Source organism: Catellatospora aurea, assembly GCF_042663325.1.
Taxonomy (GTDB): Bacteria; Actinomycetota; Actinomycetes; order Mycobacteriales; family Micromonosporaceae; genus Catellatospora; species Catellatospora aurea.
In genome coordinates, this window is sequence record NZ_JBHTAC010000025.1 from 1 (window position 1) to 55,796 (window position 55,796).

Below are 55,796 nucleotides of genomic sequence, written 5' to 3' on the forward strand. Positions count from 1 at the left end.
CTCTTAAAGACTTGCGGCCTCAGACGGGTTCGGAGGCCGCAAGCCTTTAGGAGTTGCTGCGGGCGGTGGGCCGCGGGCGGGGCGGTGGGTGGTGGGTGGTGGGTGGGGTGGGTCAGACGTCGCGGCGGCGGATGGTGAGGAGGGCGGGCAGGAGCAGGAACAGCGGCCAGGCGGCGAGGACCAGCCAGGATTCGGTGACGCCGGCGGGGTAGTAGCCGGGGTGCGGGGGCGGCATCCAGTCGGTGGTGAGGCGGTTCCAGGCGATGCCGGGCATCAGGTGGCCGAGCTCGGCCGACCAGCGTTTGTCCGAGGAGAACATCGTCGGGAGCATCAGCAGCAGGAACGCGCCGGTGACCATGGTGGTGGCGGCGTGCCGGATCAGCACGCCCAGGCAGAGCCCGATGAGCGCGCACACGGGGGCGAGCAGGGCGGAGGCGGCCAGGGCGCGCAGCGAGACGGGGTCCGAGATGGACACCGCGGCGTCGCGCCCGGCGAGGATCGCCTGCGACACCGCGAACGAGCCGACGGCCACGACGACGCCCGTCACTGCCCACACAGCGGCCGTGACCGCTGCCTTTGCCAGCACCACCGCGCCGCGGGCGGGCACCGCCGCCGTCGTGGTCCGGATCAGGCCGGTGCCGTACTCCGACACCATGGTCAGCGCGCCGAGGCTCGCCGCGACCAGCATCAGGGTCAGGTAACCCTCCTGCGGGAACGCGTCGCCGAGGGAGAACATGTGCTCGCGCTGCGCCTCGGGGTCGTAGAACGGGAAGTAATCGTAGTCGGCCTTGGCGGCCAGCGCGGCCGCGCCGATGACGAACAGCGTGGCCAGGCCGAGCGTCCACGGGGTGGACCGCAGTGACCACAGCTTGATCCACTCGGCGGCGACCAGGTCGGTGAAGCGGGCCCGCGGTGTCGCGGTGCGGACGGCGGTCGGGGCCGGGTGCGGGGACGTGGTCATCGGGACCCGGCCAGGTGGTCGGCGTGACCGGCGGTGATCTTCATGAAGGCTTCCTCCAGGCTGGTGGTGCGGGTGGTCAGCTCGTGCAGCTCGACGGCGTTGGCGAAGGCGAGCGCGCCGATGCGGTCGGCGGACAGCCCGCGTACGGCGAGGTGGTCGGGCGCGGCCTCGACGGTCGCGCCCGCGGCGGTCAGCACCGCCGCGAGCACGGCGGGCTGCGGGGTGCGTACGGTGACCCGCCGGCGCGTGCCACGGTCGGCGAACGCGCGCAGCGGCTCGGCGGCGATGAGCCGCCCCTGGCCGATGACCACGAGGTGGTCGGCGGTGTGCTCCATCTCGGTCATCAGGTGGCTGGACAGGAACACGGTGCGGCCCTGCGCGGCCAGCCGCCGGAACAGGTGGCGCACCCAGCGCACGCCCTCCGGGTCCATGCCGTTGATCGGCTCGTCGAACATCAGCACCGGCGGGTCGCCCAGCAGCGCCGCCGCGATGCCCAGCCGCTGCTTCATGCCCAGCGAGAAGCCGCCTACCCGGCGGTGGGCCGCGTCGGTCAGGCCGACCTCGGCCAGCACCTCGGCAACCCGCCGCCGCCCGATGCCGTTGCTGCGGGCCAGGGCGGTCAGGTGGGCTGTGGCGCTGCGCCCGCCGTGCACCTGCTGCGCGTCGAGCAGCGCGCCGACGTGGTGCAGGCCGCGCCGGTGCGAGCCGAACCGGACTCCGCCGACCGCCGCCGCGCCGGACGTGGGCGCGTCCAGGCCCAGGATGACCCGCAGCGTGGTGGTCTTGCCGGCGCCGTTCGGTCCGAGAAAGCCGGTCACGTGCCCGGGACGAACGGTGAAGGACAGGTCGTCGACGGCGGTCTTGCCGCCGTAGCGCTTGGTCAGGCCGATGACTTCGATCATGGGATCGATCCTGTCCGGCCAGGCGGCGGTCGGCATCGGGCCGCGGACGGCAACGGCGGCACCGGCGGCATCCTGCGGGCGTACGCCCACGGGCGGATGCCGCACCCCGCTGAGCTGGCTACCCTCACCGAGTGGACCTCATCACCCCTGGCCCGAAGGCCCGCCGCACAGCCGCCGGGTGGTCGCGTGCCGTGCTCGCGTGGACCGGTGCCCTGGCGTCGCCGGTCCTGCTGTACGTCGTGGTCGCCGACGGCGCCGGCGGCGGGAGCATCGACCTGGTGCCGTGGCTGTCGATGCGGCACCTGCTGCCCGCGCTGGCGCTGGCGCTGCCGTTCGCGCTGCTGCGCCGCCGCCCGCTGGCCGCGCTGGGCCTGCTGCTGGTCGGCTCGGCCCTGACCACAATCGTGATCCACACCGAGCAGGTCGCGTACCTCACCGACATGCGCTACCTGGAGCTCATCGCCGTCGACCTCGCGGTGGCCGTGGTCGCCGCGAACCGCTCGCGGCGGGTGTCGGCCACCGTGGCGTTCGTCGCGCTGCTGGTCCAGGTCCTCATCGGGTACGCCAACGGGCTGAACACGCCCGTCTTCGAGTTCGAGATCCCCACCCTGGCCATGGCCTTCACCTGGACCGTCGGCAACTCGGTGCGCACCCGCCGCGAGCACGCCGAGGCGATCCGGGCGCGGGCCGCCGGTCAGGCCGTCGCCGAGGAGCGGCTGCGCATCGCCCGGGAGCTGCACGACATGGTCGCGCACAGCGTCGGCGTCATCGCCATCCAGGCGGGCATGGGCCGCCGCGTCATCGACTCGCAGCCGGGCGAGGCCCGCGACGCCCTGCGGGCCATCGAGGACACCAGCCGGGAGACCCTCGCGGGGCTGCGGCGCATGCTGGTCGGGCTGCGCAGGGACGGCGACGTCGCGCCGCCCGCGCCCACGCTGGCCGACCTGGAGCGGCTGGTCGCCACCACCGCCGGTGCGGGGGTGCGGGTCGACCTGGACTGGCGCGGCGACCGGCGGCCGCTGCCCGGCGACCTGGAGCTGTCGGCCTACCGGGTGGTGCAGGAAGCCGTCACCAACGTGGTACGCCACGCGGCGACGCCCCGGTGCACGGTCACCGTCGACTACCGCGACACCGAGCTGCGCCTGACGATCGCCGACGAGGGTCGCGGCTGCCCGCAGCCCGGATCCGGCTACGGCATCACCGGCATGCGGGAACGGGTCGCACTGCTCAGCGGCGAGTTCGCCGCTGGGCCTCGGGAAGGCGGCGGATTCCTGGTCACCGCATGGATTCCGCTGCCCGAACGGGTGCCCGCCGCCGCGCCGCCGCAGCCGGATCCCCGCGTCGGGCAGCAGGCGGCACCGGGGCACGGCGTGCCCCGATCCCGGTCAGCCGCACAGGCGCAGGCATGACGGCGGTCCGGGTGCTGCTCGCCGACGACCAGCCGCTGGTCCGGTCCGGGCTGCGGGTGCTGATCAACGAGACGCCTGACCTGACCGTCGTCGCGGAGGCTGGTACGGGCGCGGACGCGGTCCGGTTGACCGCCCAGGAGCGCCCCGACGTGGTCGTGATGGACATCCGCATGCCGGGCATGGACGGCATCGAGGCCACCCGGCAGATCACCACCATGTCGGGCCCCGCCCGGGTGCTCATGCTCACCACCTTCGACGAGGACGAGCACGTCTACGGCGCGCTGCGCGCCGGGGCCAGCGGGTTCCTGGTCAAGGACATGGCACTCGACGACATCCTGGCCGCGATCCGGGTCGTCGCGGCCGGGGACGCCCTGATCGCGCCGAGCGTGACCCGCCGCCTCATCGCGGACTTCGCCGCCGGACCGGCCGCGCCCCGGGCGGCCCGCCCCGATTCCGGCATCACCGACCGGGAGCGCGAGGTGCTCACCCTGATCGGGCGCGGGCTGTCCAACGGCGAGATCGCCCAGGAGCTGTTCATCTCCCCGGCCACCGCCAAGTCGCACGTCGCCCGGCTGCTCACCAAGCTGGCCGCCCGCGACCGCGTCCAGCTCGTCATCACCGCGTACGAACTGGGCCTGGTCACTCCGCCGAACTGACCACCCGCGACGTCACCGCGTGCCGGCGGCCGCATCGATCCGGTGGCCTGGCTTCATCCGCCGCAGCCAGCGCCGCAGCAGGGTGGGGCGGGCGGCGTCGACCGGCGACGCGGCGCGCGAGGCGGCGTCGGCGGCCGCGCCGAAGAAGTCGCCGCCCTTGCGCCGCACGTCGTCGGTGCCCCACTCCCGCTTGCTCGGCGCCTTGGTCATCCGCGGGATGTGCTTGGCGCAGTGGATGTACGCCTCCTGCACGTCGACCACCACCCAGCGCTCGGGCCGCCGGCCCGGGACCGTGTCGACCGGCAGGTCCGGGAACGCGGCCCGGGCCGGCCCGTCCTCCAGGACCGTCGCGCGGCCGTTGACGTGCAGGCCGATGACGTCGGTGACGAAGTCGACGAACAGCAGCCCCACGTGGCCGTTCTCGGTGATGTTGCCCAGGCTCGCCATGACCCCGTTGCCGCGGTATTCCGGCCAGGTCAGGTGGGTGGCGTCGAGCACGTGCACGAAGCCCGCGGGCCCGGCCCGGAACGTGTTGTCGCACTCGCCGGCGGCGTCGGACGTGGCGACGAACATCATCTCCTGGCGGCTCACGAACGCGGCCATCCGCTCGTTGAGGTGGTCCAGCATCTGCTGGTCGTAGAAGCGCTGCGCCCGCTCGGTGGTCCCGTGGGCCTGCTGGAGGCGGCGCTCCGCAGCCGAACCCTGCACCTTCTCGACGATCCGGGTCATCTCGTCCCCCTCGGCCGCGCGCCCCTGCGGGCGCGCCTGCGAACGAGATTCACGGACGTCTGTCCTCCCGCGTCGCACAGCGGGTGCGACGCGGGAGGTCGGCCGAGGTCAGCGCGTAGTGCGTCGCCGGTGAACCAGCACGCCGCCGACGACCAGCGCCGCCACGAGCCCGGCCAGCACCCAGTAGGGCCACGTCGTCGAGGCCGGATCGGGGGCCGGGGCGGCCTCGACGCCGGACGTCGCGTTGCCCGATCCGGCGGGCTGCTGCGGCGGTGCGGTCTGGCCGAGCAGCTGCGGGTCGGGCTGGTTGGTCGGCGGCGTCCAGCCGGCCGGGGCCGCGGTCAGCCTGCCCTGGTAGTCGAAGCGGATCTCACCGCTGACCTTGTCGCCGTCGGAGGCCACCGACAGGTAGGTGATGGTGTAGACGCCGGTCTGCGGCCAGTGCGACACGGGGATCACCGTCGGGAACCCGATCTTGTAGAGCTGGGGTTCCCAGTTGCCGTCGCGCAGCGTCAGCTCCTGCACCGGGGTGGGCAGGGGCTTGGGCTCGCCGCCCGACCAGCCGTGGTCGACCCGGGTGCCGTCGGGCGCCTTCACCGTGAAGTACGCGGCCTGGGTCGGCTTCTCGGTGAACACCAGCCGCACGCTCTCACGGGGCTCGGTCACGGTGCTGCGGTCGGCGGGGTCGGAGAAGGCCAGCTGGCCGTGTGCCTGCGCGGGGGAGGGCAGCAGCACGGCCACGGCCACCGCGGCGAGGACGGCGGCGATCTTTCGAGACATGCGCATGAAGCTAAGCCATCGCCGTCGCCCGCACCATCCCCGCCGTCACCACCAGTCCAGTCGGCCCTTCCAACCCTGCAAAGCCGCCTGCGGGTCGGCCTGCAGCACCCGGTCCAGCGCGCTGGCGTACACGTCGCGGAAGTCGGTCGTGAACTTCAGGTCGCCGTCGTCGAGGTCGGTGAGGCTGGGCTGCTCGCCGTACAGGCCGCCGGGGATCGACTCGCCGAGCACGAACAGATTGGACGCCGTGCCGTGGTCGGTGCCGTCGGAGGCGTTGGCCCGCACCCGCCGCCCGAACTCGGAGTAGACCAGCACCACCACGTCCTTGCCCGCCGGATGCGCCGTGATCCGCTTGTAGAACGCGGTCAGACCCTTGTCCAGGTAGGACAGCAGCGTCTCCTGCAGGTCGCGCTCGTCGGCGTGGGTGTCGAAGCCGCCGAGCGACACCGAGAACATCCGGGTCGACACCCCGGCCTCGATGCACTGCGCGACCAGGTCGAGTTGCGCCTGCAGCCCGGCCAGGCCGCCGGTGCCGGTCGCCGGGACCTTCTCGTCGTCGCCGTTGTCGTCGCCGTCGGCGTCCTTGACCTGCTGGGCCATCTCCCGCACCCGGGCCAGGTCGCCGAAGCACGCCGCGGCCCGCGCCTGCAGCGGCGGCTCCCCGGCCGACGGCGCGGCGAACCCGGCGAGCGCGTCGGCGGTGACGGCCTTGGGCAGCTTCACGTCGGCCGCGCCGATCACCGCGCCCGCGCTGCGCTCCCCGGCCAGCAGCGGCGGCAGCACCTTCTCGAACGACACGGCCAGCCGCGGGTCGCCGCCCGCGCCGTCGAGCCACCGGCCGATCCAGCCGGTGTTGCCGGGCCGCTCGGGGTTCGCGGTCTGCCAGATGTCCATCGAGCGGAAGTGGCTGCGGTCGGGCTTGGGGTAGCCGACACCGCGGACGATCGCCAGCTTCTTGCCGCCGAACAGCTCGTGCAGGCCCTTCAGGGCCGGGTTCAGGCCGGTGGTGTCGTCGAGCTTGAGCACCTCGCCGCCGTCGTAGGCCAGCTCGGGGCGGGCGTCCTGGTAGGCGCGGTCGGCGTACGGGATGACGGTGTTGAGGCCGTCGTTGCCGCCGTACAGCGTGATGACGACCAGCGTCTTCGCGCCGTCCGGGCGGTCGCCGGCGGTGTCGAGGAGGTCGGACAGGGCCAGCGTCGTCGCGCCCGCGGCCAGCGCCGCGCCGCCGACGACGCCGCTGGCGATCAGGAACTTCCGCCGGGTCGTGGTGTCCATCGGTCGTCTCCTCGAACTCTCAGTGCACCGCGTACTCGGGGCTGATCAGCCCCAGCACGGTCAGCTTCTTGGCGTCCTTGGCGGCTTCGGCCAGCACCTTGCGGGTGCGGTCGGTCCAGGCGTCCACGACCAGCAGCCGGGCCAGCGCCTCCGGCCGGCCGGCGACCGGTGCCGCCGACAGCCGCTCCAGGAACGCGGGGCTCGCCGCGGCGGTCAGGGCCTGCGCCAGCTGCACCCGGGTCTGCGTGGCGAACGTGTTGAGCCAGGCCGTGCCCGACGGCCAGCCGCCGACGCTCGGCGGCTTGAACGGCACCTGGTCGAGCCGGTTGAGACCCTGGTAGAGCTGCTTGCGCTGCTTGTCGGCCGCCGCGGCGACGCCGAGCTGGCGCACCGCGCCGACCAGCCACTCCACCGGCTGCTTGACCAGCTGCCCGCCGGTCGTCGCGAACTGCTCGTCCAGCAGCAGCGCCCGGACCAGCGCGGTGACGTCGTGCCCGGCGAACGCGGCCGACAGCCGATCGCGTACGCCGTCGGGCATGGGCTCGCCGGAGGCGAACCGGAACCACAGCCGCGCGGGCAGGAACGTCTTCGCGGCGGGCTGCTCCAGGATGACCCCGGCGAGCGCGTCGGCGTCCAGCGCGCCGGTGCGCCCGAGCACCGTCTTCTTGCCGGGGTCGTGGCGGGCCTGCTGGAAGGTGGCCGTGCCGTCCACCCGGTCCACGGTCCAGCCGGTCAGCGCGCGGGCCGCGCCCTTGACGTCGGCTTCGGTGTACGCGCCGATGCCGAGCGTGAACAGCTCCATCAGCTCGCGGGCCAGGTTCTCGTTGGGGGCCTTGCGGGTGTTGCGCTGCCCGTCCAGCCAGTGGATCAGCGCGCCGTCGCGCAGCATCGCCCGTACGAGGACCCCGAAGTCGCCCCGGCCGTCGCGCCGGAAGGTCTCCTGCTGGGCCAGCATCAGCCCGGCCGACTTGACCTTCTGCACGCTGGTGGCCCAGTGCCCGTGCCAGAAGAAGACCAGCTTCTCGGTGAACTGGTGATCAGCGGCGACCATCCGGTCCACCCACCACTGGGTGAGCTGCTGCACCTGCTCCTTGCGGGCCTGCTGGGCGCGCTGGCGCTGCTCGCGGCTCGGCTTCTTGGGCAGGTCCGTGTAGGGGTCGGCGCCGAGCTTCGGGGCGGGCGTGCGCCCCGCGCCCCGGTCCGCGCCGTCCGGTGCGAGCAACTGTTCGACGGTCGCCTGGTATCCGGCCCGCTCGGCCCGGTCCACCTCGTCGGCGGTGGGCCCGAACGTTGCCCTCCGCAGCAGGTGCGCGACCTTCTCCCGTTCCGCCATGCGCCGATCCTAGGCAGGCGAAGATCCGAACCGCTCGCGCTGCGTGTACGGGGAACGTAAAGCCACGAACAGTGACGGACCGGCCACGCAGGCCGTCGGGCCGGTCAGGGGGCCGACTTGCGGCTGATGCGGTAGTGCAGGACCAGGAACGGCAGGCCGAACACCCGGAACGCGTGCTCTGCCCGCAACTGTCCACCCTGTACGTAGACGTCGAGGTCCTCGGCGAAGCCGTGCACCGCCATGGCGGTCAGCCTTCCGTCTGCCGGGTCGACGAAGGTCAGGTAGTGGCCGGGCTGGTCCAGCCTGCTGCGGCTGGTCAGCACGAGACCGCCGCCCGGCCGGGTCCGGGGTTCCAGGGTGGCGGTGAAGCTCGCCTGCGGCAGCGGGAAACCCACGCTGACATAGCCGCGCCCGTCGTGCCGGTAGGTGGTGTACACGCCGACGTAGATGGGTTCGTCGGTGTCGGCGTACGAACGGATCCAGCCGCGCACCGTGATCTCACCGCCGACGCTGACCGTGTCGATCCGGCTGCGCACCCCGCGCTGGGTCTCGCGCTGGTTCATCGGCACGTCGGCCTGCCCCAGCGGCCGGGCCAGCAGGTGCCGGTAGAGCAGGTAGCCGGGCCGGACCCAGGCCCGCCAGCGCGGCTCGATGTCGAGGGTGAACCTGGTCGTGTGCTCGTAGAACTCGCGCACCAGCGGATCCGCGCCGGAGGGGTCGAAACCCGGCCCGGCAAGCTCGTCCAGCGAGGCGACGATGCCGATGTCGGCGTGGTCGGGCCGGTGCTCGCCGCCGAGGCGCTCGGCCAGGTCGGCGACGTAGCCGGTGCCGACGTAGCGGGTGCGGGCGGCCAGCGGCACCACGAACGGCAGCCGGGCCGCATCGACCCGCTCGGCCAGCAGGCTCACCTGCGGATCGCGGAACAGCAGCGCGGACAGGACCCGGAACGCGGTGACAGTCACGGCCGCGACGATCGCGCCGGGCACGCCCGCCATCGCCCAGCCGAGGGCCGCGCCGACCAGCGGACCGAGCACGACCTTGTGCGGGCGTACGCCCAGCAGCCCCGCGACGCCGCCGGTGACGATGCCGATCAGCAGCGAGTTCCCGCCCAGCGCGGCGAATGCCCAGCCACACGGTGCGGCCAGGGCGGCGCTCATCACGATGCGCGACCACAGCGCCGGGATCTCACCCGGCCGCTGCCGGGCCCGCGCCAGCACGTCGACCAGCCCGAGCAGCACCGCGCCCGCCAGCGCGCTGGCCGCCATCGCCGCCACGCCCCCGGAAGCGGCCACCGACAGGCCGGCAACGGCCCCGATCAGACCGGCGAGGATGGCCGAGCCACGGCGTTCAGGGAGTGCGGCCGCATCGTTCATCAGATTCCTTCCGTGGATAATCCGGCCTTCAGGCCGGAGAGGAAATGGGATTCCTGCGCAGCAGGACAGGCACAGCCGATCCGCCGCCGAGGCGGACCGGCATCCACCCGAACGCCAGTGCGAAAACCGCCGACCGTCCTGTTAGGATTCTGGTCGTGTCCAGGGCGGTGAAGCGCGCGTTCAAGTACCGCTTCTACCCGACCGACGTGCAGGCAGCGCAGCTGTCGCGGACGTTCGGATGTGTCCGGCTGGTCTACAACATGGCCCTGCAAGCCCGTACCGAAGCCTGGACCCGGCGGCAGGAGCGGATCGACTACAACGCCACCTCCGCAATGCTCACCGGTTGGAAGAAGACCGCCGAGCTCGCGTTCTTGAACGAGGTGTCGTGCGTGCCGTTGCAGCAGGCGCTGCGGCACCTGCAGGCCGCGTACACCAACTTCTGGGCCAGGCGCGCCAAGCACCCGATGTTCAAGTCCAAGAGACGTTCGCGCCGTGCGGCGGAGTACACGGCCAGCGCGTTCCGGTGGCGTGACGGCACGCTGACCCTGGCCAAGATGACCGAACCGCTTTCCATCGTGTGGTCGCGGCCGCTTCCCGACGGGGTGTCGCCGTCGACGGTGACCGTGTCGCAGGATGCGGCCGGGCGCTGGTTCGTGTCCCTGCTCTGTGACGACGTCATCACCCAGACCCCGGCCACGGGCATGGTCGGGATCGACGCCGGGCTCGACAGCCTGCTCACCCTGTCCACCGGCGAGAAGATCACCAACCCGAGGCATGAACGCGCCGACCGGCAGCGGCTGGCACGCGCCCAACGCGACCTGGCCCGCAAGCAGAAGGGCTCGGCCAACCGGGCCAAAGCCCGGCTGAAGGTTGCCCGTATCCAAGGCCGCATCGCCGACCGTAGGCGCGATCATCTGCATAAGTTGACGACTCGGCTCGTTCGTGAAACCCAAGCGATCGTGATCGAGGACCTGGCCGTGGCGAACATGGTCAAGAACCATCGGCTGGCCCGCGCGATCAGTGACGCGGCATGGCGGCAGTTTCGCACCATGCTGGAGTACAAGGCCGCCTGGTACGGCCGGGACCTGATCGTCGTGGACCGCTGGTTCCCCTCGACCCGGCTGTGCTCGGCCTGCGGCGCACTCGCTGAACGGATGCCGCTGGGCGTGCGGGAGTGGACGTGCCCGTGCGGGGCCGTCCACGACCGTGATGTCAATGCGGCACGCAACATCCTGGCCGCCGGACTGGCGGTGACAGCCTGCGGAGACGATGTAAGACCTCAACGAGGAACCTCTCGAACGGGGCAGTCGTCGGCGAAACAGGAAGACCCGAGGGCGACCAAGGGAATCCCCGTCCTTTAGGGCGGGGAGGATGTCAACCCGGCAGGTTAGCGCGCCCCGCGCCGCCCTCGCTCGCCGCCTTTCCCCGGCCGCCGTCGATGATCGCCCAACTTGCCAGGCACCTGGTCGTGAGCGCGTCCATGATTCGCACACCTGCCGGGCAACTCGAACGATCAAGGCGGCTTCGGCGGCGCGTGGGTGTGCGGCGGCGGCCACCGGGAGGTCCGGTGGCCGCCAGATGTGGTGCGGAACGCATTTGCTCTGCACCCAAAGCCTTGCTCTGCACCCACCGGCGCAACAGCGGTCCGGGTTCAGGCGCCTTCGCGGTTGAAGCGGCGCTTGGCCCAGATGTAGCAGAACACCGTGATGGCCAGGCTCCAGGCCAGCGCCAGCCAGCCGCTGTCGCCGATGCCTGTGCCCAGCAGCAGGCCGCGCAGGGTCTCCATGACCGGCGTGAACGGCTGGTACTCGGCGGCCCAGCTCACGCCGCTGGGCATGGAGTCGGTGGGCACGAAGCCGCTGCCCAGGAACGGCAGCAGGATCAGCGGCATGGGCAGGTTGCTGGCCGACTCGACGGTGCGCGCGGTCAGCCCGCAGGCCACGCCGAACCAGGTCACCGCGAACGAGACCAGGGTCAGTAGCCCGGCCGCGGCCAGCCACTCGACCGGGGTCGCGTTCGGGCGGAAGCCGACGAGCACGGCGACGCCGACGACGACGGCCAGGGCGACGACGAGCTGCACCAGGTTGCCCAGCACGTGCCCGGTGAGCACGGCGGGCCGGAAGATGGCCATGGTGCGGAATCGGGCGATGATGCCCTCGGTCATGTCCTGCGCCACGCCGATCGCGGTGAGCTGCGGCGCACTGGCGATGGCGAGCAGCAGGATGCCGGGGGTGACGTAGTTGGCGTACGCGGCCCGGCCGCCGCCCGCGGCGATGCCGTCGCCGAGCGTTTCGCCGAAGACGTACACGAACAGCAGCAGCATGATGACCGGGATGGCGATCAGGAAGCCGATCAGCGGGTAGCGGCGGGCGCGCAGCAGGTAGCGCCGCAGCATGGTGGACGAGTCGCGCAGGGCGTACGCGGTGGTGCTCATCGGTTGTCCGCTCCTTGGAGGGTGGCGGCCTCGGGCCGGCCGGTCAGGGTGAGGAAGACGTCGTCGAGGTCGGGGGTGTGCACGGTCAGCTCGGCGATCTCGACCGACGCGCCGTCGAGCCGTTCCAGCACCTCGCGCAGCGAGCGGACGCCGCCGTCGCTGGGGACCTGGAGCGTGAGCGCGTCGTCGTCGCGGGTCGACGTGCCGAACAGGCGCGCGGCGGCCGCCAACTCGGCGAGCCCGGCGAAGCGCAGCCGGAGGTGGCCGCCGGGGATGAGCCGCTTGAGCTCGGCCGGGGTGCCCTCGGCGATGATGCGGCCGTGGTCGAGCAGGGCGACCCGGTCGGCGAGCTGGTCGGCCTCCTCCAGGTACTGCGTGGTGAGGAAGATGGTGACGCCGTCGGCGACCAGGGCGCGGATGCTGTCCCACATGGTCCGGCGGCTGCGCGGGTCCAGGCCGGTGGTCGGCTCGTCGAGGAACACCACCCGCGGGTTGCCGACCAGGGTCATGGCCAGGTCGAGCCGCCGCTTCATGCCGCCCGAGTAGGTGGTGGCCGGCTTGCCGGCCGCCTCGGTCAGGTCGAAGCGCTCCAGCAGGTCGGCGACGCGGCGGCGGCCCTCGCGGCGGTCGAGGTGGTTCAGGTCGGCCATCAGGGCCAGGTTCTCGGCGCCGGTGAGGAAGGTGTCCAATGCGGAGAACTGGCCGGTGAGGCCGATCGCGGCGCGCACGTCGTCGGGGTGGGTGGCCGGGTCGTGGCCCGCCACCCGGATCCGGCCGGCGTCGGGGCGCAGCAGGGTGGACAGGATGTTGACCATCGTGGTCTTGCCGGCGCCGTTGGGCCCGAGCAGGGAGAACACGGTGCCGGCGGGGACCTGCAGGTCGATGCCGTCCAGAACGGTCTTGTCGCCGTACGCCTTGCGCAGGCCGGCGACCTCGATGGCGTTCGCGGGGGTGGGCATGGGGGAGTGTCCTCTCAGGAGCGGTGGATGGTGATGTCGCCCCAGTGGGTCCGGGCGCGCACCTCGACGCGCTCGTCGGACTCCTCCGGGCCGGGCACGTTGTCGAGGGTGTTGCGCACCGAGCGGCTCGACCTCAGGTCCAGCCAGGCCGCGGTGCCTTCGGGGATGCCGACGTCGATGCGCCCGGCCGAGGTCTCCAGCACGTGCGTGCCGCGCACGGCCGCGCCGACGCGGATGTCGCCGAACGCGGTCTTGGCGGTGAGCCCGCCCTCGGCCCGGTCGACGATGACGTCGCCGTTGGCGGTCTTGGCGGTCAGCTCGGCGGCGGCCCGGCCGACGGTGATGGGGCCGTCGGCGCCGTTGATGCGGCCGGTGCCGGCGATCGTGCCGACCTCGCAGCCGCCGGTCGAGCTCTTGATGACCGCGTTGCCCGCGACGACGCCGACGCGGGTGCGGCCGGCGCCGGTGGCCAGGTCGGCGTCCCCGGACACCAGGTCGGCGCTGATCTCGCCCGCGCCGGTGCTGGCGCGCAGGTTGCCGGTCTGCTGGAAGTACAGCCGGCCGTAGCCGGAGCTGTAGCGGCAGTCGCCCAGCGGGCCGTCGACGTGCAGGTCGCCGAGGCCCGAGTCGCCGTCGAGGCTCGACCCGGCGGGCAGGTGGATGTCGACGTCGAGGGACCCGGTGCGGCCGATCAGCGTGCCGAGGTGCTTGGGCGTCTTGATGAGCAGGCGGCCGTCGGCGTACTCCACGCGGGTCTGCTCGGCCAGCTTGATCGACTTGCTGCCGTTGTCGGCGGGACGCACCTCGACCACGGTGTCGGTGCGCTCGGTCGCGACGATGCGCACGTCGGCGGCGATGACGCTGACGGACACGGTGATCGGATCGGGTGTGGCGAAAGTGGGCATGGTGATCCCCTCAACTCGGTCTGTTCGGTGAATCCGCTGGTGGGCGGCGTGTTCGGGGGTCGTGACGCGGGTCAGCGCGCCCAGCCGGTGTAGCGCTGGCCGAGGTCCGTGCCGCTGGGGCGGGCGGCGGGGCGCGGCGCGGCGGCGGAGTCGAGCGCGGCAGCGGCGGCCCGGACCAGCCAGGAGTTGGCCGACAGCCGCTCGCGGGCGGCGGCCTCGTCGATGCGCGCCTTCAGCTCGTCGGGCAGGCGCAGGTTGATGCGCGAGGTCGCGCCCTTCTCCCCGGCGGTCTCGTCCCAGGCGGGGGCGGCTGCCGCGGCGGGGGCGACCGGGTGCTCCTCGGGCGGGCTCTGCCGGGTGTTCACCACGAAGACCGGGTTGAGCCCGCGCAGGCGCACCTCGACCGAGCCGGGAGCGAGGTCGCGGGTGATCTCGTCGGCGGCGGCCGAGATCGCCTCCAGCAGCGTGAGCCGGATCGCCGACTCCAGCGGCACGGCCAGGCGCTCGGCGAGGGCGCGGGCCTCCGCGCCGCCGGTCTCGGCGGCGACTGCCAGCTCCGCCCGGAGCTTCTCCACGTAGGGCGTCAGTTCCATGGCACCACTATGGCACCACAGTGGTGCCATACGCAAGCCGATCTGGCTCAGCTGTGGTGCCATCCTGTCCGGCAGGCCCCGATCCGACACAAACGTGAACGGTCGGTGGACTGGTGGCGGGGCGGGGTGACGGCGAACATAGGGACGCCGGTACCGTCTGCGGATGCGCAGGCGGGTACGCCGAACGCACCGCTACCCCCCGGCGGCGCGGCCACCGCCGACCGACGCGATCGTGATCTTGTGGAGGAAGACGTATGTCTCAGGACGAGGACGTGCTCGCACTACGCGACGACCTGGCGGCACGGCCCGACTTCGAGGTCAAGCTGCGCGGCTACGACCAGCGGCAGGTCGAGCAGTACATCGCGCGCATCAACGCCGAGGTGTCGTCGCTGTCGGCCGAGCGTGAGCGGGCGCTCGGGCAGGTCCGCGACCTGACCGAGCGGCTGAAGCGCCAGCACACCGACCTGTCCGAGCTGGCCGAGCTGCGCCAGCGCCCGCCGCAGGTCGAGCGGGCCTCGTTCCGCCACCTGGGCCCGATGGTGGACCAGATCCTGGAGCTGGCCGAGAAGCAGGCCGAGGCGATCACCACCACCACGGCTCAGCAGATGGCGCACCACAAGGACGAGGCGGAGAAGATCCTCGCCGACGCCCGGGAGCACGCCGACCGGCTGCGCGCCGAGAGCGAGGGCGCCCTGGAGCGCGCCGAGCAGGAGCTCAAGCGGGTGCACGACCAGAACGCCCAGCAGGCCGAGCACGCCCGCGCCGAGGCCGACGCCCTGGTCGAGGCCGCCCGGGTGCGGGTGCAGCAGGAGGTCGAGGCCGCCCGCGCGCAGACCCAGCAGGAGGTCTCGCAGTGGAAGGCCAACGTCGAGCGCGAACTCACCGAACTGCGCGCGGCCGCCGAGCGTGAGCTGGCCGGCCAGCGCACCGCGGTGAACCAGAAGAACGCCGCGCTGCACGCCGAGGCCCAGCAGCACGCCGCCGACCTGCGCCGCCGCGCCGACGACCAGAACGCCGCGCACCAGCAGCAGCTCACCGTCGTGCAGCAGGAGATCCGGGCCCGCCGCCAGGCGCTGGCCCAGCTGCAGGCCGAGCTGGACATCGCCCAGCAGCGCCTGGTGCAGTCGCGCCAGGACGGCGCCACCGCCGAGCGTGACGTGGCCCAGCTGCAGCAGCGCCTCAGCGAGACCACCCAGGAGCTCAACCACGAGCTGCACCGGCTGGAGGAGGCCCGGCGTGCGGCCGAGTCCGCCGAGCGCCACGCCGTGGCGGTGCGGGCCCGGGTGCAGCGCGAGGCGGAGCGGGTGGCCAACCTGGCCGCCGCCGCCGTCATGGCCGCCGCCGTCGGCGGGGTCGAGACCGGCGAGTACCCGCGCGTGCAGATGCGCCCGAACCCCCGCCACTCGGCGGCCGAGCCCGACGAGGTCGAGGTGCAGGCGGAGGACGTCGAGCCGGTGCTGGAGCTGGAGGGGCCGCCGCAGGGCGAGGAGCCCGTGGCCGAGGAGCAGGCCGAGCAGCGCCACCACGAGGGCGACCCCGAGCTGGCCGAGTACGCCAACGGCCGCCGCGACGCCGAGCTCGCCGTTCCGGCGCAGCGCCAGCCGGAGCGCGTCGGCGCGGACGTCGAGTAGTCACGTACCAGCAGCACGGGCCCGCTCGCGTCAGGCGAGCGGGCCCGTGTCGTCGGTGCACTGTCTCAATTGGTGGGAATTAATAGTAAGGCTTATTGACTGTTAATTATCGACCGGCGACGATCCCAGGAGAACGGCTCCCCCGTGTCCTGAGATCGGAGCTCCCATGAACAGACTGCGAACGGCGGCGGCGGCCCTGGCCACCGCGCTGGTCACCACCTTCGCGGTGGCGGCGCTGTCCGCCCCCGCCTCCGCCGCGGAAGTGCTCGTCAACGGCGGCTTCGAGACCGGCGCGCTGTCGCCGTGGAGCTGCACCGGCAACCTGGGCAGCGTCGTGTCCACCCCGGTGCGCACCGGCACGAAGGCGCTGCAGGGCGCGGCCAGCGCCTCCGACAACGCCAAGTGCACCCAGACCGTCTCCGTCGTCTCCGGCACCCAGTACACGCTGTCGGCCTGGGTCCGAGGCAGCTACGTCTACCTCGGCGTCAACGGCGGCGCGTCCACCTGGACCCCGAACGCGACGAACTGGACCCAGCTCACGCTCACCTTCACCGCCGCGAGCAGCTCGATCCAGGTCTACCTGCACGGCTGGTACGGCACCGGCACCTACTTCGCCGACGACGTGTCCCTGCAGGGCCAGGGCGGCACCAACCCGGTGCCCGGCACGCCCGGCACCCCGACCGCCGGCTCGATCACCAACACGTCGGTCGCGCTGAACTGGGGCGCCTCGTCCGGCACGGTCACCGGCTACCGGGTGTACGAGGGCAGCACCGTCGTCGCCAACCCCACCGGCGCGTCCGCCACGATCAGCGGGCTGGGCGCGTGCACCACGCACACCTACTCGGTCGCGGCGTACAACAGCGCCGGCGAGTCCCCGCGTTCGGGCAACGTCACCGTCACCACCACCGGCTGCGGCACCGGCGTGCCCGGCACCCCCGGCAACGTCACCGTCGGCGGCGCGACCAACACCTCGCTGAACGTCTCGTGGAGCGCCTCGTCCGGCACCGTCACCGGCTACCGGGTTTACGAGGGCAGCACCGTGCGCGCCACCGTCACCGGCACCTCCGCCACCATCACCGGCCTGGCCACCTGCTCCAGCCACACCTACACCGTGCGCGCCTACAACGCCACCGGCGAGTCCCCCGCCTCGGCGGCCGCGTCCGGCACCACCACCGGCTGCACCACCGGCACCCTGCCCAAGCACCTGCTCACCGGGTACTGGCAGAACTTCGTCAACGGGGCCACCCCGCTGCGGCTGTCGTCGGTGCCGACCACGTACGACATCGTGGCCGTCGCGTTCGCCGACGCCGTGTCCGGCACCCCCGGCGCGGTGACCTTCAACGTCGACTCCGGGCTGTCCTCGGCGCTCGGCGGTTACACCAACGCCCAGTTCCGCACCGACGTCGCCACGCTCAAGGCCCGCAACCAGAAGGTCATCCTTTCCGTCGGCGGCGAGCTGGGCTCGGTCTCGGTGAACAGCTCGGCGGCGGCGACCAACTTCGCCAACAGCCTCTACACCCTGATCACCGACTTCGGCTTCAACGGCGTCGACATCGACCTGGAGAACGGGCTCAACGCGACGTACATGGAGCAGGCGCTGCGCAACCTGCGTTCCCGCGTCGGGTCAGGACTGATCATCACGATGGCCCCGCAGACCATCGACATGCAGTCGACGGGGGCGGGCTACTTCTCGCTCGCGCTCAACATCCGCGACATCCTGACGATCGTGCACACCCAGTTCTACAACTCGGGCAGCATGCTCGGCTGCGACCAGCAGTTCGCGTACTCGCAGGCCACGATCAACTTCCTCACGGCGCTGGCCTGCATCCAGCTCCAGTCGGCGCTGCGGCCCGACCAGATCGCGCTCGGCCTGCCCGCCACCACCCAGGCCGCGGGCGGCGGCTACGTCAACCCGACCGTGGTCAACAACGCGCTGAACTGCCTGGCCGCCGGCACCAACTGCGGCAGCTTCGTGCCCCCGGCGCGCTGGCCCACGATCCGCGGCGCGATGACCTGGTCCATCAACTGGGACGCGGCCAACGGCTACAACTTCGCCAACACCGTCCACAACCACCTGGTGTCGATGCCGTAATCCCGTACCGCAGACGGTCCGGCGCCAGGACTCCCCGGCGCCGGACCGCCGAATACCGGTTGGCGCGTCCTGAATCCCGAGCTAACCTCATCCGCATGGCACTGATGTTCCTGTGATTCTCGCGGCCGCGGCCCCTACGACGTCGAGCTCCGCTCCGTCCGGCCGTGTACGCGCGCAGGAGACGGCCCGTCACCCCGGCAATCCTTGCCCGGCCTGAAGCCACACCTGCGCGCGGTCCGCCCATCGCCCCGCCGATCGGCCATGCCGAGAATCGCAGGACAACCATGCGCACCGCGCCATCACCCGCAGACACCCAGCTGACCCTCACCGACGTCACCCACCGCTACGGCGACCGCGTCGTGCTCGACCGGATCGACCTCACCATCCGCCCCGGCGAACGGGTCGGCGTCATCGGCGACAACGGCTCCGGCAAGTCGACCCTGCTCCGCCTCGTCGCGGGCCGCCTGCGACCGGGCAACGGCACCGTCACGGTCGCCAGCCCCGGCGGGGTCGGCTACCTCCCGCAGACCCTCGACCTGCCCGGCCACGCCACCGTGCAGGATGCCGTCGACCTCGCCCTGAGCGAGCTGCGGCACATCGAGGCAAGGCTGCGCGCCGCCGAACGCGACCTCGACGGCGACGACGGCACCCGCCTGGCCGCGTACGCCGACCTGCTCGACCTGTTCGAGTCCCGCGGCGGCTACGAAGCCGACAGCCGCGTCGAGATCGCTCTGCACGCGCTCGGCCGGCCGGGGCTGGACCGCGGCCGCCGCCTGGACACGCTGTCCGGCGGCGACCGGGCCCGGCTCGCGATCGCCGCGACCCTGGCCGCACGGCCCCGGCTGCTGCTGCTCGACGAACCCACCAACGACCTCGACGACACCGCTCTCGACTGGCTGGAGCAGCACCTGCTGGCCCACCGGGGCACCGTCGTCGCGGTCACCCACGACCGGGAGTTCCTGGCCCGGGTCACCACGACGGTGCTGGAGGTCGACGCCGGCGCGGTCCGCCGCCACGGCGACGGCTACGACGGCTACCTCGCCGCCAGGGCCGCCGACCGGGCCCGGCAGCGGCAACGGCACGAGCAGTGGCAGGCCGACGTCGCCCGCCACGGCGAGCTGCTGGCAGCCAACGCCGACCGGCTGGCGGCCATCCCGCGCAAGGGCCCGCGCGGGTTCAGCGGCGCGGGGGCGTTCCGGGCCCGCTCGCGTACGCACGGTGCGGCCGGGCGCATCCGGGCGTCCCGGGAGCAGCTGGCCCGGCTGCTCGACGATCCCGTGCCGCCACCGCCGGAGCCGTTGCGCCTGTCCGCCCGGGTCACCGCCGGTGACCTGGCTGAACAGCCGCCGCTGGAGCTGGTGGACGTCGCGGTGCCGGGGCGGCTGCGGCTGGACGCGCTGCGGCTCGCGCCAGGGGAGCGGCTGCTCGTCACCGGACCCAACGGCTCGGGCAAGAGCACGCTGCTGCAGGTGATCGCGGGGGAGGCCGGCCCGCACGGGGGCACGGTACGCCACCGCCCGGCGCGCCTCGGGTTCCTGCGCCAGCACGGCGCCGCCGACGACCGCCGTACGCTGCTCGCCGCCTACGCGGCCGGGCTGCCCGGCGAACCCGGCGACTACGCGGTGGCACTGCTCGGCCTGGGCCTGTTCCGGCGCGACGACCTGGCGCAGCCGGTGCGGCTGCTGTCAGCCGGCCAGCGTCGCCGGCTGGAACTGGCCCGCATCGTCCGGCAGCCGGTGGACCTGCTGCTGCTCGACGAACCGACCAACCACCTGTCGCCGGGCCTGGTCGAGGAGCTGGCGTCGGCGCTGCGCGACTACCCGGGCACGGTGGTCCTGGTGACCCACGACCGCCGGATCCGCGCCGACCACACCGGCCGCGAACTGCGCCTCGCCCAAGGCGCCGCCACCGTGCCCTGACGTGGCCGCCCCCGATCACGGGTGCCTCGCAGTTTCGGGGAAATTGCACCTTCGAGGGCGCTAGTTCGTGCACTTTCCCCGAAACTGCAAGCGCGTCAGGCTTCGGGGACGACGAGGACGGTCTTGCCGCGGGCGTGGTCGGCGAGCTGGGCGCGGAAGGCCTCGGCCGCCTCGGCCAGCGGGCGGACGTGCTCGATGACCGGCGTGAGCCGGCCCGCGGCGATCAGGTCGGCGAGGTGGTCCAGGTCGGCGGTGTCGCGGCGGTTGGCCACCACGCGCAGCCGCTGGCGGGACACCACACCGGCCGCGGTCACCTTCAGCAGGTGCGGGATCGGGCCCAGGGTCCGGCCGCCCGCGCCGCTGGAGGACAGGTAGACGCCGCCGGGCGCGAGCACCCGCCGGTACGCGCCCAGCGAGTGCCCGCCGGCCAGGTCGAGGATCACGTCGTAGCTGCGGTCCGCCGCGGTGAAGTCCTCCCGGGTGTAGTCGACGACCTCCGCGCCCAGCGAACGCACCAGCTCGGCGTTGCGTGTGCTGCACACGCCGGTGACCCGGGCCCCCAGGTCGGCGGCGAGCTGCACGGCGAACGTGCCCACGCCGCCGGAGGCCCCGTTGACCAGCAGCCGGGTGCCCGTGGTGACGCCGCCCAGCCGCAGCGCCTGCAGCGCCGTGGTCGCGGCCACCGGCAGCGTCGCGGCCTGCTCGAACGTCACCTCGGCGGGCTTGCGGGCGAGGTGGGCGGCGGGCACGGCGACGTACTCGGCGAAGCCGCGCTGGTTGACCTCGCCGAACACGTCGTCTCCCGGCTGCCAGGCGGTGACCTGCGCGCCGACCTCGGTGACGGTGCCGGCCACGTCGCGGCCCAGGATCGGGGCCTTGGGCCGGCGCAGCCCGAACGCGAGCCGGATCAGCCGCGGCTCGCCGAGCAGCGCGGCCCGGTCGCCGAAGTTGAGCGAGCAGGCGCGCACGCGCACCAGCACCTGATCAGGACGGATGGCGGGGGTGGGCACGTCGGCGTGGCGGATCACGTCGGGGGAGCCGTACCTGTCGTAGACGATGGCTTTCACGGGTGCTCTCCTCAGCTCGGGGTCGCGCGGCGGGCCCGGCCCACCGCTTCGGCGATGGTGTGCAGCAGGGTGACCACGGACACGGCGACCAGGCCGATGCCGATCCACCGGGGCACCTCGGGGCCCCATCCGGCCGCGCTGACGAACGCGGGGTTGAGCAGCCGGTCCGTCGTCACCAGCCAGATCAGCGCGAGCGAGGCCGCGACGTCGACCAGCGAGCCGGCGACGGCCAGCGGCACGCTCCAGCGCGCGTAGTGCCGCGCGAACGCGAAGCCGAGCCCGGCCAACACCACCGCCAGGAACGCGTAGACCAGGCCCGTCTCCCACAGCCGCGGCGCGAACAGCCCGATCGGCTCCCCGTTCGGGTCGCTCTGCGTGCTCACCACGGGTGTCAGCAGCACGAACGTCGAGAACAGCACGGTGATCACGGTCAGCGTCGCCAGCTCCGCGTAACGGGCCCGGCGGCTGGGCGGCACGGGCAGCGCCTCGACGCTCCAGGGCCGGGCGGGGCCGCGGCGCAGCCGGGGCAGCCGGTCGATGGCCGCGAAGGCCAGCGTGGTCCAGCAGACGATGTGGACGGCCGTGGTGAACGCCGCCGACAGCACGTCACCGGCCAGGGCCAGGGGGTCCGCGCCGTGCAGCGCGCGGACCAGGCCCACTCCCGCGGCCGCCGCGGGCACGACCGTGGCCAGCAGCACCGTGAGCAGGCGGGCGTAGTCGTGGTAGAGCGCGGGGCCGATCAGGTGCAGCGGCCGGTCCGCGTAGCCGGCGGCGAGCCGGGCCGGGTCGCCGAGGCCGGTCAGCACCTCGATCTCGGCCGCGGCGGGTTCTTCACCGGCTTCGACCCGGTCGTCCACGGCGTCGGCGATCGCGGTGCGCAGCTCCTTCTCGATGTCGGCGCGCTGGCGGCCGGGCAGGCGGCGCAGCGCGGCGTCCACATAGCGGTCGGTGAGGGTGGTCATGGCCGGCCTTTCAGAGCACGGAATGCGGCGTCGAGGGCGTCCCAGTCGCGGCCCAGCGTCTCGGCGAGCTGCTCGCCCTCGGCACTGGTGCGGTAGAACTTGCGCGGCCGGGCTTCGTCGGTGTTCCAGTCGCTGGTCAGCAGCCCCTGCTTCTCCAGGCGACGCAGCAGCGGGTAGAGGGTGTTCGCGTCGACCGCGAAACCGCGCTGCTCCAGCAGGTCGAGCAGCGCGTATCCGTAGTTGGCCTGCCTCAGCACGAGCAGGCAGGCCAGCACGACGGTGCCCCGGCGCAGTTCCTGCAGATGCGTCGAGAGCTGCTCGTCGTTCACCATGCGTCACACGATAGTGTGTGCCACACAGTATGACAACGGCTGACGGCTTCCCGTCAATACAGGGAAAGGAGATCGGTGCGTCGGCATCATGTGCGCCATGAAAACCTCGGGTCCGCTCGCCGCTCTCGTCCTTGCCGCCGTTCTCGCCACCGCCGCCTGCACCGCCGAAACCCCTGGGACCACTCCCACCTCCAGCGGTGCGCCGGGCGCCGCCCCGTCGGCGGTCAGCGCGGCCCCCACGGTCGCCGCCGCCGCGGGCGACCGGGACGGCTGCCTGACCGGCAAGTGGAAGGCCGATGTGGACGCCATGGCCAAGGCGGCCGCCCGACTCGGCGGCGGCGAGGGCACCGGCTCCGGCAGCATCACCCTGGAGTTCGCCGACCAGATGACCATCGCGTACGACCACGCGGTGATCATGATCAAGTCCACCGTGTCGGGGTCGGACGTCGTGGCCAAGATGACCATCAGCGGCTCCGCGACCAGCACCTCGTACACGACCAAGAACGGGAAGATCGGCGGCGTGATGCCCGGCGGCAAGATCACCACAAAGGCGGTCATGACCATGAACGGCGTGGAGACGCCGATGCCCGCCGGGACCTTCGACGGCAACCTCGACCTGTCCAAGAACACCGTCTCCTACACCTGCTCCGGAAACAAGGCGGAGCTGAGCAACGGCTACGTCACCTGGCCACTGACCAAGGTCTCCTGACCCGCACCGCCCACGGGCGGCCGGCGGTCCTCGCGGACTGCCGGCCGCCCGTTCGTGTTTCCGGGGTATGGGTTGCAGGGGAGTGGCATGAGGTGCATACTCAACTTGTCGGTTGATTAACCCCATGGTTGAATAGAGAGGCGGTCATGGACCGACTGAGCCTGGTCTTCGCGGCGCTGGCCGACCCGACCCGACGGGCGATCCTCGCCCGGCTGGCCGACGGTGAGGCCACCGTGAACCAGCTCGCCGAGCCGTTCCCGATCAGCCTGCAGGCGGTCTCCAAACACCTGAAGGTGCTGGAGCAGGCGGGCCTGATCACCCGCGGCCGGGACGCCCAGTGGCGGCCCTGCCGGCTGGAGGCCGCCCCGCTGCGCGACATCTCCGCCTGGGCGGACCAATACCGCCGCTTCTGGGACGAGCGCTACGACCGGCTGGACGACTACCTGCGGACCCTTCAGCAGACGGGTCCCTCGGAAGAGGAGAAGTGAGATGGGCGAGACCAAGACCCTGGACGTCAAACTGCAGGGTGACCTTGAGATCGTGATGACGCGCAGCTTCGACGCGCCGCTCGCGCTGGTCTGGGAGGTGCACACCCAGGCCGAGCACCTGAAGAAGTGGTGGGCCCGCGGCCACGAGGCCGACGTGACCGCGTTCGACTTCCGGCCCGGCGGCAAGTGGCGCATCGTCGAGCACGGCGACAACGGCGAGGAGTGGGCCTTCCGCGGCGAGGTCCGCGAGATCGTGCCGATGGAGCTGATCGTGCAGACCTTCGAGTGGGAGGGCCTGCCCGGCCACATCTCCGTCGAGCGCCTCGTCTTCGAGCACAAGGACGGCAAGACCACGCTCACCGGAACCTCGACGTTCGCCAACAAGGAGGACCGCGACGGCATGGTCGCCTCCGGCATGGAGGGCGGGGCCAACGAGTCCTACCGGGCGCTGGACGCGTACCTCAAGACGCTGGTCTGACCGGCGCGGCGGCCCGCACCGACGGATGTCCGCCGGTGCGGGCCGCGCCGTCTCAGTTGCGCGCGCCGCCCAGGCCGAGCAGCGCCGCCAGCCCGAGGGCGCTGCGCGGGGCGTACGGCATGCGCCACAGCCCGCCGTGCGCCGCGCCCTGCGCCTCCTCCTGCCACACGTGCTCGCGTACCGGCGGGGGATTGCGCAGGTCGTGCACGAGCAGCGCGGCCATCAGCGTGTTCGACGTGGCCGGCTCGAACACCTCCACCCCGAACGCCGGCGCGCCCGCGTACGCCGCGGCCAGCACCCGGTTCTTCACCACCGAACGGGTGCGCGTCGGCGGCGCGACCTTGAAGCTGACCGTCGCCCCCTCGTGCCGGGCCACCGCCGCCCGCCACCGCTGCAGCCGCTTGGCCAGCGCGTAGTTCGGGCCCTGCTGCGCCACGAGGCTGTCGCAGATGCCCGGGTCGGCCGCCGGCGAGTAGTTGCGCCGCAGCAGCCGCCCCGCCGACACGAACCGCAGCGGCCCGCGCAGCGAACGCAGCGTCGACGGCTGTCGGTACTTCTCGTCGGCCTGCGCGACCGCCTCCCCCGGCGCGGCGAACACGTCCGTCGGGGTGGCCAGGAACGCCAGCGCCGTGTCCGGGCGCTGCCCGCGCAGGTGCTCGGACAGCGCGTCCACCGCGGCGCACACCCGCACGTTGGTCGCCCCGTCGGCGTAGACGTAGTTGCCGATCACCAGCCGGCCGTCCACGCCGAGCAGCCAGTCCGCGACCGCGGGCAGCTGGTGCAGCAGATCCGCGCCGGCCACCTCGGCCAGGTCCGCGTGGTCGCGGCGCGCGGCGGCGACCGGCACGCGCAGCCGGCCGCCGTAGCGCCGGGCGGTCTCCAGCAGGCCCCGCCACAGCTGCGGCCGCGGCAGGTCCACCGCGACGACCTCGCCGCCCCAGCGCAGCAGCGAGTGTGTCGGGCCCATCTCCGCGCCCGCGCCCAGCGCCACCACCCGCACGTCGGACAGATCGAGCCAGCCCGGATTGGCCAGCACCGCCCGCACCGCCTCGGCGCAGCTCGGCTCCACGACCCCGGCGGTCACCCACGCGTCCAGCTGCCGGACCAGCGCGTCGCCGCGCAAGCGTTCGCCCCGGTACGGCAGGGACAGCTCGCGGTCGGTGTCGCCGTCGCCGCCGACGGTCACCGTGCCCAGCTCGGCGGCCGGGTCGGGCTTGCGCTCGAACACCTCGCGCAGCCCGGTCTCGCCGTCGTCGGTGACCACACGCATGCGCTGGTGCAGCGAGGCCAGGCCGGCCGCCGCGCTGCCGCGTGCCGCGTCGCCGGACGGCAGTCCCGCCTCCACCAGCCGCCGGAAGTGCACCAGGTAGTCGGCGCGCCAGTTGGTCTCGTGCTCGGCCGCCCGCGCCCCGACCGGGTCCACCGGCCGCAGCGCGTCGGCGACCACGGCCCGGCCCAGCGCGGAGGTGCTGCGCTCGGTGCCGGTGCTGACGGGGAAGACGACCCCGGATGAACCCATCGTGCAACGCTCCTTCGCCGGGCGGTGGCGGCCGCCGTGCGTCGCGGACACTATCGCCTGCCCACCCGGTCGGCAACGACCGGCACGGGCGCGCAGCGCGCCCCTTGCCCCGTGCCTAGAACGGCCAGCGGTCCGTGTCGCCCGCCTCCACCAGCGGGATCATCGAGAAGGCCGCGTCGCTCAACCCGCCGAAGGTGTGCCGACCGGCACCGACCGGGGTGTGGCCCAGGCGATAGCCGGCGAGGTTCCACGTGTACACCGGCACCCGCGCCGGCACCGACCGCGCCACGTCGCGGGCACCATGGAAGGCGGCCTGCTCGTCGGTCAGGATGACCACCCGGTCGTGACCGCCGTAGTGGCGCCGCACGGCCTTCTCGGTCTCCGTGCCGGAACCGATGAAATAGCCGGCCCTGAACCGGCCCAACGCCGACAGCAGCGACTCGCCGGGCTCCGGCGGGAATTCGCGGGAGCCGACGGAGAACGACACCACCGTGGGCGCGACCGCCCGCGCGGCCAGGGCCAGACCGAACATCGCGGCGGCGTCCCAGTACCGCAGCGTGCCGTCCTTGCTGAACCTCGCACCCATCGAACCCGAGGTGTCGACGAGGATCAGCAGCCGCCCGTCCAGCGCGGGCACGTTGCCGAGCGCGTGCTGCAGCGCCCGTTCCAGCGGGTGTGCCCAGCGTGCATCGCGTACCGAGCGGTACGCCGACAGGAAGCGCATCGGCAGCGCCCTCGATCGCGCCACCTCACCGGGGTCCGACAGGCGCGCGGCCACCGCGGCCGCAGCGTCGTCACCGACACCGGCCGCGTCGAAGTTGCGCAGGTTGCGCAGCAGTGCCAGGTAACCCATGCTCGGGATGATCGACTCCCAGGCCGCGGCGTCCATGGTGGACTGCCGCCAGCCCGCCAGCGCCTCCCAGGTCATCCCGGCCCGCGCCAGCAGCGCCGGATCGGTGACCTCCGGACGCCGCTCCACGGGCAGCGCGGTCAGTTCCGCGCGGGCGCGTACCATGGCCAGCGACTCCGGGACCGCCCGGTCGCGGCCGTGGCGGCGGTCCACGGCGTGCCGGAACAGGTCGCCCTGCCACGGCGCGACCGCCACCGGATGCGTCAGCTCGACGACGTCGCCGAACCGCACCGCAGCCGTGTCCGTGTCGTATTTGAGCAGGCTGCGCTCGGTGTAGAGGCGGCGCACGGCGTCGGCGACGCCGCGCTTGACCGGCTTGGGCAGCCGTCGCCCGTGCCTGCCCAGCCAATACGCCACTGCCTCGCCCGGCTCGTCGGCACGCTGCAGAGCGCTGTCGACCACCGCGCGCGAACCCGGGATGCCCGCCTCGACCTGCGCGGCCGCGCCCTCCAGCGCGGCGACGATCGACGCCGACCGCAGCATCGCCCCGGTGCGCAGCCACGGCACGAACCGCGCGAACCAGTCCACCTCCGTCACCGCGACGGTGCGCACCAGCTCGCGGAACCGGCTGTCGCGCTCGCCGGCCGACTCGTAGAAGGTGTCGCTGCCGACCATGTGCGACACGGCGAGCAGGAACAGCTCCAGCCGAGGGGACCGCAGGAAGGCCGGTGCCCCCTCCTCGGTGAGCCGTTCGGAGATCACCCGCTCCTCGACGATCCACTGCCGCGGCACCCGCACGGCGTGCACCGGCGGAGCCGGCCGGCGCACCACGTCGACCTCGTCGAGTTCGTGCCGGTTCGCGCGCAGCTTGAAGTTGAATCGGGCCATAGACGTCCCCCGTCCGGCGCCGGTCAGGACACGGCGCGCCACACACCAGGATCAGGATCGGCGGCGACGCGGCTGCAGCGCTGTCGCCTGAGTAACTCGGGCCGACGCCGGTCGGCCCGCGGCCCGGCGGGCGTTCGCCCACGGACGGGAGTCGCGGTGTATGGCACCTCCCGAGACCAGGTCGGCGACGGCAGGCTTGTTGTCGAATGAAGTAGCCGTCACCAGCGCACCGGGAGGTGTGCCGCCGAAGCTACCGACCGCCCGCGCGATACCGCAACGCATTTATCCGATCGTGATCCGGGCGGATCGCAGCCCTTGCCGGGCCCGCCGGACGGCGAAATGATGGGCCGACACGGGACGGACGGCTCAGGGAGTGATCGCGCTGGTACGGCGAAATCGGCCGATGGTCAAGGGTGTGCCGATCTGGCTGCTGGACATCGACGGGGTCATCAACGCGGTCACCGATCTGCCGGATCGCCGGGTGTGGCGCGGCCACCAATGGGTGCGCACCGCCGCGGCCAGCAACGAGGACATCGAGTGGCCCATCCTCGCCGCGACGCCGGTGCTGGACTTCCTGCGCCAGGTCCACGAGCAGGGCCGCGCCGAGATCTGGTGGCACAGCACCTGGCAGCACAACTCGGTCAACGTCGGCACGGCGCTGGGACTGCCGTCCTGGCCGGTGCGTGACTGCCCCGAGTTCGTGTCGATGGACGCCGTCCTGGCGAGCCCGCTGGTCACCAGGAAGCACACCTGGTGGAAGCTGCCGGCCGCGCAGCGGGTGCTCGACGAGGGCCGCCCGCTGCTGTGGACCGACGACGACGTACGCCACCAGCTGCGCGCCGCCGACACCAGGCCGTGGGGCAACCGGGCGCTGGTGCTGGCGCCGCCGGTGGAGGCCGGGCTGACGCCGCGGCAGCTGCGCCGCATCGACCGCTGGCTGAGGAGATGGCCCGCCCGACCCGCCCTAACCTAACGTGTGCTACTGCTGTACCCTCCGTATGTCTTATGTGGAGGGCTGTCGATGAAGCGCGGTTCGAGCGTCCAGGACAGGGCGGCCCAAGCCGGACTCGGCAACCAACTGCGGCGCTACGGCACCCGGCCGGTCGCCCAACTGCTCACCGCTCCCATCGTGGCCGCGACCACGCTGGTCCTGGGCTTCGGCGCACACGTCGTCCCCTACCAGCTCGCCGGCACCGCGATCACCGTCGGCCTGCTCGCCCACGCCCTGCTCATCCACCGCAACCGGGCGATCCACGTGTTCGAACGAGGAATGATCACAGTCGGCGCGCTCGGCCGGGCACGGCACGTGGTGACCTGGCACGAGGTCGCGTACGTCGAAGGTGTCACCATCAACACCAGCAACGGCGCATTCACCACCACCCGCCGCGACTTCACCGTGCACCTGCCCGGCGGCCGGGTCCGGTTCAGTGACCTCCTGATCGCCGACGGCGACCGGCTCGCCGCGCACATCGCCCTGAGCGCCGGCCAGCGCCTGCTGTTCTGACCGCCCAGGTCGGCGGACCGCCGCGGCGACTACGATGGCCACTGCTGACCAGGACATCGTCGCGGGGGAGTGGTCTATCGATGAGCGGCGCGCACGCGATCGACACCGGTGTGCTCGACGACCCGGCCGGGGCCGCGCTGGCCGGCCCGCATCGCGGGTTCGCCCGACGGCACGGGCAGGCGCGCTGCTACGACCCGGCCGTCACGCCGTTCGCCGCGCTGCCCGCCGGTGCCGACGCCCCGGCCTGGCGCGACCTCGCGGCGCTGGTGGGAGCCAGTGGTCGCGCGGTGCTCATCGGCGACTACCCGGTGCCGCCCGGCTGGGAGATCACCTGGCAGGACGAGGTGGTCCAGCTCGTCGACGACGCCCTCGCGGTCGCGGACGAGCCCGAGGCGGTGCCGCTGGGCGCGGCCGACGTGCCGGAGATGCTCGACCTGGTCGAGCGCACCAAACCTGGCCCCTTCCTCGCCCGCACCGTCGAGATGGGCTCCTACCTCGGCATCAGGCATGACGGCAGGCTCGTCGCGATGGCCGGCGAGCGCATGCACCCGCCGGGGTTCACCGAGATCAGTGCCGTGTGCACCGACCCGGCGTACCGTGGCCAGGGGCTGGCGACCCGGCTGATCCGCGCGGTCGCGGCGGGCGTACGGCGTCGCGGCGAGACGCCGTTCCTGCACGCGGCCAGCGACAACACCGGCGCGATCCGGCTATACGAGGCGATGGGGTTCGCCGTCCGCCGCCAGCTCACCTTCACCGTGGTGGTCGATAAGGAAGGGCACCCTGCGCACCAATAGCGTTAAGAAGGTGCCCTTCCTTCGGCGCCGGCCGGGCTGAGCTGGGCCAGCCAGTCGTCCAGCTCGGCCGGGGTGCGGAACAGCAGCACCTGCGGGCCGGGGGAGTCGGCCGCCCACCGGCGCATCCGGCGGCGCTTGCGCCCGAACGACGCGAAGTGCCAGAGGATGATCGATTCTGAGGACAGCGCGCTGCCGAGCGTCTCCCGGTTGCCGTTGCAGATGACCTCACCGGTCGAGATCAGCCGCGCGGTGCGCCGCAGCAGCCGCCGCAGGGTCAGGCCGCGGGAGAAGTCCAGGCCGATGACCAGGTCGGCGGAGGCGAGCGGGACGTCCAGCCAGTCCTTGTACGCGCCGTCGAGGATCCAGGACTTCTTGCGGCAGATCGCCGCGATCCGGTCGCGCTGGACCGGCATCGGGACCTCTTTCCAGCCGGGCTCCCATGTCAGCTCGTCGACCGGCTGCCAGGGCAGGCCCAGCCGCCGGGAGAGCTCCAGGGCGAGGGTGGACTTGCCCGCCCCGTACACCCCGTAGATCAGGATCTTCTGCGGGAAGGGGCGGCGCGCGTTCACCGGCCGAGAGTAGCGGGCACCCGCCACGTTTCGTTTATTGCGGATAGCACGGTGGCTGTCGGTGAGGGGGTGGAGCGGTGAGCGTCGGTGCCATGAGTACGGAACCGCCCAGTGCGCACGTGGTGGAGCTCGCTTCCCGCGCGTTGGAGCGGATCCGCTCCTACCTGCGCGATCACCCCGAAGGCCCGGCGGACGTTCGAGTTCAATCCGTCATGCGCTTCGTGACCTGGCACGCATACGTGTTACTCGTAAGCCTGGAGGCGATTCTGATGAATGCACATAGGTCGGGCGACCGCCCTACCCGCCCTGTCGGGAGCGGTTCCTGCAGCGTTCACTGCAAGCCTGTCAGGGCCGGTCTGACGCTTAACCTGCGCGGAGGCGCTCGGTGAGCCCGTCGATGCCGGTGTAAAGGTACGCCGTCTGGTACTGCACGTTATCGAATAGGCGGGCCTCGCCCCGGTAGACCGCGAGCAGGGTGTCCTCTCCGCGCCACCAGCCGTCGGCGGCCCCGGCGGCCCCGGCGACCTCGGCCAGCGGACGCAGCCGCAGCCGCTCCGCCAGCCCGTCGAGCCTGGCCCCGGTTGCGAGCGCCATCTCGGCGGGCAGGCTGTCGGCGAAGTGGCGCAGCGCGAGCGACTCCACCCAGCCTTCGATCGAGCCGTGCAGCGGCACCCAGGTGTCATCCGCCACGATGCCGAACCGGCCGTCGCCGTCGACCATGAATCCGCACGCAGAAGTGAACCGTGGGCGACCGGCCGTGAAACAGGCGCCCCTGCCTTCCTCCACGGTCGGTTCGTCGGCGTCCAGGACGTGCGGGCCGCCTTCGTACTCGGGAGTCGGCGGCAGTTCCAGCCCGCCCCACCGGCCCTGGTAGGCGGCCAGGTGCTCGATCGCGGCCGCAGGGCGGTGATAGCGGTGCCAGTGCCTGCGGTGCTGCTCGGGCGACCACACCTCTCGCCGGACCCCGTACGCGGCGAGGTAGGCCCGCGCCCGCGGCGTCAGCCCGCGCCGTGCGTCGAGCACGTGCAGTGGCTTCGGCGTACGCCGCGGTCTCGGCGAGGTCATGCCAAGAGGGCTCGGCAGTCGTGGCAGATCCGGGTGGAGTAGACGCCGGGCGGCCCTTCGTCAGGAGACATCTCGGCTAGACCGGCGGCTATGTCGTCGGCGAGTCCTTCGGTCTCCCCGGGATGGGCCAGCGCGCGAGGGTAGACCAGGCGGCGCGTCCGGCCACCGCAGTCGTGGCAGCGGGGCCGCCCGGCCAAGGCGAGGTCGACGGCTCGCGTCCAGGTCTGCTCGTCGCCTGTCCACTCGTGGCCCGCAGGACACTCCCAGGCGTAGCCGTCGGGCCCCATCATGCAGCCGCCGAGGACCAGCTCGCCTGCGGCGGCGGCTTCCATGGCCGTCTCGTCGGGCAGTCCGATCAGGACCGGTAGCCCGATGCTTGAGCACTGGGGGCACCGTTGGGTCGGCGTCGTCTGCGCGCCGGGGAGGACGTCGCGGGTCACCGGGTCAGGTTACCGAGAAGGGGTGACGCTTTCGGCGGTCGCGCCGTCCTGCAGGTACACCGTCTCGCCGCTTGCCACTGCACGCAGAGCCGCGGCGAGTCGCCGCGCCAGTCGGGGGCCGACACGAGCCTGTGCCAGGTCCGCTGCCACGAACGCGTGTGATGCCAACTCTTCGTCATCCGTTTCGATGGCCTGCTGCTCCGCAGCTGTGAGCACGCCGCCGTCGAAGACGAACATCAGGCTGTCGTCCCACGGGCCATGCGGTGCCACCCAGTCGAGGACCAGCAGGCGGCCGCCGATCCAGATCAGCCCGAGTTCTTCGGCGACCTCTCGGGCCGCTGCGGCCAGCGGCGGTTCGTTGGCCTCGGCCATACCGCCGGGAAGGTCCCAACCGGGCTTGTATCGCGGCTCGACGATGAGGACGTTGCCCGCCTGGTCACGGAAGATCACGTCAGCGCCGACGCGTTTGCGTGGCTGGATGCGGTTGCCCTCTGCCAGGTGGGCCTGCCAGGCCTCAGGGTCGCGCTCGTAGAGCGGCTGCTCACCGGTCATGGCAGCGGCCTTCAGTTGACGTCTCGGGGCTTTCTGTAGCGGTCGGACAGCCGATCCCGCAAATGATCGAGGAATTCGGCGACGTCACGATTGCCAGCGTACGGGGCGAACCGTGGGAGCAACTCCTCCAACTGCCTGTGCGCGAGCCGTGAGCCCAGCAGCCGTGTCGTATCGACGACCTCGCTGGCCGTCGAGCAGGCCTCATCAAGACTGCCTTCGTCAATCATGGCGGATACGGCGGTCAGTTGGGCGAATGCCCGGCTACGGACCCGGTCAGGCGTCCGCGAGGCGATTGCGGTGGCAGTTTCGGCGCGTACCTGCACCGGTCGGCCCAGCTGCTGGTAACAGCGTGCCTTCTCCACGGCCAGGGCTCCCGCGTCGAAAACGCTGACCCAGGCGGAAGCTGCCTGCTGGGGTGTGCCGAGCAGACGCTCGGCTGCATCGAGGTGGGTGTCGCAATGCCGTTGCATCACTTCTGCATCACTGCAGCCCTGGCCTTTTCTCCAGGCGCGGACGGATCGTCAGATGGGCGTCGGTGGCCGGCGATCCCGGAGTCATCCGGAGGACCGGCGCCTCGACGCTCGTCGGGCTCGGTCGACTGCAGGAGCCGATCTCCCGCTCGCACCCGGCAGCTCGGACACCCTCTTGGTGACGAGTCCGGCGGTGGTCCTGGCCGGACGTGAATTGTGTTGCGTCCGGCCAGCAATCTCCTAGACGGATCGGAAGGTGAACCATGGCTGCGACTACGGACGGTCTGTCCGGCAAGGCGCCAAGGCATGGGCAAGCCGCGCACACCTATCCACGAGTCGCTGCATGCCTGCACTGCGGCAGGCCGGTGCTGCGCGACAACGACGACCAGCCCATCCACGCAAGCTTGTCGTACGTTTGCCGTGATCGTTGGGGCGGCGTGGCCGACACGACTGCGGAAGCCTCATGGCCACAGCGTTAGGCCGAGACGCGGCGCGGCAACAGAAGAGCGACGAGGCCATGCCAGGAGTTGAACGCGGGCCTCGTACGTGGTGCACATTGACTGTCGCCACTGTGGTGGCGATGCTGGTCGAGGCATCGGTTGAATGCTCAACTTCGATGTTCTGTCCTGTCCTCCTGCCCGGAAGGAGAACCACGTGCACCGCTTCAGGATCAGGCGACGTCTTGCCACGGCGGCCGGTATGGCGACGGCTGCGACGGCACTGCTGCTGGCAGCCGCAGCCCCTGCTACTGCGGCCACCGCGAAGGAGTTCACCGGCGGCGGCCGGGGTCTGACCGCCGCTTCGGCGATCCAGTCCGCGACCTGGGACGCCGAGGCGTCGGCCAGCGCCGAGCTGCTCAACACCTGCGTCACGGTCGGCGAGCCCGGCATCTGGGAGGTCTTCGACCACCCCTACTTCGGCCACGTCTTCTTCGCCGAGGTCACCGTCTCCTGCACCACCTGACAGGAGTGCCCCGCCCCCCGGACTCGGCGTATCCGGAAGACGGGGCGGTCTCGCACTCGGTGGGGCTGGCAGTTTCGGGAGACTGCCGCTAAGTCGGGCTCGATGGCCGCACTTTCCCCGAAACCGCACCAGCCAGGAGGGGCGTCAGCCCTTGCGCCACTTCTGGGCGCCGGTGCCGTTGCAGGTGTAGAGCTGGAGCTTGGTGCCGTTGGCGGTGCCGTTCGCGGTGACGTCGACGCACTTGTTGGCCTGAATGTTGACCAGGTCGCCGGCTCCGCTGAGGACGAACTTCTGCGCGCCGGTGCCGTTGCAGTCGTAGAGCTGGATGGCCGCGCCGTCGGCCGAGGAGCCGGCCGCGACGTCCATGCACTTGCCCAGAGCCCGCAGGCTGCCGTCGGACTCGAAGGACCAGCGCTGCGCGCCGGTGCCGTTGCAGTCCCAGATCTGCAGCCGGGTGGCGTTGGCGGTGTTGGAGTTCGGGATGTCGATGCAGCGGTTGCTGCTCTGGCCGATCAGCGGGGTGCCGCCGGTGGGCGGGGTGGTGCCGTCCTGGGCGAAGACCCGGACGTAGTCGATGACCATCGACTGCGGGAAGACGGTGCTGCCGTCGGGGGAGCCGGGCCAATTGCCGCCGACGGCCACGTTCAGCAGCATGAAGAACGGGTGGTCGAAGACCCAGCGGTTGGCGCCGGCGTCGGCGCGGGTCTTGCGGGAGTACTGGATGCCGTCGATGTACCAGGTCACCGAGTCGGGGGCCCAGTCGACGGCGTAGGTGTGGAAGGCGTCGGCGAGGCGCGCGCCGCCGGGCAGGGTGTACTGACCGGTCAGCGAGCAGCAGCCGGAGTAGCCGGGGCCGTGCAGGCTGCCGTGGACGGTGCCGGGCTCCTTGCCGATGTTCTCCATGATGTCGATCTCGCCGCTGTTAGGCCACGGGTTGGTGGCGATGTCGCTGCCGAGCATCCAGAACGCGGGCCAGATGCCCTGCCCGCGCGGGATCTTGATGCGGGCTTCGAAGCGGCCGTAGGTCTGGGTGAACCGGTCGGCGGTGAGCAGGCGGGCGGAGGTGTACTGGCAGCTGCCGTACCAGCAGCCGTAGCCGGCGGGGTTCTCCCGGCGGGCGGTGATGACGAGGTTGCCCGCGCCGTCGTGGACGGCGTTGCTGGTGCTGTTGGTGTAGTACTGCAGCTCGTTGTTGCCCCAGCCGCCGCCGCCGATGTCGAACTTCCACTTGCTGCCGTTGACGGGCGTGCCGGCGGCCGCGTTGAACTCGTCGGACCAGGTCTGCGGGCCGACGGCCAGGGCCGGGGTGGCGGTGATGACGGTGGCGGGCACGGTGAGGCCGGCGGCGGCGAGTGCGGCCACGGTCAGGCGGGCCAGCAGTCGGGTCGTTCTGCGCATGGGACTACCTCCCAGGGAACGTGCGGGCGTGCTACCAGGAGTTCCGGGCAGAACACTTTTGGTAAGCACTGTTAATAAATTGACAACCGTCACGTTAGGACGGAGTCGTGCCGCCGTCAAGAGAGCGCTCTCTATGAGATCGAATCGGGTCCGATGTGGATCGGCGATATCAGGTGGTACGCCTGCTGTCGTCGGCGCTTCCGGCGAGCAACACGATCTGATCGGCGTCGGCGGTCACTGAAAGTGACGTCCATGCGGAGGTGCGGTGACCGCCGACGAGTCAGCCCGTACGGCCGGAGGGCGTGTTGCATCGTCGTTACGGACAGTGTCGAGCGCCCGGTGCGCTGCCCTAACGTCGCGCGTATTCCATCGTGGACACCAGATGAGGAGTACATATGCGCGCGATCATCAGCGCGGAACTGGGTGCGGCGGCGAAACTGGCCGACGTGCCGACGCCGTCGGCGGGGCCGGGCGAGGTGCGGGTCAAGGTGGCCGCCTCCTCGCTCAACGGGTTCGACATCGCCGTGATCAGCGGATACATGGCGACGCTGCTGGAGCACCGTTTCCCGGTGGTGCTCGGCCGCGACTTCGCCGGCACCGTCGACCAGCTCGGCGACGGGGTCGAGGGGTTCGCCGCGGGAGACGCCGTCTTCGGGGTGGTGCTGGACTATCCGCTGCACGCGGGCGGCTTCGGCGAGTACGTCGTGGTGCCGTCGGAGAGCCTCGCCCGGGTGCCCGGCGGGCTGGACCTGACCACCGCCGGGGCGCTCGGCCTGGCCGGGGCGGCCGCCGCCACGGTCGTCGACGCCATAGCGCCGTCGCCCGGCGAGACCGTGCTGATCATGGGCGCGACCGGCGGCGTGGGCAGCGTCGCGGTGCAGCTGGCCGCCGCGCGCGGCGCGGTAGTGCTGGCCACCGCCGAGCCCGGCGAAGGCACCCGGCTGCTACGCCGCCTCGGCGCGCACTACGTCATCGACCGCACCGGCGACGTCATCGGCCAGGTCGCCGCGATCGCCCCGGGCGGGGTCAAGGCGGCCGTGCACCTGGCCGGCGACCCGTACGCGCTGGCCGACCTCATCGCGCCGGGCGGCCGGTTCGCCTCGCTGCTCGGCATCGGCCCGGACCAGATGGGCGTACGCGACGTGGTCGCGCTGCCGGTCAACGCCGACCTCGCCCCGGCCGGGCTGGAGCACCTGGCCGCCGAGGTGGTCGCGGGCCGGGTGGAGGTGCCTGTGCAGCGCATCTACCACCTGGAGGAGGTGCCGCAGGCGTTCGCCGACTTCGCCGCCGGCAGCGTCGGCAAGCTGGCGGTACACGTCGGCTGAACCGGGTATGCGCCTGCCATGAACACGCAGAAGCTGGTCTACAAGCCGATCGGGATGGTGGGCGGCGCCGTGGCCGGTGCTGTCGCCGGGGTGGCGTTCAAGCAGGTCTGGCGGGTCGTCTCCGGCAATCGTGAGGCGCCGCACGCCACCGACCCGACGAAGGGATGGGCCGAGATCCTGATCGCCGCGGCGTTGCAGGGTGCGGTCTTCGGACTGGTCAAGGCCGCGGTGGACCGCGGCGGCGCACACGGCGTCAAGGCGCTCACCGGCAGCTGGCCGGACTGAGCGGCCGGCCGTGACCAGGGGCTCCGTTCGATGAGCGGAGCCCTTCACCATGTCCGGAAAAATCTTGAGAAATGTTCGGCGCGGATGTCGAAGGCGCGCGGTCGGCGGTGTCTACCCGGTGAGAGGGTGGCGGGACAGGCCCGAAGGGCGGCCGCCGCCACCACGGATCGCCAGGAGGAGTAACGCGATGAAGTACATGATCATGATGCACACCGGTCAGGACGCCACCGAGGGCATCGCGAACTGGTCGCAGCAGGACGTGAAGCGGCACCTCGAGTTCCAGCACGACTTCGACCGCGAGCTGCGCGTGGCCGGCGAGATGCTCTTCAACGAGGGGCTGACCTTCCCCGACCAGGCCCGCATCGTCCGCCACGACGGCAAGGGCGCGCCGGCGGTCACCGACGGCCCGTTCCCGGAGGCCAAGGAGTTCCTGATCGGCTTCTGGATCGTGGACTGCGCGGGCCCCGAGCGGGCGTACGAGATCGCGGCCAAGGCGTCGTCCGCGCCCGGCAAGGACGGGCAGCCGCTGGGCATCCCGATCGAGGTGCGCCCGATCGTCGGCCCGCCGCAGGCCGGCGCCTGATGGCCGACCGGCCGATCGAGGACCTGCTGCGCGGACTCGCGCCGCGGGTCCTCGCCGTGGTCGCCCGCAAGTACCGCGACTTCGACACCGCCGAGGACGCCGTGCAGGAGGCGCTGCTCGCGGCGCACCTGCACTGGCCCGAGGCAGGGCTGCCGGACAGCCCCGAGGCGTGGCTGGTGGCCACCGCCTCCCGGCGGCTGATCAACATGTGGCGCGCCGACGACGCCCGCCGCCGCCGTGAGGAGCAGGACTGGGAGCCCGTGCAGGCGAGCGCGGCCGACGAGGCCGACCCGGGCCACGACGACACCCTGCAGCTGCTGTTCATGTGCGCCCATCCGGCGCTGACACCGCCGTCGGCGATCGCGCTGACGCTGCGCGCGGTCGGCGGCCTGACCACCGCCGAGATCGCTGCGGCGTTCCTGGTCCCGGAGGCCACCATGGGCCAGCGGATCAGCCGCGCCAAGCATCGCATCCACGCCTCCGGCGAGCCGTTCCGGCTGCCGTCGGGCGCGGACTGGCGGCCCCGGCTCGACGCCGTGCTGCACGTGCTCTACCTGATCTTCAGTGAGGGGTACGCCAGCAGCGGCGGCGGCGAGCTGGTGCGCACCGACCTGTCCCAGGAGGCGATCCGGCTCGCCCGCGAGGTGCACCGGCTGCTCCCGAACGAACCCGAGGTGACCGGGCTGCTGGCGCTGATGCTGCTCAACGACGCCCGCCGCGACGCGCGGACCGGGCCGCACGGGGAGCTGATCCCGCTGCCCGAGCAGGACCGCGCCCGCTGGGACCGGGCCGCGATCGCCGAGGGCGTCGACCTGGTCGGCGCGGCGCTGCGGCAGCGCGCCGTGGGGCCGTACCAGCTGCAGGCGGCGATAGCCGCGGTGCACGACGAGGCCGCCGCCGCGGCGGAGACCGACTGGCCGCAGATCCTCGCGCTGTACGGCGTGCTGGAGCGCATCCAGCCCAACCCGATGGTCACCCTCAACCGCGCCGTCGCCCTGGCCATGGTCGACGGTCCGCGGGCGGGCCTGAAGGTGCTGGACACCCTCGACGGGCCGCTGGCCGGCCACCACCGCCTGGCCGCCGTGCGCGGCCACCTGCTGGAGATGGCCGGCGACCGCCCGGCCGCGATCGAGCAGTTGCGTGCCGCCGCGTTCGGCACGTCCAGCGCCCCCGAGCTGCGCTACCTGCTGACCGAGATCGGCCGCCTGCGCGACGCGCCCTGACCGGCGCGGCCGGACAGGGCGCGGTTGCGGCCTCAGAGGACGGTCACGTCCAGGTCGGCGAGCCGGTCCTTGTCGGCGGTGAGGTCGATGGCGGCGATGCGGCCGTCGACGACGGTGAAGGCCATCGCCACGCGCACCCTGCCCTTCGGGGCCCAGACCGCGTTGACGACGCCGTCGATGAGCGCGGTGCGCGCCTCGGCGGCCTGGCCGTTCCAGTAGCCGGCGACGGTCGCCGCGCCGCGCTTCTCGGCGGACGAGCCGTACGACACCGCGGTCGCGTCGGCGCGCATCACCACGTCCGGGTCGAGCATGGTGACCAGCGCCTCGAACCGGCCCTCGCGGGCGGCGGACAGGAACGCCTCGACGACCGCGCGGCGGCGGGCCTGGTCGACGTCGCCGGTGGGGGACTGCCCCTGCACCCGCCGCCGGGCGCGGCTGGCCAGTTGCCGGGCGGCGTCGGGTGACTTGCCGATGACCGGGGCGAGCTCGTCGAACGGCACGGCGAACATGTCGTGCAGCACGAACGCCAGCCGCTCGGCGGGGGTGAGCGTGTCGAGCACGACCAGCAGCGCGAGCCCGACCGAGTCGGCGAGCACCGCCTCCTGCTCGGGGTCGGGCCCGGCGGTGGCGCCGACCGGCGGCAGGTCGGCGTCGGCGGTGTCGTCGAGCAGGTCCTCGCGCCGGGTGGTGCGCGAGCGCAGCATGTCCAGGCAGATCCGGCCGACCACGGTCGTCAGCCAGCCGCTGAGGTTGCCGACCTCGCCGACGTCGGTGCGGCTGAGTCGCAGCCAGGCCTCCTGCACGGCGTCGTCGGCCTCGGCCGAGGAGCCGAGCATCCGCAGCGCCACCGCACGCAGCCGGGCCCGGTCCTGCTCGAAGCGTGCGGCCAGCCGGTCCTGCTCGTCCATGTCGTGCATATCTCCCCGAATCTCCATCAATCGTGATCCAGGCCACATCTGTCACATCTTCGAAAAGCGGCCCGTCATACCGATGACGAACGAGATCGGGCCGATGTGACAGGCCCGGCTACAAGATCCTATTGGAGGACGTCATGCAGGCTCGGATGACCAACCCCGCCGCACTGCTGCCGGACGCCGTGAAGGGCGTCAACCTGCTCTACAAGGCGGCCCACTCGGCCGGCCTGGCCAAGTCCACCCTGGACCTGGTGCACCTGCGGGCCAGCCAGATCAACGGCTGCAGCGCATGCGTCGACGCCGGTGCGCGCGGCATGCGCAAGGCCGGGGAGACCGACGAGCGGCTGTTCGCGGTCGCGGCGTGGCGCGAGACCGACTACTTCACCGAGGCCGAGCGCGCCGCACTCGACCTCGCCGAGCACGCGACGCGGCTGGCCGACAAGGGCGAAGCGGTGCCGGACCAGGTCTGGGAGGCGGCCGCCAAGCACTTCGGCGAGGCCGAGCTGGCCTCGCTGGTGCTGTGGATCGCGACGACCAACTTCTTCAACCGGATCAACGCGGTCACCCGCCAGCCCGCCGGCCAGAACTGGGACTGAGCTGCGCCGCGGGGCCGCCCTCGGGACGGCCCCGCCGCAGCCCGGCGGACCTGCCGCCGGTGGCCAGCCGGGCCAGCGCCGCCGCGGCGGCCTGGATGCGCAGCCCGCGGGTGACGTCGGGCCGGGCCGCCACGGCCAGGCTGTGCTCGGGGTGGCGGGCCCCGCAGACCGCGCCGACGATCGTCGCCACGGTCCGGGCCTGCCCGCCCATCATCATCGCGTACCGGATGGCGGCGACCGGATCGTCGGGGTGGCGCAGGAACGCCGTCAGCGCGGCGGGCACGCAGCGCAGCGCGGCACGTCCCGAACCGACCGTCGCGGCCGTGTCGGCGGGCGCGCTGCGGTGGCGGACCAGGGTCTGCACCTCGCCGAGCGCCGCCCGGAACTCGCTGGTCCGCAGCTGCGCGCTGACCAGGTCGAGGAAGTGGTACTTGTCGGCGGGCGCCAGCGGCTGACCGCGCGCCGCGAGGGCCACCGCGGTCGCGGTCGCGGCTGCCGCGTCGCGGGCCAGCGGATGGGTGTGCGTGATCCCGGCCGTGCGGCGGGCCAGCGCCGCGACCGCGCCCATGCCGGTGTCGGGCAGCAGGCCGACCGCGCCCGCCCGCACCGCGGCGACACTGCCGAAACTGCCCTGTCCGTCGTGGACCGTCGGGGCGACCTGCGACCAGCGCATTCCGCGGCGCACCGCGGACAGCACCCGGGCGGTGCCGGTGTCGGCCAGTTCGGGCCGGTCCTCGGGCCATTCGCGGGCCAGTTCCAGCGCGAGCGCGTCGTCGTGCACCCGCCCCGCGTGGCGGCCCAGGTGCTCGGCGAGGATCAGCAGCTGGGTCGCGGCCGCGCTCGGCTGCGGCTGTCGGGCGCGCCGGTTGCGCAGCACCGCCTCCACCTGCGCCGGATCGGGCATCGCCGCGTCGTGCAGCGGCGCGGCCAGCAGGTCGGCGCGGGCGGCCATGAGGATGGAGCCGTGCGCGCGGCGCAGCAGTTGCGACGGGTCGAGCATCGTCGTCACGGTGGATCTTCTTCCTTCCCGTCGCGGCCCGCCGCCCGGCTTGTGCCCGGCGGCGGGCTGTCACGGCGTCGGGCTCACGGGCGGCCCGGCCGCGACGCGGTGCGGCCTGGCGTGCCCGGCACGGCGCCCAGGTGTTCGGCGACGGCGGGCCTGGTGTGCCCGGGCGTGGTAGGCGCCCGACGCGGGCGGACCACCTGCGGGACGAGGCCTGCCGAGGCGCGGGCGCGCACCACGCTGAGCACGTGCCGGGCCCAGCCGTCCAGGCCCGTCTCGGTGGGCGCGGGACCGGCCTGCGGCGTGGGGCCGCACAGGCCCACGGCAGTGGCGACGGCCTCGGCGTAGGCGGCCGTGTCGTGCGGGTTGACCACGATCGCGCCGGGCACGTCGGCGGCGTCGCTGGTCAGCTCGCTGAGCACCACGGTCGCCCCGAGCGAGCCGCGGGCCGCGACGAACTCGTGCGCCGGGTTGACCGTGCCGTGGTGCACCGGCGTGGCCAGCAGCCCGTCGCAGGCCAGGTACAACGCGGCCAGCTCGCGCCGGTCGGGGTTGTCACGGACGTAGTGCACGACGGCCTGGCCCACGTTGGCGTGCGTACCGTTGATCTTCGCGATCAGCCGGTCGACACGTTCGCGCTGCTCCTGCTCATCGGGCGTGTGCGGGTCGCCGAGCGCGACGTGCAGCAGGGCGACGGTGGCGGGCTCCGGCCGGTGCTCGGCCAGGAACCGGTCGAACGCGTGCAGCCGCTGCTCGACGGCGTCGGACGGGTTCCAGCCGGCGATCGACAGCAGCACCGTCCCGCCCACCCGCAGCGCGGCGCGGATCTCGGCGGCGCGTTCGCGCACCTGGGGCAGCCGCGCCAGCCGCCGCATGCCGCCGGTGTCGGCGGGCAGCGCGCAGGCCAGCACGCGCACCCGGTGGTTGCCGACGGCGATCTGGTTGTCGCGTACGGGCAGGCCGTGCACCCGGCCGGCGAGGTCGAGCAGGTTGTCCACCGCGCGGCGGTGCGGCAGCGCGACGACGTCGGCGCCGAGCAGGCCGGCCAGCAGCTCGCGGTGCTCGGGCAGCCGCGCGAACGACTCCGCGGGCGGGAACGCGCTGTGCAGGTGCACCGCGGTGGCCAGATCGGGCCGCCGGCGGCGCAGCATCCGTGGCAGCAGCTGGAGCTGGTGCCCGTGCACCCAGACCGTGCCGCCGAGCCCCGCGGACCCCGCGACGGCGTCGGCGATGGCGGTGTTGGCCTGCTCGTACGGCTCGAACCAGCCGGTCGGGAACTCGGCCGGCTGATGGTGGTACAGCGCGCGCAGCAGGCCCGCGCCCAGCCGCGCGTCGTCGGCCCCGGCATCGACGTGCAGCGCGTCGGCGTCGGACGGGTTCGCGCCGTCGGTCACCGCCGCCCAGGTGCCCCCCTGCGCGGCGACGAACGGGCGCAGCGCGGCCAGCGCGGCGTCCACGTGGTCGCTGCTGCCGTCGGGATCGGTGGTGGGCACCCGGTCGCCGGCCACGATCAGTTCGTAGCGCGCGGTCACGCGACCACCGGCCCGGCCGGAGCCAGCTCCTCGACCACCGCGTACGGCAGCAGCTGCATGATCCGGTCGAGCCTGGCCAGCCGCAGCGCGCGCCGGGCCCGCTCGGACGGCGAGCGCAGGGCGACCACGCTGCCGTCGCGTACGGCCCGCCGGTGCACGTCCAGCAGCAGCAGGATGCCCGCCGCGTCGATCGTGTCGCAGTCGGCCAGGTCGACCACGATCTGCTCGGGACGCAGCGCCAGGGCCTCCTCCAGGAGGCGGTTCACCTCGGGGGCGGCCTGCGCGTCCAGATCGCCCTTTACCTGCACCTCCACCAGTGGCACTGCCTGTGCCGCAGTCGCCGGGACCATGTCTTCCACCTGGGGTACCTCCTTGCCGGTGAGTGCAGCCATTCCCCACCGGGCACGGTGATAACCCTGCGAACCATGACAGTTGTGTGACAAAGATCAAGCCGGGTCAGGCCACCCGGTCTCACCGGGCGGCCTGACCCCCATGAACTATGGGCTGACCAGGTCGAACTGTTCCCACGGGCCGATCGAGGTCCGGTTGGCGATCAGTGCCGCCGCTCCGGCGTTCTCCGCGACGACGTACTTCCCGTTCGCCTGGGCCCGCAAACTCACCGAACCGTTGGAGTTGCGGATCAGCGCGAAGGTCTCCCAGCCGCCGATCGCGGTGCGGTTGGCGATGAGCGGGTTCGCGCCGGCGTTGTCCGCGCACACGTACCGTGAGTTGACCAGGGCGCGCAGCGCGATGTTGCCGCCGCCGCGGTCGATCAGCTCGAACCGCTCGGCGGTGCCGACCGCGGTGGCGCTGGCGATCAGCGCGCCCGCCCCGCCGCTGGGGGCGGTGACGAACTTGTTGTTGGCGCGGGCGCGCAGGCTGATCCCGGCGGGCGGGGGAGTGGCCGGCGAGCAGTCGGCGGTGACCGCGCCGGCCGCGATCTGGATGCCACCGAGCAGCATGCGGGTGAAGTTGCTCTCGGTGTAGCTGGCCTCGGTGTGGCCGAGGCCGGTGTACCAGGCCCGGCCGCCGCCGTAGTTCTGGCACCAGGTGATCGGGTGGTCGCCCATGTTGCCGCCGCTGTAGCTGCCCTCGTTGAGGTTCATCAGCACGCGCACGGCCGAACGGGGGTTGGTGCGGTAGTTGTACCACTCGTCGCTGCGGGTCCAGGTGGCCGGCAGGTGCGCCGTCGAGGCGTTGACCGGCGACTCGATCCGCAGCTGCGCGGTCTGGATCGCGGGGTGGGAGTGGAAGTACGCCCCGACCAGGCCGCCGTACCAGGCCCAGTCGTATTCGGTGTCGGCGGCGGCGTGCACGCCGACGTAGCCGCCGCCCGCGGCGATGTAGCTCTGGAACGCCGTCTGCTGGGTCGCGTTGAGCACGTCGCCGGTGGTCGACAGCCAGATGACGGCCTGGTACTGGGCCAGGTTGGTGGTGGTGAACTGGGCGGCGTCCTCGGTGGCGGTGACGGTGAAGCCGTTGGCCGTGCCGAGCGCCTGGATGGCGGCGATGCCGTTGGGGATGGACGAGTGGCGGAAGCCGGCCGTCTTGGAGAAGACCAGCACCTTGGTCAGCGGCGCGGCCGACGCGGGGGTGGCCGGGGCGAACAGCGTCGTCGCCAGGACCGTGACCAGTCCGGCGACCAGGGACAGTACGCGTTTTCGCATGTGGCTCGCTCCTTCGATGAGGGTAGCGCGGAGGGCGGGCTCGAACCGGCGGACGCCGCGAGGCGTGCTGGTCCGCACGGCCGTCCGCGCTGGCGAGGGCCACGCGGGTGCGGCGACCGGACAGGACACGTCCTCGGGGCGCGGGCACGCCCCTGCTGACGGCGTTCGGCGGGTTCTCACCCGCGAACCGGAGCCGGTCGCCGAAACACGGATCCGATATCTATCGATGTCGAATCCTATAGGAATGCGCCGAGTCATGGAAGGCTGCCGTGACAACTTTCGCGACGGCGACCCTCCGATTTGCTGATGAGCGCAGAACTTTTGCTAGATCTAGAAAAAGTACGAGTTCCTATCTAGAAACTTTTGCAGATCTGGATTTAATATGGCCGCCACGAACGCGTTACAGGAGGCCCTGTGCGTACTGGTATATGGCTCGTCGGCGCCCGCGGCTCGGTCGCGGTCACCAGCATCGTCGGCGCGCTGGCGGTGCGGGCCTCGCTCGCCGACCCGGTCGGCTGCGTCACCGAACTGCCCCCGCTGCGCCACCCGGCGCTGCCGGCCCTGTCCGACCTCGTCTTCGGCGGCCACGACGTGTCCTGCGTGTCGCTGGTCAAGAAGGCCCACGCGCTCGTCGCCGCCGGCGTCCTGCCCGCCGCCGTCGTCGCCGCCGTGGCCGACGAGCTGGCAGGCGTCGAAGCCGACGTACGGCACGCCCCCGACGGGGCGACCCAGCACGACACCGTCGCCCGCATCGCCGCGGACCTCGCCGACTTCCGCGAACGCCACGGGCTCGCCCGGGTGGTGGTGGTCAACGTGTCCTCGACCGAGGCCATCCCGCCGGACCACCCGGCGTATGCCGACGCGGCGGCGCTGGCCGCGGCGCTGCACCACGAACCGGTGCTGCCGCCCAGCTCGCGGTACGCGTACGCGGCGTTCACGGCGGGCTGTGCCTACGTCGACTTCACCCCGTCCACGGGAGCCCGGCTGCCCGCGCTCGACCAGCTCGCGGCGCGCCACGGCGTGCCGTACGCGGGCAGCGACGGCAAGACCGGCGAGACGCTGCTCAAGTCGGTGCTCGCGCCCATGTTCGCGATGCGCAACCTGCACGTGCGGTCCTGGTCCGGCACCAACCTGCTCGGCGGCGGCGACGGCGCGACGCTGGCCCGGCCCGAGGCCAACGCCGCCAAGGTCGCCAGCAAGCAGCGGGTGCTGCGCGAGACGCTGGGCTACGAGCCGGAGGGCCACACCCGCATCGACTACGTGCCCGACATCGGCGACCTCAAGACCGCCTGGGACCTCATCACGTTCAGCGGCTTCCTCGGCAGCCGCATGCGGCTGGAGTTCACCTGGCACGGCTGCGACTCCGCGCTGGCCGCGCCGCTGGTGCTCGACCTGGCCCGGCTCACCGCCGCCGCGCACGCCCAGGGCCTGTCCGGCCCGCTGCCGCAGCTGGCCTTCTTCTTCAAGGACCCGATCGGCGACGTCCCGCACGGCCTGGCCGAGCAGTGGCGCGACCTGTGCGAATGGGTGCAGGGCTGGGGGGTCCCGACGACGCCCGCCGGTCCGGCCGAGCCGAGCGGGCAGCCGTCATGAAGCTGCGTGACCTGGCACAGCTCGTCCGCGCACCGGCGGCGCTGTCGGTGCCGGGTGACGCGGTGGCGGGCGCGACCGCCGCGGGCGTCCTCGACGCCCGCACCGCCGGGATCGCCGCCGCCTCGATCTGCCTGTACTGGGGCGGCATGGCCGCCAACGACTGGGCCGACCGCGAACTCGACGCCGTCGAGCGCCCCGAGCGCCCCATCCCGTCCGGGCGGATCAGCCCCGACACCGCGCTCGCCGTCGCGGGCGGTCTGACCGTCGCCGGGCTGGCCCTGGCCGCGGCCAGCGGCGGCAAGCGCACCCTGGCCACCGCCGGGCTGCTCGCGGGAGCGGTGTGGGCGTACGACGTGAAGTGGAAGAACTCCCCGGCCGGGCCCGCCGGCATGGCGCTGTGCCGGGGACTGGACGTGCTGCTCGGCGCGAGCACCGGCGACCTGCGCAAGGCCGCCCGCCCGGCGCTGGCCGTCGCCGCGCACACCTACGCCGTCACCGCGCTGTCGCGGCGTGAGGTCAGCGGCACCGACCGGGTGCTGCCCGCGCTGACCATGACCGCGACCGCGGCGGTGGCCACCCACGCGGCGGGCCGCAGCGGCGGCTGGCTGCCCGCGGTGCTGGCCGGCTGGTACGCCACCCGCTTCGGCAAGGCCCAGCGCGAGGTGCTGCGACAACCCGACGCGGGACGGGTGCGCGCCGCGGTCGGGGCCGGCATCACCTCGCTGCCCGCGCTGCAGGGCGCGCTCATCGCACGGCACGGCAGACCACTGGCCGGAGCCATGGTGGCCACCGCCGCCCCGGCCGCGGCCAAGCTCGCGAGGAAGGTGTCCCCGACATGAGCCTGCGCTTCGGCTACGGCACCAACGGCTTCGCCAACCACCGGCTCGTCGACGCCCTCGACGTCATCGCCGAACTGGGCTACGCGGGCGTCGCGTTGACGCTCGACCACGCGCACCTGGACCCGTACGCCCCCGAGGTGAAGGATCAGGTCGCGCGGACCGCGCGGCTGCTCGCCGAACGGGAGCTGGCGGTGGTCGTGGAGACCGGGGCGCGCTACCTGCTCGACCCGCGGCGCAAGCACGCGCCGACCTTCCTGCACGACGACGCGTCCCGGCGGATCGACTTCCTGAAGCGGGCGATCGACATCGCCGAAGGGCTCGGCGCGCAGGCCGTGTCCTTCTGGGCCGGGGTGCGCCCGCCGCACGTGTCGGCCGAGGTCGCCTGGCAGCTGCTGGCCGAGGGCTGCGCCGACGTCGTCGGGTACGCCGCCGAGCGCGGGGTGGCGGCCGGGTTCGAGCCCGAGCCGGGCATGCTCGTGGAGACGCTGGCCGACTGGTTCCGGCTGCGCGAGCTGGTCGGCGCGGACCTCAAGCTGACCCTCGACATCGGCCACTGCCGCGCCAACGAGCCGCAAGACGTCGCCGAGTGCGTGCGCATCGCCGGGCCGCACCTGGTCAACGTGCAGATCGACGACATGCGCCGGGGCGTGCACGAGCACCTGGAGTTCGGCGCGGGCGAGATCGACTTCCCGCCGGTGCTGCGGGCGCTGGCCGACACCGGATACCGCGGCCTGGTCGCCGTCGAGCTGCCCCGCCACTCGCACGCCGCCCCCGACGTCGCGGCCCGGTCGCTGAGCTTCCTGCGCGCCGCGCAGTGGCTCGGCGATGCGCTGCACCGCCTCGAGACCGAGCCCGCCGCGATCGCGACGCTGCTGCCCGCGGCCCGCCGCGGGGTTGGGCGCGCCGCCGCCGAGGACGCCCGGGTGCGCCTGCTGCGCGCCGCCGCGCCCGGCCGCGACGAGGCCGCCGAGCTGTACCGGTACGGCGACAACGACGAGAAGCGGGCCGTGCTGCTGGCCTGCCCCGACCCCGACCTGCTGCGCGACGCCCTGCGCAGCAACGACACCCGGCTGGTGGCCGCCGCGCTCGGCCCCGGCGCCCGGGACCTGCCCGACGCCGAATGGCGCCAGGGCGTGCTCAAGAGCGTGTTCATGGGCCTGCCGCTGTCCGGCATCGACGGACTCGCGTCCCGGGCCGACGCCGAACTCGGCCGGATGCTCGCGGCGCTGCGCCGCGAGCGCGAGGCGGCCGGCCGCACCATGCCCGACGACGCCGTCGACCTCCTGGAGAGGCTGCATTGATGCGCATCTTCGATCCGCACATCCACATGACCTCGCGCACCACCGACGACTATGAGCGGATGGCGGCGGCCGGTGTGCGAGCGCTGGTCGAGCCGGCTTTCTGGCTCGGCCAGCCCCGCACCAACCCCGGGTCGTTCACCGACTACTTCGACGCGCTCATCGGCTGGGAGCCGTTCCGGGCGAGCCAGTACGGCATCGCGCACCACTGCACCATCGCGCTGAACCCGAAGGAGGCCAACGACCCGCGCTGCCGCGAGGTGCTGGCCGTGCTGCCCCGTTACCTGGCCAAGGACCGGGTCGTGGCGGTGGGCGAGACCGGGTACGACTCGATGACGCCCGAGGAGGACGAGGTCTTCGCGGCGCAGCTGGAGCTGGCCCGCGAGTTCGGGCTGCCCGCGCTGGTGCACACCCCGCACCGGGACAAGGTCGTCGGCACCCGGCGCAGCCTCGACGTGGTCAAGGAGTCCGGCATCGACCCGGGCCTGGTGGTGCTGGACCACCTGAACGAGCCGACCGTCGGCGAGGTCGCCGGCTCCGGCTGCTGGATGGGCTTCTCCATCTACCCCGACACCAAGATGTCACCCGACCGCATGGTCGCCATCCTGCGCGAGTACGGCCTGGAGCGCATGCTGGTCAACTCGGCCGCCGACTGGGGCAAGTCCGATCCGCTGCTCACCCTGCGCACGGGGGAGGCGATGCTGGCGGCCGGGTTCAGCGACGACGACGTGGACCGGGTGCTGTGGCGCAACCCCGTCGAGTTCTACGGCCAGTCCGGCCGCCTCGACCTCGACGAGACCGACACCGCGGCGACGTTCGAGGGCAACTCGATCCTGCGCGGGGGTTCGTGATGCGGCTGCGCGACGCCGACGGTGCGACGGTGCACCTGGCGTACTGCACGAACGTGCACGCCGCGGAGGACTTCGACGGGGTGCTGTCCCAGCTGGACCGCTTCGCGGTGCCGGTGCGTGAACGGCTCGGGGCCGACGTGCTCGGGCTCGGCCTGTGGCTGGCCGCCCCGGTCGCGCGGGCCCTGGCCGAGCAGCCGGAGCTGCGCGGGCGGCTGCGCCGTGAGCTGAGCGCGCGCGGGCTGGAGACGGTGACCCTCAACGGCTTCCCGTACCAGGCGTTCCAGGCTCCGGTGGTCAAGCACGACGTGTACCTGCCGGACTGGACCGACCCGCGGCGGCTGCGCTACACCCTCGACCTGGCGCTGGTGCTCGCCGAGCTGCTGCCCGACGACGCGGCCCGCGGGTCGATCTCGACCCTGCCGCTGGCCTGGCGCGAGCCGTGGGACCGCCGCCGGTTCGGCGCGGCCAAGGCGCAGCTCGACGAGCTGGCCGCGGGCCTGGCCCGGGGCGAGCGGCCGATCCGGGTCGCGCTGGAACCCGAACCCGGCTGCGTGGTCGAGTCCACCGACCAGGCCGTCGCGGCGCTGTCCGCGGTCGCCAGCGAGCACCTCGGCGTCTGCGTCGACCTGGCGCACCTGGCCTGCGGCTGGGAGGACCCGGTCGACGCGGTCGCGAAGCTGAAGGCGGCCGGGGTCGCCGTGGTCAAGGTGCAGGTGTCGCAGGCCCTGGAGGTCGAGGACCCGGACGCGGCCCGGCAGGTGCTGGCGGCGTACGCCGAACCGCGTTTCCTGCACCAGACCCGCAGCTCGGCCGACGAGCGCTTCGACGACCTGCCGCAGGCCCTGGCCTCCGACGCGCCCGGCCCGTGGCGCATCCACTTCCACGCGCCGCTGCACGCCGCCGCGCTCGACCCGCTGCGCACCAGCTCGACGGTGTTGCGCGAGGGTCTGGCGGCGCTGCTGACCAACAGCGACTGCGACCACTTCGAGGTCGAGACGTACACCTGGGACGTGCTGCCGCCCTCGGCCCGGCCCACCGACGACGCCGGGCTGGCCGAGGGCATCGCGGCCGAGCTCGCCTTCGCCCGCGACCAGTTCGCCGCCCTGGGGGTCTCGTGAACAAGCCACTCGTCGTGCTGAACGTGGTCGGGCTGACGCCCCGGCTGCTGGCGCACATGCCGCGGCTGCGCGCCGCGTTCGACAACGGGTTCACCGCCCGGCTCGACCCGGTCGTGCCCGCGGTGACCTGCTCGGTGCAGGCGACCTTCCTCACCGGCGAGACGCCGGCCGGGCACGGCGTCGTCGGCAACGGCTGGTACTTCCGCGACCTCGGCGAGGTGCTGCTGTGGCGGCAGAGCCACGCGCTGGTCGGCGGGGAGCGGGTCTGGGACGCGATCCGCCGCGACCGCCCCGGCTACACCGTGGCCAACATCTGCTGGTGGTACGCCATGGGCGCGGACGTCGACTGGACGATCACGCCCCGGCCGATCTACCGCGCCGACGGCCGCAAGGAACCCGACTGCTACACCATCCCCGCCGAGCTGCACGACGAGCTGCCCGTGTTCCCGCTGTTCAGCTACTGGGGACCGGGTGCCGGGATCGCCTCCTCGGCGTGGATCGCCGCGGCGGCGGTGCACGTGATGAGCACCCGCAACCCGGACCTGACCCTGGTGTACGTCCCGCACCTCGACTACGACCTGCAGCGCTTCGGCCCGTCCGCCCCGCAGGCCGCGGCCGCCGCCGCCGAGTTGGACGCCACGCTGGCCCCGCTGCTCGACGCGGCCGCCGCCCGTGGTGCCACGGTCGTCGCGCTGTCGGAGTACGGCATCACCGACGTCTCCCGCCCCGTGCACGTCAACCGGGCGCTGCGCGCCGCCGGGCTGCTGACCGTGCACACCCAGGACGGCATGGAATACCTGGACCCGTTCACCTCCCGCGCCTTCGCGGTCGCCGACCACCAGATCGCCCACGTGTACGTCCGCGACCCGGCCGACGTCGCCGCGGTCGCGAAGATCTGCGCCGAGCTGCCCGGTGTCGGGCAGGTGCTCGACGAGTCCGGCAAGGCCGGGCAGGGTCTGGACCACTCGCGCAGCGGTGAGCTGGTGCTGCTGGCCGAACCGGACTCGTGGTTCACCTACTACTACTGGCTCGACGACAGGCACGCGCCGGACTTCGCCACCCACGTGGAGATCCACCGCAAGCCCGGCTACGACCCGGCGGAGCTGCTGTTCGACCCCGCCGGGCCGGGCGCGGCGAAGGGCCGTGCGGCCAAGGCGCTGGTGCGCAAGAAGCTCGGCATGCGATACCGGATGAACGTCGTCGGCCTCGACGCCGGCGCCGACGCGATCCGCGGCTCCCACGGCCTGCTCCCGCCCGGCGCCGACGACGCCCCGCTGCTGCTGTGCACCGATGCCGGGCCCGCCGTGGACCGCATCGCCGCCACTGACGTGAAGGCCCTGCTCCTGCGTTTGGCGGGAGGTGCGCCGTGACGCTCGCGCCTGCGCCCACACCGTTGGCGGCGCGGATCGACGCGGTGCTGGCCGGGTTCGTGGACGGGCAGCGGCTGCTGTGGCCGGACGACGAGCTGCGGCCGATGCTGGACACGGTGCGGCGGTTCATCCTCACCGGTGGCAAGCGGCTGCGGCCGGCGTTCTGCTACTGGGCCTGGCGCGGGGTGGCCGCGCCTGAGGAGCGCGGCGAGGACCAGGCGGCGGTGACCGCGGGCGCGGCGCTGGAGCTGTTCCACTGCTTCGCGCTGATCCACGACGACATCATCGACGCGGGCAGCCGCCGCCGGGGGCAGGCGTCGATGCACGAGGAGTTCGCCGCGGCGCACGCCCGGCACGGGTGGCGCGGGGACGCGCGCTCGTTCGGGCGCAACACCGCGCTGCTGTGCGGGGATCTGTGCGCGATGTGGGCGGAGGAGCTGCTGACCGGGTGCCCGACGACGCCGGTGCGGCTGGCGCAGGCGCAGCGGCTGTTCGCGGTGATGCGGGCCGAGGCGGTGGCGGGGGAGTACCTGGAGGTCGTCGCGCAGGCGATGGGGGACTTCGGCGACGGCGCGCGGCAGCGGGCGGCCCGGGTCCTGCAGCTGAAGACGGCCCGGTACTCGGTGGTGCGGCCGCTGCAGATCGGGGCGGTGCTGGCCGGGGCGTCGGACGCGGTGCTGGACGGGCTGGCGGCGTTCGGGGAGCCGCTGGGGGAGGCGTTCCAGCTGCGTGACGACGTGCTGGGGGTGTTCGGCGATCCGGTGCGCACCGGCAAGTCGGTGCTGGACGACCTGCGCCAGGCCAAGCCGACGACGCTGCTGGCGGAGGCGTTCGCGCGCGGGGACGTGCGATCGCGTGCGGTGCTGTCGGCGCACGTGGGGGATCCGGCGCTGGATGAGGCGGGCGCGGCCCTGGTGCGGGCGGTGCTGGCCGAGTCGGGGGCGCTGGCCGCGGTGGAGGAGCGGATCGCGGCGGCCCGCGCCGAGGCGCTGCGGGCGCTGGAGTTCCTGGATGTGGCGGAGGAGTCGCGGCAGTCGCTGGGGGCGCTGGCCGACTTCGTGGCGAGCAGATCGGTGTGAACCAACAGGATCGATCAGATTTCCACTGAGGACACCAATTTCGATATAAGCAGAGACATGCCTTAACCTGATCGTCATCTATCCTATAGGATATTTCATACACGGTCCGGTAACAGGCCGGAAACTCTGCCCCCACATTCGCGGAGGTTTTCCCCCATGAACCTCAGCAAGTCGATACGCCTGGCCCTGGCGGCGGTCGTCGCCGCAGGCCTGAGCGCGGCCGTCCCCCCCGCGCCCGCCCTGGCATCACCCACCGATGCCGCGTTCAACTCCTCCACCGGCGCCCTCAACGTCAACTACGCCGGCTACCTGTCCAAGCACGACATCGTCTACAACCGCCAGAACACCAACCCGCTGCACGGGCTGACCGTCGGCAACGGCCGCACCGGCGCCATGGTCTGGTCCCAGAACGGGATCACCGCCCAGGTCTCCGGCGTGGACCTGTCGCAGCAGTCGGCGTTCGCGGCGGGTCTGCTCAACTTCAACACCAGCCCGGCGCTGGACAGCGGGTCGAGCACGTTCCAGCAGCGGCTGTCGCTCTACGACGGCACGCTGACCACGAAGTACGACAGCAACCGCACCGTCACGATCATGGGTTCGCCCAACTCCGAGGTGATGGGCATCCACGTCGACGACACCCGCGGCGGGGTGTCGGCCGCGACGCTGGAGCTGAGCCTGTGGGACCCGAACGGGGTCTCCAACAGCGCCGACGTGTCCAACCTGACGACCTGGCGCACGGTGTCGACCGGCAGCGACAGCTCGGCCGCCTGGTTCAGCCGCGGCCAGGCCGACCCGAACAACTTCGGCTACACCTTCGCCGCCACCGTCGAGGGCGCGTCCTACAGCGCCTCGGTGGTCAACGGCACCCGGGTGCGGCTGAGCATCACCCCGACGTCGAGCTACACCATCTGGTTCACCGCGGCCAGCCGGATCAACTCGCCCAACCTCGACTCGGTCGCCCAGGCCAAGAACCAGCTCGCCTCGGCGAAGTCGACGGGTTACAGCACCACGTTCACGAACTACAAGAACTGGTGGCACAACTTCTGGGGCAAGTCGTTCGTGCAGTACTCGAACTCCGCCGGCGACGCCGACTACCTGGAGAACGTGTACTACCTGTCCACGTACATGATCGCGGCGGGCGGGTTCGGCAACTACCCGGTGCACTTCATCAACGGCGTGTTCCGGGCCACCGGCGACCAGACCAAGTGGAGCAACGGCTACTGGTACTGGAACCAGCGCGACGTCTACAACTCGTTCCTGGCCAGCAACCATGCCGACCTGTTCGCGGGGTTCAACCGGCTCTACAGCCGCAACTACGCCGCGCTGAAGGCGTACACGCAGACCAGGTACGGTACGGACTCGCTGTGGGTGCCCGAGACGATGGGCTGGGACGGCAACGCCCGGGGGACCATCAACAGCGACTACGTCAACGACATCTACTCCACCGGCACCGAGGCCGCGTACAACATGTACCTGCAGTACCGGTACACCAACGACACCGCGTACCTGCAGAACACGGTGTACCCGTACATGAAGGACGCGCTGCGCTTCTACCAGAACCGGTTCCAGCTGATCGACGGCAAGTACCAGATGGTCAACAGCAACGCGCACGAGACCTACTGGGACGTGCGCAACGCGATCACCGACCTGGCCGCGGTCCGGCTGCTCGCCCCGCTGACCATCCAGGTCAGCCAGCAGCTCGGCCTGGACAGCGGCCTGCGCGCGGGCTGGCAGAACCTGGTCGACAACCTCTGGGCGTACCAGGTCAGCAACAACGCCTACCTGCCGCACGACCCTCCGTCGTCGCAGGTGCGCAACGGTGAGAACGTGTCGGCCGAGCTGATCTGGCCGTACGACCGCACCGGCATCGGCTACCCCGACTACAGCACGGCGCTGAACACGTGGAACGTGCGCCCGCACCCGTACGGCAACGTGTGGGCCAACGACCACGCGCAGGCCGCCCGCCTGGGCCTGGGCGACCAGACCTTCAACGGCATGCGCACCATGCTGCAGAAGTACCAGAACTACCCCAACGGCATGACCAACAACACCAACGGGGTGTTCGAGTACCTGGGCATCCACCTCGTCGCCATGAACGAGGCGCTGCTGCAGAGCTACAACGACAAGATCCGGGTGTTCCCGGCGGTCCCGACCGACTCCTCGTTCGTCGGCAAGTTCACCCTGCTTGCCAAGGACGGGTTCCTGGTCAGCTCGGAGCGCGAGGCCGGTGAGATCAAGTACGTCGGCCTGCGCAGCCAGTTCGGCAAGAACGCCACCGTCGTCAACCCGTGGGGCACCCAGCAGGTCCGGGTGCGCCGCACCAGCGACAACGCGATCATCACGACATCGTCGGCGACGGAGATCAGCTTCGCCACGGCCGCGAACACGGTGTACGTGGTCGAGCGCACCGCCAAGCCGCTGAGCAACTACTCGGCGACCACGCTGACGGGCACGCAGAACAACGACGCCAAGTCGCTGCGCAACACCGCCTCGGTGCTGGGCCTGGGCACCGGCACGGGCGGAGGCCTGGTCAACAACACCGACCTGACCTACGACGCGGGCTGGTACCACACCACCGCCCGAGGCTACGGCGACTACAACGACGACACCCACCACACCAACACCGTCAACGCGGCGGCCAGCTACACGTTCACCGGCACCGGGATCGAGTACCTGTCCGAGCGGTTCAGCGACATGGGCAACGTCGACGTGTACCTGGACAACGTGTTCCAGGCCAACGTCAACCTGAACGTGTCCGGACCGCGGCAGGCGCAGGCGGTGGTGTGGTCCAGGACCGGCCTGAGCAACGGGCAGCACACCATCCGGATCGTCAACAAGACCACGTCCGTGGGGATGGTGGACGCGCTGCGGATCACCACCGGCGGCACACCCCAGCCCACCGGTTACGTCGCCCTCAAGGCGCAGGCCAACGGGCAGTACGTCACCGCCGCCAACGCCACCACGGCGCTGATCGCCAACTCCACCACGGTCGACACGGCGCAGCAGTTCCAGGTGACCGACCTCGGCAACGGCAACATCGCCCTGCGCGCCCGGTCGAACAGCCAGTTCGTCTGCGCGGAGAACGCCGGAGCCAACCCGCTGCTGGCCAACCGGGCCTCGGCGGGCTCCTGGGAGACCTTCGCCCTGGTCCGCAACTCCGACAACACCGTCAGCCTGCGCGCCACGGTCAACAACCAGTACGTGGTGGCGGAGAACGCGGGTGCGGCCGCGCTCATCGCCAACCGTGCGGCCATCGGCCCGTGGGAGAAGTTCGAGCTCATCACACTCTGATCACCACCGGTGGGGCCGGTCTCCCGGCCCCACCCGACCACCCCAGCGGAGCCGGTCATTCGGCGACCCGGCTCCGCGCCGACCGTCCGGGCCCACCTCACGTGCGGCCCGGCGGCCCGGCAGGGCACGGGCACCCCCGCCTCCACGGGCGGCGCTCCGCACCCGGCCGGGTCCCACCCCGAGGGAACGCGTCATGGGCACACCCGTCGCCGAGGCACATCGCAGCTCCG

General features: G+C 72.4%; 53 protein-coding genes. 26 read left to right on the forward strand and 27 right to left on the reverse strand.

Annotation, left to right across the window (positions count from 1 at the left end; all coding sequences use genetic code 11):
* Positions 1–112: 112 nt before the first annotated feature.
* Positions 113–961, reverse strand: coding sequence for a hypothetical protein (locus ACFQO7_RS22780; protein ID WP_376808254.1), 849 nt, complete (start codon positions 959–961; stop codon positions 113–115).
* Positions 958–1,863 (reverse strand): ATP-binding cassette domain-containing protein, encoded by a 906-nt coding sequence (locus tag ACFQO7_RS22785; protein WP_376808255.1) that lies wholly within the window; start codon positions 1,861–1,863, stop codon positions 958–960. The genes ACFQO7_RS22780 and ACFQO7_RS22785 overlap by 4 nt, the downstream gene beginning before the upstream one ends.
* A 131-nt stretch (positions 1,864–1,994) precedes the next feature.
* Here ACFQO7_RS22785 and ACFQO7_RS22790 point away from each other — a divergent pair, with 131 nt between their 5' ends.
* A complete protein-coding gene (locus ACFQO7_RS22790; RefSeq protein WP_376808256.1) occupies positions 1,995–3,272 on the forward strand; it encodes a sensor histidine kinase in 1,278 nt (425 codons plus the stop codon).
* Entirely contained in the window at positions 3,269–3,928 is a 660-nt protein-coding gene (locus ACFQO7_RS22795) for a response regulator (RefSeq protein WP_376808257.1), read from the forward strand. Before ACFQO7_RS22790 ends, ACFQO7_RS22795 begins: the two co-directional genes overlap by 4 nt.
* Before the next feature lie 12 nt (positions 3,929–3,940).
* Here ACFQO7_RS22795 and ACFQO7_RS22800 read toward each other — a convergent pair whose 3' ends face one another.
* The 5 genes from ACFQO7_RS22800 to ACFQO7_RS22820 all read right to left on the reverse strand — a co-directional run bounded on the left by ACFQO7_RS22800 (position 3,941) and on the right by ACFQO7_RS22820 (position 9,418).
* Positions 3,941–4,657, reverse strand: coding sequence for a pyridoxamine 5'-phosphate oxidase family protein (locus tag ACFQO7_RS22800; RefSeq protein WP_376808258.1), 717 nt, complete (start codon positions 4,655–4,657; stop codon positions 3,941–3,943).
* Between the two features lie 108 nt (positions 4,658–4,765).
* Positions 4,766–5,437: a copper resistance CopC family protein gene (locus ACFQO7_RS22805; RefSeq protein WP_376808259.1), complete on the reverse strand. Its 672-nt coding sequence runs from the start codon at positions 5,435–5,437 to the stop codon at positions 4,766–4,768.
* 45 nt (positions 5,438–5,482) lie between these two features.
* A complete protein-coding gene (locus tag ACFQO7_RS22810) occupies positions 5,483–6,712 on the reverse strand; it encodes a DUF1501 domain-containing protein (RefSeq protein ID WP_376808260.1) in 1,230 nt (409 codons plus the stop codon).
* A 19-nt stretch (positions 6,713–6,731) separates the two neighbouring features.
* Complete coding sequence (locus tag ACFQO7_RS22815; protein ID WP_376808261.1) at positions 6,732–8,045, reverse strand: DUF1800 domain-containing protein; 1,314 nt, start codon at positions 8,043–8,045, stop codon at positions 6,732–6,734.
* Between the two features lie 104 nt (positions 8,046–8,149).
* On the reverse strand, positions 8,150–9,418 hold the full coding sequence (locus ACFQO7_RS22820; protein WP_376808262.1) for a hypothetical protein: 1,269 nt from the start codon (positions 9,416–9,418) through the stop codon (positions 8,150–8,152).
* Positions 9,419–9,462: 44 nt separating this feature from the next.
* On the opposite strand from ACFQO7_RS22820, the gene ACFQO7_RS22825 reads away from it, so the two are divergent.
* Positions 9,463–10,779, forward strand: coding sequence for an RNA-guided endonuclease InsQ/TnpB family protein (locus ACFQO7_RS22825; protein ID WP_376808263.1), 1,317 nt, complete (start codon positions 9,463–9,465; stop codon positions 10,777–10,779).
* Between the two features lie 290 nt (positions 10,780–11,069).
* Here the strand turns inward: ACFQO7_RS22825 and ACFQO7_RS22830 are convergent, their stop codons facing one another.
* From ACFQO7_RS22830 to ACFQO7_RS22845, 4 genes are all read right to left on the reverse strand, one after another.
* Positions 11,070–11,852, reverse strand: a complete 783-nt coding sequence (locus ACFQO7_RS22830; protein ID WP_376808264.1) for an ABC transporter permease — start codon at positions 11,850–11,852, stop codon at positions 11,070–11,072.
* Positions 11,849–12,811: an ATP-binding cassette domain-containing protein gene (locus tag ACFQO7_RS22835; RefSeq protein WP_376808265.1), complete on the reverse strand. Its 963-nt coding sequence runs from the start codon at positions 12,809–12,811 to the stop codon at positions 11,849–11,851. Before ACFQO7_RS22835 ends, ACFQO7_RS22830 begins: the two co-directional genes overlap by 4 nt.
* A gap of 14 nt (positions 12,812–12,825) precedes the next feature.
* Complete coding sequence (locus tag ACFQO7_RS22840; RefSeq protein ID WP_376808266.1) at positions 12,826–13,716, reverse strand: DUF4097 family beta strand repeat-containing protein; 891 nt, start codon at positions 13,714–13,716, stop codon at positions 12,826–12,828.
* A 71-nt stretch (positions 13,717–13,787) separates the two neighbouring features.
* Positions 13,788–14,309, reverse strand: coding sequence for a ribbon-helix-helix protein, CopG family (locus ACFQO7_RS22845; protein WP_376808267.1), 522 nt, complete (start codon positions 14,307–14,309; stop codon positions 13,788–13,790).
* A gap of 254 nt (positions 14,310–14,563) precedes the next feature.
* Between ACFQO7_RS22845 and ACFQO7_RS22850 the strand changes: the two genes are divergently transcribed.
* The 3 genes from ACFQO7_RS22850 (at position 14,564) to abc-f (ending at position 19,951) form a co-directional block, all read left to right on the forward strand.
* Positions 14,564–15,940, forward strand: coding sequence for a coiled-coil domain-containing protein (locus tag ACFQO7_RS22850; RefSeq protein WP_376808268.1), 1,377 nt, complete (start codon positions 14,564–14,566; stop codon positions 15,938–15,940).
* A 166-nt stretch (positions 15,941–16,106) separates the two neighbouring features.
* A complete protein-coding gene (locus tag ACFQO7_RS22855; RefSeq protein ID WP_376808269.1) occupies positions 16,107–18,032 on the forward strand; it encodes a fibronectin type III domain-containing protein in 1,926 nt (641 codons plus the stop codon).
* Between the two features lie 284 nt (positions 18,033–18,316).
* Positions 18,317–19,951 (forward strand): ribosomal protection-like ABC-F family protein, encoded by a 1,635-nt coding sequence (gene abc-f / locus ACFQO7_RS22860; RefSeq protein WP_376808270.1) that lies wholly within the window; start codon positions 18,317–18,319, stop codon positions 19,949–19,951.
* Between the two features lie 95 nt (positions 19,952–20,046).
* Here abc-f and ACFQO7_RS22865 read toward each other — a convergent pair whose 3' ends face one another.
* The 3 genes from ACFQO7_RS22865 to ACFQO7_RS22875 are packed head-to-tail and all read right to left on the reverse strand — an operon-like array spanning position 20,047 to position 22,312.
* A complete protein-coding gene (locus tag ACFQO7_RS22865; RefSeq protein WP_376808271.1) occupies positions 20,047–21,018 on the reverse strand; it encodes an NAD(P)-dependent alcohol dehydrogenase in 972 nt (323 codons plus the stop codon).
* A gap of 11 nt (positions 21,019–21,029) precedes the next feature.
* Positions 21,030–21,980 (reverse strand): permease prefix domain 1-containing protein, encoded by a 951-nt coding sequence (locus ACFQO7_RS22870; protein ID WP_376808272.1) that lies wholly within the window; start codon positions 21,978–21,980, stop codon positions 21,030–21,032.
* Entirely contained in the window at positions 21,977–22,312 is a 336-nt protein-coding gene (locus ACFQO7_RS22875) for a PadR family transcriptional regulator (RefSeq protein WP_120319830.1), read from the reverse strand. The genes ACFQO7_RS22870 and ACFQO7_RS22875 overlap by 4 nt, the downstream gene beginning before the upstream one ends.
* Positions 22,313–22,409: 97 nt before the next feature.
* Between ACFQO7_RS22875 and ACFQO7_RS22880 the strand changes: the two genes are divergently transcribed.
* From ACFQO7_RS22880 to ACFQO7_RS22890, 3 genes are all read left to right on the forward strand, one after another.
* Positions 22,410–23,021, forward strand: coding sequence for a hypothetical protein (locus tag ACFQO7_RS22880; RefSeq protein WP_376808273.1), 612 nt, complete (start codon positions 22,410–22,412; stop codon positions 23,019–23,021).
* 146 nt (positions 23,022–23,167) lie between these two features.
* A complete protein-coding gene (locus ACFQO7_RS22885; RefSeq protein WP_376808274.1) occupies positions 23,168–23,509 on the forward strand; it encodes an ArsR/SmtB family transcription factor in 342 nt (113 codons plus the stop codon).
* Position 23,510: 1 nt separating this feature from the next.
* Positions 23,511–23,987, forward strand: coding sequence for an SRPBCC family protein (locus ACFQO7_RS22890; RefSeq protein WP_376808275.1), 477 nt, complete (start codon positions 23,511–23,513; stop codon positions 23,985–23,987).
* Between the two features lie 52 nt (positions 23,988–24,039).
* Here ACFQO7_RS22890 and ACFQO7_RS22895 read toward each other — a convergent pair whose 3' ends face one another.
* Positions 24,040–25,506, reverse strand: coding sequence for a hypothetical protein (locus ACFQO7_RS22895; RefSeq protein ID WP_376808276.1), 1,467 nt, complete (start codon positions 25,504–25,506; stop codon positions 24,040–24,042).
* Between the two features lie 115 nt (positions 25,507–25,621).
* On the reverse strand, positions 25,622–27,244 hold the full coding sequence (locus ACFQO7_RS22900) for a TROVE domain-containing protein (protein WP_376808277.1): 1,623 nt from the start codon (positions 27,242–27,244) through the stop codon (positions 25,622–25,624).
* A 403-nt stretch (positions 27,245–27,647) separates the two neighbouring features.
* On the opposite strand from ACFQO7_RS22900, the gene ACFQO7_RS22905 reads away from it, so the two are divergent.
* The 3 genes from ACFQO7_RS22905 to ACFQO7_RS22915 all read left to right on the forward strand — a co-directional run bounded on the left by ACFQO7_RS22905 (position 27,648) and on the right by ACFQO7_RS22915 (position 29,542).
* Entirely contained in the window at positions 27,648–28,217 is a 570-nt protein-coding gene (locus ACFQO7_RS22905; protein WP_376808278.1) for a hypothetical protein, read from the forward strand.
* Between the two features lie 48 nt (positions 28,218–28,265).
* On the forward strand, positions 28,266–28,748 hold the full coding sequence (locus tag ACFQO7_RS22910) for a hypothetical protein (RefSeq protein ID WP_376808279.1): 483 nt from the start codon (positions 28,266–28,268) through the stop codon (positions 28,746–28,748).
* A gap of 80 nt (positions 28,749–28,828) precedes the next feature.
* On the forward strand, positions 28,829–29,542 hold the full coding sequence (locus tag ACFQO7_RS22915) for a GNAT family N-acetyltransferase (protein WP_376808280.1): 714 nt from the start codon (positions 28,829–28,831) through the stop codon (positions 29,540–29,542).
* A 2-nt stretch (positions 29,543–29,544) separates the two neighbouring features.
* Here ACFQO7_RS22915 and ACFQO7_RS22920 read toward each other — a convergent pair whose 3' ends face one another.
* The 5 genes from ACFQO7_RS22920 to ACFQO7_RS22940 all read right to left on the reverse strand — a co-directional run bounded on the left by ACFQO7_RS22920 (position 29,545) and on the right by ACFQO7_RS22940 (position 32,641).
* Positions 29,545–30,111 (reverse strand): P-loop NTPase family protein, encoded by a 567-nt coding sequence (locus ACFQO7_RS22920; RefSeq protein WP_376808281.1) that lies wholly within the window; start codon positions 30,109–30,111, stop codon positions 29,545–29,547.
* A 363-nt stretch (positions 30,112–30,474) separates the two neighbouring features.
* Complete coding sequence (locus ACFQO7_RS22925) at positions 30,475–31,176, reverse strand: hypothetical protein (protein WP_376808282.1); 702 nt, start codon at positions 31,174–31,176, stop codon at positions 30,475–30,477.
* Positions 31,173–31,616: a hypothetical protein gene (locus ACFQO7_RS22930; protein ID WP_376808283.1), complete on the reverse strand. Its 444-nt coding sequence runs from the start codon at positions 31,614–31,616 to the stop codon at positions 31,173–31,175. Before ACFQO7_RS22930 ends, ACFQO7_RS22925 begins: the two co-directional genes overlap by 4 nt.
* A gap of 9 nt (positions 31,617–31,625) precedes the next feature.
* Positions 31,626–32,168 carry an NUDIX domain-containing protein gene (locus ACFQO7_RS22935; protein ID WP_376808284.1) on the reverse strand — a complete coding sequence of 181 codons (543 nt, stop codon included), beginning with the start codon at positions 32,166–32,168 and terminating at the stop codon, positions 31,626–31,628.
* Positions 32,169–32,179: 11 nt separating this feature from the next.
* Positions 32,180–32,641: a hypothetical protein gene (locus ACFQO7_RS22940; RefSeq protein WP_376808285.1), complete on the reverse strand. Its 462-nt coding sequence runs from the start codon at positions 32,639–32,641 to the stop codon at positions 32,180–32,182.
* Positions 32,642–33,292: 651 nt separating this feature from the next.
* On the opposite strand from ACFQO7_RS22940, the gene ACFQO7_RS22945 reads away from it, so the two are divergent.
* On the forward strand, positions 33,293–33,601 hold the full coding sequence (locus ACFQO7_RS22945) for a hypothetical protein (protein WP_376808286.1): 309 nt from the start codon (positions 33,293–33,295) through the stop codon (positions 33,599–33,601).
* A 144-nt stretch (positions 33,602–33,745) separates the two neighbouring features.
* Here the strand turns inward: ACFQO7_RS22945 and ACFQO7_RS22950 are convergent, their stop codons facing one another.
* On the reverse strand, positions 33,746–34,999 hold the full coding sequence (locus ACFQO7_RS22950) for a family 16 glycosylhydrolase (RefSeq protein WP_361048431.1): 1,254 nt from the start codon (positions 34,997–34,999) through the stop codon (positions 33,746–33,748).
* Between the two features lie 395 nt (positions 35,000–35,394).
* Between ACFQO7_RS22950 and ACFQO7_RS22955 the strand changes: the two genes are divergently transcribed.
* The 4 genes from ACFQO7_RS22955 to ACFQO7_RS22970 all read left to right on the forward strand — a co-directional run bounded on the left by ACFQO7_RS22955 (position 35,395) and on the right by ACFQO7_RS22970 (position 38,415).
* Positions 35,395–36,324, forward strand: coding sequence for an NADP-dependent oxidoreductase (locus tag ACFQO7_RS22955; RefSeq protein WP_376808287.1), 930 nt, complete (start codon positions 35,395–35,397; stop codon positions 36,322–36,324).
* 18 nt (positions 36,325–36,342) lie between these two features.
* The gene (locus ACFQO7_RS22960) at positions 36,343–36,609 is read left to right on the forward strand and encodes a DUF4235 domain-containing protein (RefSeq protein WP_360531574.1); all 267 of its coding nucleotides are present in this window, start codon (positions 36,343–36,345) and stop codon (positions 36,607–36,609) included.
* A 187-nt stretch (positions 36,610–36,796) separates the two neighbouring features.
* Positions 36,797–37,192 (forward strand): YciI family protein, encoded by a 396-nt coding sequence (locus tag ACFQO7_RS22965; protein WP_376808288.1) that lies wholly within the window; start codon positions 36,797–36,799, stop codon positions 37,190–37,192.
* Positions 37,192–38,415: an RNA polymerase sigma factor gene (locus ACFQO7_RS22970; RefSeq protein ID WP_376808289.1), complete on the forward strand. Its 1,224-nt coding sequence runs from the start codon at positions 37,192–37,194 to the stop codon at positions 38,413–38,415. Before ACFQO7_RS22965 ends, ACFQO7_RS22970 begins: the two co-directional genes overlap by 1 nt.
* A 32-nt stretch (positions 38,416–38,447) precedes the next feature.
* On the opposite strand, the gene ACFQO7_RS22975 is transcribed toward ACFQO7_RS22970, so the two are convergent.
* The gene (locus tag ACFQO7_RS22975; RefSeq protein ID WP_376808290.1) at positions 38,448–39,323 is read right to left on the reverse strand and encodes a sigma-70 family RNA polymerase sigma factor; all 876 of its coding nucleotides are present in this window, start codon (positions 39,321–39,323) and stop codon (positions 38,448–38,450) included.
* Between the two features lie 143 nt (positions 39,324–39,466).
* On the opposite strand from ACFQO7_RS22975, the gene ACFQO7_RS22980 reads away from it, so the two are divergent.
* Complete coding sequence (locus tag ACFQO7_RS22980; protein ID WP_376808291.1) at positions 39,467–39,925, forward strand: carboxymuconolactone decarboxylase family protein; 459 nt, start codon at positions 39,467–39,469, stop codon at positions 39,923–39,925.
* Here the strand turns inward: ACFQO7_RS22980 and ACFQO7_RS22985 are convergent.
* From ACFQO7_RS22985 to ACFQO7_RS23000, 4 genes are all read right to left on the reverse strand, one after another.
* Positions 39,891–40,925 carry an ADP-ribosylglycohydrolase family protein gene (locus ACFQO7_RS22985; protein ID WP_376808334.1) on the reverse strand — a complete coding sequence of 345 codons (1,035 nt, stop codon included), beginning with the start codon at positions 40,923–40,925 and terminating at the stop codon, positions 39,891–39,893. The two genes, ACFQO7_RS22980 and ACFQO7_RS22985, sit on opposite strands and share 35 nt — an antisense overlap.
* An 83-nt stretch (positions 40,926–41,008) precedes the next feature.
* A complete protein-coding gene (locus ACFQO7_RS22990; protein ID WP_376808292.1) occupies positions 41,009–42,460 on the reverse strand; it encodes a trehalose-6-phosphate synthase in 1,452 nt (483 codons plus the stop codon).
* A complete protein-coding gene (locus ACFQO7_RS22995) occupies positions 42,457–42,774 on the reverse strand; it encodes an STAS domain-containing protein (protein ID WP_376808293.1) in 318 nt (105 codons plus the stop codon). The genes ACFQO7_RS22990 and ACFQO7_RS22995 overlap by 4 nt, the downstream gene beginning before the upstream one ends.
* Before the next feature lie 183 nt (positions 42,775–42,957).
* Entirely contained in the window at positions 42,958–44,127 is a 1,170-nt protein-coding gene (locus ACFQO7_RS23000; protein WP_376808294.1) for a ThuA domain-containing protein, read from the reverse strand.
* A 414-nt stretch (positions 44,128–44,541) separates the two neighbouring features.
* On the opposite strand from ACFQO7_RS23000, the gene ACFQO7_RS23005 reads away from it, so the two are divergent.
* The 8 genes from ACFQO7_RS23005 (at position 44,542) to ACFQO7_RS23040 (ending at position 55,566) form a co-directional block, all read left to right on the forward strand.
* Positions 44,542–45,720 carry an inositol-3-phosphate synthase gene (locus ACFQO7_RS23005; RefSeq protein WP_376808295.1) on the forward strand — a complete coding sequence of 393 codons (1,179 nt, stop codon included), beginning with the start codon at positions 44,542–44,544 and terminating at the stop codon, positions 45,718–45,720.
* Positions 45,717–46,559 (forward strand): SCO3242 family prenyltransferase, encoded by an 843-nt coding sequence (locus tag ACFQO7_RS23010; protein WP_376808296.1) that lies wholly within the window; start codon positions 45,717–45,719, stop codon positions 46,557–46,559. Before ACFQO7_RS23005 ends, ACFQO7_RS23010 begins: the two co-directional genes overlap by 4 nt.
* The gene (locus tag ACFQO7_RS23015; RefSeq protein WP_376808297.1) at positions 46,556–47,860 is read left to right on the forward strand and encodes a TIM barrel protein; all 1,305 of its coding nucleotides are present in this window, start codon (positions 46,556–46,558) and stop codon (positions 47,858–47,860) included. The genes ACFQO7_RS23010 and ACFQO7_RS23015 overlap by 4 nt, the downstream gene beginning before the upstream one ends.
* Positions 47,860–48,708 carry a TatD family hydrolase gene (locus ACFQO7_RS23020; protein ID WP_376808298.1) on the forward strand — a complete coding sequence of 283 codons (849 nt, stop codon included), beginning with the start codon at positions 47,860–47,862 and terminating at the stop codon, positions 48,706–48,708. The genes ACFQO7_RS23015 and ACFQO7_RS23020 overlap by 1 nt, the downstream gene beginning before the upstream one ends.
* Positions 48,708–49,826 (forward strand): metabolite traffic protein EboE, encoded by a 1,119-nt coding sequence (eboE, locus tag ACFQO7_RS23025; protein ID WP_376808299.1) that lies wholly within the window; start codon positions 48,708–48,710, stop codon positions 49,824–49,826. Before ACFQO7_RS23020 ends, eboE begins: the two co-directional genes overlap by 1 nt.
* Positions 49,823–51,196, forward strand: coding sequence for a nucleotide pyrophosphatase/phosphodiesterase family protein (locus ACFQO7_RS23030; protein WP_376808300.1), 1,374 nt, complete (start codon positions 49,823–49,825; stop codon positions 51,194–51,196). Before eboE ends, ACFQO7_RS23030 begins: the two co-directional genes overlap by 4 nt.
* On the forward strand, positions 51,193–52,275 hold the full coding sequence (locus ACFQO7_RS23035; RefSeq protein ID WP_376808301.1) for a polyprenyl synthetase family protein: 1,083 nt from the start codon (positions 51,193–51,195) through the stop codon (positions 52,273–52,275). The genes ACFQO7_RS23030 and ACFQO7_RS23035 overlap by 4 nt, the downstream gene beginning before the upstream one ends.
* Before the next feature lie 156 nt (positions 52,276–52,431).
* Positions 52,432–55,566 (forward strand): fascin domain-containing protein, encoded by a 3,135-nt coding sequence (locus tag ACFQO7_RS23040; RefSeq protein WP_376808302.1) that lies wholly within the window; start codon positions 52,432–52,434, stop codon positions 55,564–55,566.
* Positions 55,567–55,796 lie beyond the last annotated feature (230 nt).

Coding starts and splice junctions, on each gene's coding strand:
- ACFQO7_RS22970 (WP_376808289.1), top strand. CDS start 37,192: ATGGCCGACCGGCCGATCGAGGACCTGCTGCGCGGACTCGCGCCGCGG.
- ACFQO7_RS22785 (WP_376808255.1), bottom strand. CDS start 1,863: ATGATCGAAGTCATCGGCCTGACCAAGCGCTACGGCGGCAAGACCGCC.
- ACFQO7_RS22980 (WP_376808291.1), top strand. CDS start 39,467: ATGCAGGCTCGGATGACCAACCCCGCCGCACTGCTGCCGGACGCCGTG.
- ACFQO7_RS22965 (WP_376808288.1), top strand. CDS start 36,797: ATGAAGTACATGATCATGATGCACACCGGTCAGGACGCCACCGAGGGC.
- ACFQO7_RS22815 (WP_376808261.1), bottom strand. CDS start 8,045: ATGGCGGAACGGGAGAAGGTCGCGCACCTGCTGCGGAGGGCAACGTTC.
- ACFQO7_RS22855 (WP_376808269.1), top strand. CDS start 16,107: ATGAACAGACTGCGAACGGCGGCGGCGGCCCTGGCCACCGCGCTGGTC.
- ACFQO7_RS23015 (WP_376808297.1), top strand. CDS start 46,556: ATGAGCCTGCGCTTCGGCTACGGCACCAACGGCTTCGCCAACCACCGG.
- ACFQO7_RS22955 (WP_376808287.1), top strand. CDS start 35,395: ATGCGCGCGATCATCAGCGCGGAACTGGGTGCGGCGGCGAAACTGGCC.
- ACFQO7_RS22900 (WP_376808277.1), bottom strand. CDS start 27,244: ATGGCCCGATTCAACTTCAAGCTGCGCGCGAACCGGCACGAACTCGAC.
- ACFQO7_RS22935 (WP_376808284.1), bottom strand. CDS start 32,168: ATGACCGGTGAGCAGCCGCTCTACGAGCGCGACCCTGAGGCCTGGCAG.
- ACFQO7_RS22985 (WP_376808334.1), bottom strand. CDS start 40,925: ATGCTCGACCCGTCGCAACTGCTGCGCCGCGCGCACGGCTCCATCCTC.
- ACFQO7_RS22870 (WP_376808272.1), bottom strand. CDS start 21,980: ATGACCACCCTCACCGACCGCTATGTGGACGCCGCGCTGCGCCGCCTG.
- ACFQO7_RS22950 (WP_361048431.1), bottom strand. CDS start 34,999: ATGCGCAGAACGACCCGACTGCTGGCCCGCCTGACCGTGGCCGCACTC.
- ACFQO7_RS22835 (WP_376808265.1), bottom strand. CDS start 12,811: ATGCCCACCCCCGCGAACGCCATCGAGGTCGCCGGCCTGCGCAAGGCG.
- ACFQO7_RS22975 (WP_376808290.1), bottom strand. CDS start 39,323: ATGGACGAGCAGGACCGGCTGGCCGCACGCTTCGAGCAGGACCGGGCC.
- ACFQO7_RS22810 (WP_376808260.1), bottom strand. CDS start 6,712: ATGGACACCACGACCCGGCGGAAGTTCCTGATCGCCAGCGGCGTCGTC.
- ACFQO7_RS22850 (WP_376808268.1), top strand. CDS start 14,564: ATGTCTCAGGACGAGGACGTGCTCGCACTACGCGACGACCTGGCGGCA.
- ACFQO7_RS22805 (WP_376808259.1), bottom strand. CDS start 5,437: ATGTCTCGAAAGATCGCCGCCGTCCTCGCCGCGGTGGCCGTGGCCGTG.
- ACFQO7_RS22905 (WP_376808278.1), top strand. CDS start 27,648: ATGGTCAAGGGTGTGCCGATCTGGCTGCTGGACATCGACGGGGTCATC.
- ACFQO7_RS22890 (WP_376808275.1), top strand. CDS start 23,511: ATGGGCGAGACCAAGACCCTGGACGTCAAACTGCAGGGTGACCTTGAG.
- ACFQO7_RS23000 (WP_376808294.1), bottom strand. CDS start 44,127: ATGCGAAAACGCGTACTGTCCCTGGTCGCCGGACTGGTCACGGTCCTG.
- ACFQO7_RS22960 (WP_360531574.1), top strand. CDS start 36,343: ATGAACACGCAGAAGCTGGTCTACAAGCCGATCGGGATGGTGGGCGGC.
- ACFQO7_RS22925 (WP_376808282.1), bottom strand. CDS start 31,176: ATGACCTCGCCGAGACCGCGGCGTACGCCGAAGCCACTGCACGTGCTC.
- ACFQO7_RS22840 (WP_376808266.1), bottom strand. CDS start 13,716: ATGCCCACTTTCGCCACACCCGATCCGATCACCGTGTCCGTCAGCGTC.
- ACFQO7_RS22875 (WP_120319830.1), bottom strand. CDS start 22,312: ATGGTGAACGACGAGCAGCTCTCGACGCATCTGCAGGAACTGCGCCGG.
- ACFQO7_RS22780 (WP_376808254.1), bottom strand. CDS start 961: ATGACCACGTCCCCGCACCCGGCCCCGACCGCCGTCCGCACCGCGACA.
- ACFQO7_RS23020 (WP_376808298.1), top strand. CDS start 47,860: ATGCGCATCTTCGATCCGCACATCCACATGACCTCGCGCACCACCGAC.
- abc-f (WP_376808270.1), top strand. CDS start 18,317: ATGCGCACCGCGCCATCACCCGCAGACACCCAGCTGACCCTCACCGAC.
- ACFQO7_RS22915 (WP_376808280.1), top strand. CDS start 28,829: ATGAGCGGCGCGCACGCGATCGACACCGGTGTGCTCGACGACCCGGCC.
- ACFQO7_RS22800 (WP_376808258.1), bottom strand. CDS start 4,657: ATGACCCGGATCGTCGAGAAGGTGCAGGGTTCGGCTGCGGAGCGCCGC.
- ACFQO7_RS22895 (WP_376808276.1), bottom strand. CDS start 25,506: ATGGGTTCATCCGGGGTCGTCTTCCCCGTCAGCACCGGCACCGAGCGC.
- ACFQO7_RS22830 (WP_376808264.1), bottom strand. CDS start 11,852: ATGAGCACCACCGCGTACGCCCTGCGCGACTCGTCCACCATGCTGCGG.
- ACFQO7_RS22885 (WP_376808274.1), top strand. CDS start 23,168: ATGGACCGACTGAGCCTGGTCTTCGCGGCGCTGGCCGACCCGACCCGA.
- eboE (WP_376808299.1), top strand. CDS start 48,708: ATGCGGCTGCGCGACGCCGACGGTGCGACGGTGCACCTGGCGTACTGC.
- ACFQO7_RS23040 (WP_376808302.1), top strand. CDS start 52,432: ATGAACCTCAGCAAGTCGATACGCCTGGCCCTGGCGGCGGTCGTCGCC.
- ACFQO7_RS23010 (WP_376808296.1), top strand. CDS start 45,717: ATGAAGCTGCGTGACCTGGCACAGCTCGTCCGCGCACCGGCGGCGCTG.
- ACFQO7_RS22880 (WP_376808273.1), top strand. CDS start 22,410: ATGAAAACCTCGGGTCCGCTCGCCGCTCTCGTCCTTGCCGCCGTTCTC.
- ACFQO7_RS22825 (WP_376808263.1), top strand. CDS start 9,463: ATGGGATTCCTGCGCAGCAGGACAGGCACAGCCGATCCGCCGCCGAGG.
- ACFQO7_RS22795 (WP_376808257.1), top strand. CDS start 3,269: ATGACGGCGGTCCGGGTGCTGCTCGCCGACGACCAGCCGCTGGTCCGG.
- ACFQO7_RS22820 (WP_376808262.1), bottom strand. CDS start 9,418: ATGAACGATGCGGCCGCACTCCCTGAACGCCGTGGCTCGGCCATCCTC.
- ACFQO7_RS22845 (WP_376808267.1), bottom strand. CDS start 14,309: ATGGAACTGACGCCCTACGTGGAGAAGCTCCGGGCGGAGCTGGCAGTC.
- ACFQO7_RS22910 (WP_376808279.1), top strand. CDS start 28,266: ATGAAGCGCGGTTCGAGCGTCCAGGACAGGGCGGCCCAAGCCGGACTC.